This window comes from Catenovulum sediminis (assembly GCF_007289895.1).
Lineage (GTDB): Bacteria > Pseudomonadota > Gammaproteobacteria > Enterobacterales > Alteromonadaceae > Catenovulum > Catenovulum sediminis.
This window is the reverse complement of sequence record NZ_CP041660.1, coordinates 57,672-115,342: the sequence shown is the minus strand read 5'-3', so window position 1 is coordinate 115,342 and position 57,671 is coordinate 57,672. Positions and strand designations below refer to the sequence as shown.

Annotated in this window: 48 protein-coding genes, 5 tRNA genes and 4 rRNA genes (2 of these 57 cut by a window edge); 43 read left to right on the top strand and 14 right to left on the bottom strand. The window is 40.5% G+C overall.

Annotated elements, in window-relative coordinates; translation table 11 throughout:
• Positions 1–878: the 5' portion of an NADP-dependent isocitrate dehydrogenase gene (locus FNT16_RS00515; protein WP_143872822.1), read on the bottom strand. Its footprint begins 1,351 nt before the window's first position; 878 of the gene's 2,229 nt are visible here — the first part of the coding sequence; its start codon is at positions 876–878; its stop codon lies off the left edge, out of view.
• A 229-nt stretch (positions 879–1,107) separates the two neighbouring features.
• Between FNT16_RS00515 and FNT16_RS00510 the strand changes: the two genes are divergently transcribed.
• The 7 genes from FNT16_RS00510 (at position 1,108) to FNT16_RS00480 (ending at position 10,763) form a co-directional block, all read left to right on the top strand.
• Entirely contained in the window at positions 1,108–1,728 is a 621-nt protein-coding gene (locus FNT16_RS00510; RefSeq protein ID WP_143869708.1) for an rRNA large subunit pseudouridine synthase E, read from the top strand.
• A 46-nt stretch (positions 1,729–1,774) separates the two neighbouring features.
• Positions 1,775–2,224, top strand: coding sequence for an NUDIX hydrolase (locus FNT16_RS00505; protein ID WP_143869707.1), 450 nt, complete (start codon positions 1,775–1,777; stop codon positions 2,222–2,224).
• A gap of 58 nt (positions 2,225–2,282) precedes the next feature.
• Positions 2,283–3,383, top strand: a complete 1,101-nt coding sequence (mnmA, locus tag FNT16_RS00500) for a tRNA 2-thiouridine(34) synthase MnmA (RefSeq protein WP_143869706.1) — start codon at positions 2,283–2,285, stop codon at positions 3,381–3,383.
• Positions 3,384–3,394: 11 nt separating this feature from the next.
• Entirely contained in the window at positions 3,395–4,027 is a 633-nt protein-coding gene (hflD, locus tag FNT16_RS00495; RefSeq protein WP_143869705.1) for a high frequency lysogenization protein HflD, read from the top strand.
• Positions 4,028–4,039: 12 nt separating this feature from the next.
• The gene (gene purB / locus FNT16_RS00490) at positions 4,040–5,407 is read left to right on the top strand and encodes an adenylosuccinate lyase (RefSeq protein WP_143869704.1); all 1,368 of its coding nucleotides are present in this window, start codon (positions 4,040–4,042) and stop codon (positions 5,405–5,407) included.
• Positions 5,408–5,639: 232 nt separating this feature from the next.
• Positions 5,640–8,021 (top strand): TonB-dependent receptor, encoded by a 2,382-nt coding sequence (locus tag FNT16_RS00485; RefSeq protein ID WP_143869703.1) that lies wholly within the window; start codon positions 5,640–5,642, stop codon positions 8,019–8,021.
• 45 nt (positions 8,022–8,066) lie between these two features.
• Complete coding sequence (locus FNT16_RS00480) at positions 8,067–10,763, top strand: response regulator (RefSeq protein ID WP_143869702.1); 2,697 nt, start codon at positions 8,067–8,069, stop codon at positions 10,761–10,763.
• 19 nt (positions 10,764–10,782) lie between these two features.
• Here FNT16_RS00480 and FNT16_RS00475 read toward each other — a convergent pair whose 3' ends face one another.
• Positions 10,783–11,430 carry a cupin domain-containing protein gene (locus tag FNT16_RS00475; RefSeq protein WP_246072282.1) on the bottom strand — a complete coding sequence of 216 codons (648 nt, stop codon included), beginning with the start codon at positions 11,428–11,430 and terminating at the stop codon, positions 10,783–10,785.
• Between the two features lie 174 nt (positions 11,431–11,604).
• Here FNT16_RS00475 and FNT16_RS00470 point away from each other — a divergent pair, with 174 nt between their 5' ends.
• The 6 genes from FNT16_RS00470 (at position 11,605) to FNT16_RS00445 (ending at position 18,172) form a co-directional block, all read left to right on the top strand.
• Positions 11,605–12,066 (top strand): SRPBCC family protein, encoded by a 462-nt coding sequence (locus tag FNT16_RS00470; protein ID WP_143869700.1) that lies wholly within the window; start codon positions 11,605–11,607, stop codon positions 12,064–12,066.
• A gap of 63 nt (positions 12,067–12,129) precedes the next feature.
• Complete coding sequence (locus tag FNT16_RS00465; RefSeq protein ID WP_143869699.1) at positions 12,130–12,978, top strand: ion transporter; 849 nt, start codon at positions 12,130–12,132, stop codon at positions 12,976–12,978.
• Positions 12,979–13,097: 119 nt separating this feature from the next.
• Entirely contained in the window at positions 13,098–14,231 is a 1,134-nt protein-coding gene (locus FNT16_RS00460) for a cupin domain-containing protein (protein WP_143869698.1), read from the top strand.
• Positions 14,232–14,314: 83 nt separating this feature from the next.
• Positions 14,315–15,413, top strand: a protein-coding gene (gene prfB / locus FNT16_RS00455) for a peptide chain release factor 2 (RefSeq protein ID WP_143869697.1) whose coding sequence is annotated in 2 segments (ribosomal slippage) — positions 14,315–14,389 and positions 14,391–15,413 — 1,098 coding nt in all. Because the reading frame shifts where the segments join, the coding sequence is not laid out codon by codon here.
• A gap of 22 nt (positions 15,414–15,435) precedes the next feature.
• On the top strand, positions 15,436–16,989 hold the full coding sequence (gene lysS / locus FNT16_RS00450) for a lysine--tRNA ligase (RefSeq protein WP_143869696.1): 1,554 nt from the start codon (positions 15,436–15,438) through the stop codon (positions 16,987–16,989).
• 172 nt (positions 16,990–17,161) lie between these two features.
• On the top strand, positions 17,162–18,172 hold the full coding sequence (locus FNT16_RS00445) for a GGDEF domain-containing protein (RefSeq protein WP_143869695.1): 1,011 nt from the start codon (positions 17,162–17,164) through the stop codon (positions 18,170–18,172).
• A gap of 15 nt (positions 18,173–18,187) precedes the next feature.
• On the opposite strand, the gene FNT16_RS00440 is transcribed toward FNT16_RS00445, so the two are convergent.
• A complete protein-coding gene (locus FNT16_RS00440) occupies positions 18,188–18,652 on the bottom strand; it encodes an Lrp/AsnC family transcriptional regulator (RefSeq protein WP_143869694.1) in 465 nt (154 codons plus the stop codon).
• Positions 18,653–18,807: 155 nt separating this feature from the next.
• Here FNT16_RS00440 and leuA point away from each other — a divergent pair, with 155 nt between their 5' ends.
• The 6 genes from leuA to secF all read left to right on the top strand — a co-directional run bounded on the left by leuA (position 18,808) and on the right by secF (position 26,361).
• On the top strand, positions 18,808–20,484 hold the full coding sequence (leuA, locus tag FNT16_RS00435; RefSeq protein WP_143869693.1) for a 2-isopropylmalate synthase: 1,677 nt from the start codon (positions 18,808–18,810) through the stop codon (positions 20,482–20,484).
• Positions 20,485–20,979: 495 nt separating this feature from the next.
• The gene (queA, locus tag FNT16_RS00430) at positions 20,980–22,032 is read left to right on the top strand and encodes a tRNA preQ1(34) S-adenosylmethionine ribosyltransferase-isomerase QueA (protein WP_143869692.1); all 1,053 of its coding nucleotides are present in this window, start codon (positions 20,980–20,982) and stop codon (positions 22,030–22,032) included.
• Positions 22,033–22,056: 24 nt separating this feature from the next.
• Positions 22,057–23,181 carry a tRNA guanosine(34) transglycosylase Tgt gene (gene tgt / locus FNT16_RS00425; RefSeq protein WP_143872821.1) on the top strand — a complete coding sequence of 375 codons (1,125 nt, stop codon included), beginning with the start codon at positions 22,057–22,059 and terminating at the stop codon, positions 23,179–23,181.
• A gap of 26 nt (positions 23,182–23,207) precedes the next feature.
• Complete coding sequence (gene yajC / locus FNT16_RS00420; protein WP_143869691.1) at positions 23,208–23,543, top strand: preprotein translocase subunit YajC; 336 nt, start codon at positions 23,208–23,210, stop codon at positions 23,541–23,543.
• Positions 23,544–23,555: 12 nt separating this feature from the next.
• Entirely contained in the window at positions 23,556–25,409 is a 1,854-nt protein-coding gene (secD, locus tag FNT16_RS00415) for a protein translocase subunit SecD (protein WP_143869690.1), read from the top strand.
• 10 nt (positions 25,410–25,419) lie between these two features.
• Entirely contained in the window at positions 25,420–26,361 is a 942-nt protein-coding gene (secF, locus tag FNT16_RS00410; protein ID WP_143869689.1) for a protein translocase subunit SecF, read from the top strand.
• A 136-nt stretch (positions 26,362–26,497) separates the two neighbouring features.
• Here secF and sppA read toward each other — a convergent pair whose 3' ends face one another.
• Together sppA and FNT16_RS00400 are read right to left on the bottom strand one after the other, a co-directional pair.
• Complete coding sequence (gene sppA, locus FNT16_RS00405) at positions 26,498–28,348, bottom strand: signal peptide peptidase SppA (RefSeq protein ID WP_143869688.1); 1,851 nt, start codon at positions 28,346–28,348, stop codon at positions 26,498–26,500.
• Positions 28,349–28,444: 96 nt separating this feature from the next.
• The gene (locus FNT16_RS00400; RefSeq protein ID WP_143869687.1) at positions 28,445–29,047 is read right to left on the bottom strand and encodes a tetratricopeptide repeat protein; all 603 of its coding nucleotides are present in this window, start codon (positions 29,045–29,047) and stop codon (positions 28,445–28,447) included.
• Between the two features lie 127 nt (positions 29,048–29,174).
• Here FNT16_RS00400 and tnpA point away from each other — a divergent pair, with 127 nt between their 5' ends.
• From tnpA to tnpC, 3 genes are read left to right on the top strand one after another with little or no spacing between them, the layout of a single operon-like run.
• Positions 29,175–29,483, top strand: a complete 309-nt coding sequence (tnpA, locus tag FNT16_RS00395) for an IS66 family insertion sequence element accessory protein TnpA (protein WP_143869686.1) — start codon at positions 29,175–29,177, stop codon at positions 29,481–29,483.
• Positions 29,480–29,845: an IS66 family insertion sequence element accessory protein TnpB gene (tnpB, locus tag FNT16_RS00390; RefSeq protein ID WP_143869685.1), complete on the top strand. Its 366-nt coding sequence runs from the start codon at positions 29,480–29,482 to the stop codon at positions 29,843–29,845. The genes tnpA and tnpB overlap by 4 nt, the downstream gene beginning before the upstream one ends.
• Positions 29,846–29,880: 35 nt before the next feature.
• Positions 29,881–31,452, top strand: a complete 1,572-nt coding sequence (tnpC, locus tag FNT16_RS00385) for an IS66 family transposase (protein ID WP_143869684.1) — start codon at positions 29,881–29,883, stop codon at positions 31,450–31,452.
• 21 nt (positions 31,453–31,473) lie between these two features.
• Here tnpC and FNT16_RS00380 read toward each other — a convergent pair whose 3' ends face one another.
• Together FNT16_RS00380 and FNT16_RS00375 are read right to left on the bottom strand one after the other, a co-directional pair.
• A complete protein-coding gene (locus tag FNT16_RS00380) occupies positions 31,474–31,923 on the bottom strand; it encodes a transglutaminase domain-containing protein (RefSeq protein WP_143869683.1) in 450 nt (149 codons plus the stop codon).
• A 47-nt stretch (positions 31,924–31,970) separates the two neighbouring features.
• A complete protein-coding gene (locus tag FNT16_RS00375) occupies positions 31,971–33,725 on the bottom strand; it encodes an ATP-binding protein (RefSeq protein ID WP_143869682.1) in 1,755 nt (584 codons plus the stop codon).
• Positions 33,726–34,272: 547 nt separating this feature from the next.
• On the opposite strand from FNT16_RS00375, the gene FNT16_RS00370 reads away from it, so the two are divergent.
• The 7 genes from FNT16_RS00370 to FNT16_RS00340 all read left to right on the top strand — a co-directional run bounded on the left by FNT16_RS00370 (position 34,273) and on the right by FNT16_RS00340 (position 40,207).
• A 16S ribosomal RNA gene (locus FNT16_RS00370) occupies positions 34,273–35,799 on the top strand.
• 107 nt (positions 35,800–35,906) lie between these two features.
• Positions 35,907–35,983, top strand: a tRNA-Ile gene (locus tag FNT16_RS00365).
• 209 nt (positions 35,984–36,192) lie between these two features.
• A tRNA-Ala gene (locus tag FNT16_RS00360) sits at positions 36,193–36,268 on the top strand.
• A 242-nt stretch (positions 36,269–36,510) separates the two neighbouring features.
• A 23S ribosomal RNA gene (locus tag FNT16_RS00355) occupies positions 36,511–39,386 on the top strand.
• A gap of 166 nt (positions 39,387–39,552) precedes the next feature.
• A 5S ribosomal RNA gene (gene rrf, locus FNT16_RS00350) occupies positions 39,553–39,666 on the top strand.
• A gap of 42 nt (positions 39,667–39,708) precedes the next feature.
• Positions 39,709–39,822: ribosomal RNA gene (gene rrf / locus FNT16_RS00345) — 5S ribosomal RNA — on the top strand.
• Together the 16S, 23S and 5S rRNA genes with 2 tRNA genes alongside form the textbook arrangement of a ribosomal RNA operon.
• Positions 39,823–39,913: 91 nt before the next feature.
• A complete protein-coding gene (locus FNT16_RS00340; RefSeq protein WP_143869681.1) occupies positions 39,914–40,207 on the top strand; it encodes a GIY-YIG nuclease family protein in 294 nt (97 codons plus the stop codon).
• Here the strand turns inward: FNT16_RS00340 and plsY are convergent.
• Positions 40,185–40,769 carry a glycerol-3-phosphate 1-O-acyltransferase PlsY gene (gene plsY / locus FNT16_RS00335; RefSeq protein ID WP_221935078.1) on the bottom strand — a complete coding sequence of 195 codons (585 nt, stop codon included), beginning with the start codon at positions 40,767–40,769 and terminating at the stop codon, positions 40,185–40,187. The two genes, FNT16_RS00340 and plsY, sit on opposite strands and share 23 nt — an antisense overlap.
• A gap of 118 nt (positions 40,770–40,887) precedes the next feature.
• On the opposite strand from plsY, the gene folB reads away from it, so the two are divergent.
• From folB to FNT16_RS00320, 3 genes are read left to right on the top strand one after another with little or no spacing between them, the layout of a single operon-like run.
• Positions 40,888–41,238: a dihydroneopterin aldolase gene (gene folB / locus FNT16_RS00330; protein WP_143869679.1), complete on the top strand. Its 351-nt coding sequence runs from the start codon at positions 40,888–40,890 to the stop codon at positions 41,236–41,238.
• Positions 41,239–41,730, top strand: coding sequence for a 2-amino-4-hydroxy-6-hydroxymethyldihydropteridine diphosphokinase (folK, locus tag FNT16_RS00325; RefSeq protein ID WP_143869678.1), 492 nt, complete (start codon positions 41,239–41,241; stop codon positions 41,728–41,730).
• The gene (locus FNT16_RS00320) at positions 41,730–42,527 is read left to right on the top strand and encodes an undecaprenyl-diphosphate phosphatase (RefSeq protein ID WP_143869677.1); all 798 of its coding nucleotides are present in this window, start codon (positions 41,730–41,732) and stop codon (positions 42,525–42,527) included. Before folK ends, FNT16_RS00320 begins: the two co-directional genes overlap by 1 nt.
• 83 nt (positions 42,528–42,610) lie before the next feature.
• On the opposite strand, the gene yaaA is transcribed toward FNT16_RS00320, so the two are convergent.
• The 5 genes from yaaA to FNT16_RS00295 form a co-directional block, all read right to left on the bottom strand.
• Positions 42,611–43,384, bottom strand: coding sequence for a peroxide stress protein YaaA (gene yaaA / locus FNT16_RS00315; protein ID WP_143869676.1), 774 nt, complete (start codon positions 43,382–43,384; stop codon positions 42,611–42,613).
• Between the two features lie 82 nt (positions 43,385–43,466).
• The gene (locus FNT16_RS00310) at positions 43,467–45,008 is read right to left on the bottom strand and encodes an HD domain-containing phosphohydrolase (RefSeq protein WP_143869675.1); all 1,542 of its coding nucleotides are present in this window, start codon (positions 45,006–45,008) and stop codon (positions 43,467–43,469) included.
• Positions 45,009–45,092: 84 nt separating this feature from the next.
• Positions 45,093–45,169, bottom strand: a tRNA-Met gene (locus tag FNT16_RS00305).
• 95 nt (positions 45,170–45,264) lie between these two features.
• Positions 45,265–45,341 (bottom strand) — tRNA-Met (locus FNT16_RS00300).
• Between the two features lie 29 nt (positions 45,342–45,370).
• A tRNA-Met gene (locus tag FNT16_RS00295) sits at positions 45,371–45,447 on the bottom strand.
• 349 nt (positions 45,448–45,796) lie between these two features.
• On the opposite strand from FNT16_RS00295, the gene FNT16_RS00290 reads away from it, so the two are divergent.
• From FNT16_RS00290 to kdsA, 5 genes are read left to right on the top strand one after another with little or no spacing between them, the layout of a single operon-like run.
• On the top strand, positions 45,797–47,923 hold the full coding sequence (locus tag FNT16_RS00290) for a DUF1302 domain-containing protein (protein WP_143869674.1): 2,127 nt from the start codon (positions 45,797–45,799) through the stop codon (positions 47,921–47,923).
• A gap of 12 nt (positions 47,924–47,935) precedes the next feature.
• Positions 47,936–49,303 (top strand): DUF1329 domain-containing protein, encoded by a 1,368-nt coding sequence (locus tag FNT16_RS00285; RefSeq protein WP_143869673.1) that lies wholly within the window; start codon positions 47,936–47,938, stop codon positions 49,301–49,303.
• 12 nt (positions 49,304–49,315) lie between these two features.
• Positions 49,316–50,323: a WD40/YVTN/BNR-like repeat-containing protein gene (locus FNT16_RS00280; protein WP_143869672.1), complete on the top strand. Its 1,008-nt coding sequence runs from the start codon at positions 49,316–49,318 to the stop codon at positions 50,321–50,323.
• Between the two features lie 10 nt (positions 50,324–50,333).
• Positions 50,334–52,628 (top strand): efflux RND transporter permease subunit, encoded by a 2,295-nt coding sequence (locus tag FNT16_RS00275; RefSeq protein WP_143869671.1) that lies wholly within the window; start codon positions 50,334–50,336, stop codon positions 52,626–52,628.
• A gap of 46 nt (positions 52,629–52,674) precedes the next feature.
• Positions 52,675–53,529 (top strand): 3-deoxy-8-phosphooctulonate synthase, encoded by an 855-nt coding sequence (gene kdsA / locus FNT16_RS00270; protein WP_143869670.1) that lies wholly within the window; start codon positions 52,675–52,677, stop codon positions 53,527–53,529.
• A 27-nt stretch (positions 53,530–53,556) separates the two neighbouring features.
• On the opposite strand, the gene FNT16_RS00265 is transcribed toward kdsA, so the two are convergent.
• Positions 53,557–53,811: an EF-hand domain-containing protein gene (locus FNT16_RS00265; RefSeq protein ID WP_143869669.1), complete on the bottom strand. Its 255-nt coding sequence runs from the start codon at positions 53,809–53,811 to the stop codon at positions 53,557–53,559.
• A 399-nt stretch (positions 53,812–54,210) separates the two neighbouring features.
• Here FNT16_RS00265 and FNT16_RS00260 point away from each other — a divergent pair, with 399 nt between their 5' ends.
• The 6 genes in view from FNT16_RS00260 to FNT16_RS00235 are tightly spaced (at most 43 nt apart) and all read left to right on the top strand, a layout consistent with a single transcriptional unit that may run on beyond the window.
• Positions 54,211–54,828: an alpha/beta family hydrolase gene (locus FNT16_RS00260; RefSeq protein WP_143869668.1), complete on the top strand. Its 618-nt coding sequence runs from the start codon at positions 54,211–54,213 to the stop codon at positions 54,826–54,828.
• Entirely contained in the window at positions 54,821–55,210 is a 390-nt protein-coding gene (locus FNT16_RS00255; RefSeq protein ID WP_143869667.1) for a DUF423 domain-containing protein, read from the top strand. Before FNT16_RS00260 ends, FNT16_RS00255 begins: the two co-directional genes overlap by 8 nt.
• Positions 55,211–55,221: 11 nt before the next feature.
• Positions 55,222–56,271: a 23S rRNA (cytidine(2498)-2'-O)-methyltransferase RlmM gene (gene rlmM / locus FNT16_RS00250; protein ID WP_143869666.1), complete on the top strand. Its 1,050-nt coding sequence runs from the start codon at positions 55,222–55,224 to the stop codon at positions 56,269–56,271.
• Position 56,272: 1 nt separating this feature from the next.
• Positions 56,273–57,052 carry a methyltransferase domain-containing protein gene (locus FNT16_RS00245; protein WP_143869665.1) on the top strand — a complete coding sequence of 260 codons (780 nt, stop codon included), beginning with the start codon at positions 56,273–56,275 and terminating at the stop codon, positions 57,050–57,052.
• Positions 57,009–57,410: a hypothetical protein gene (locus FNT16_RS00240; RefSeq protein ID WP_143869664.1), complete on the top strand. Its 402-nt coding sequence runs from the start codon at positions 57,009–57,011 to the stop codon at positions 57,408–57,410. Before FNT16_RS00245 ends, FNT16_RS00240 begins: the two co-directional genes overlap by 44 nt.
• 43 nt (positions 57,411–57,453) lie before the next feature.
• A protein-coding gene (locus tag FNT16_RS00235; RefSeq protein ID WP_143869663.1) for a succinylglutamate desuccinylase crosses the window boundary here: on the top strand, positions 57,454–57,671 show its beginning. Its footprint extends 850 nt past the window's final position; the window shows 218 of its 1,068 coding nt (coding positions 1–218); it begins with the start codon at positions 57,454–57,456; the stop codon falls past the right edge of the window.

Here is a 57,671-nt window from a genome sequence, read left to right as displayed (position 1 = left end):
ACACCTAGCTTCTCAAAGGTATCTTGATATTTTTCAATCACTGGCTGATAGAAAGATTTAACAGCATGACCAAAGATAATGGGATCAGACACTTTCATCATAGTTGCTTTCATGTGCAACGAGAAAAGGATGTCTTTTTCTTTAGCGTCAGCGATTTCTTTTTCTAAATACGCATTTAAAGCTTTATTGCTCATCACCGCTGCATCGATAATTTCGCCTTCAAGAACCGGCACAGAGGCTTTTAGCATTGTCATTTCGCCGTCGGTTGAGGTTAATTCAATCTTAACCGAACCTGCTTTTTCGATGGTGGTAGACTGTTCGCTACCATAAAAATCACCTTCTTGCATACTCGCAACGTGAGATTTAGAGTTTGCATCCCAAGCACCCATGCTATGTGGATTTTTACGTGCATAGTTTTTAACAGATGCAGGTGCACGACGATCAGAGTTACCTTCACGTAAAACTGGATTTACCGCACTACCTTTAACGCTATCATAACGTTTTTTAATATCTTCTTCTTTTTCGTTCGCCGGTGTATCTGGATAATCCGGTAATGCATAGCCTTGCGCTTGTAATTCTTTAATGGCGGCTTTTAACTGCGGAATAGAAGCACTAATATTCGGCAGTTTGATAATATTAGCTTCAGGTGTTTTAGCTAACTCACCTAATTCTTTTAAATCGTCAGATTGAAAATGAGATTCATCTAAATAATCAGGGAATTGAGATAAAATACGTGCCGCTAAGGAAATATCACGAGTATCTACATCAATGCCAGCTGATTTGGCATATGCCTGAATTATTGGCAATAAAGAGTAAGTGGCTAAAGCCGGAGCTTCATCAGTAATGGTATAGATGATTTTAGAACTTTCAGTTGTCATCATTATATCCTTTAAAAATTATTGGGAATGCGTTTCAGAGCAATCATTGCAGCACTAGAACTGGATCCATGTTATGTTTATGGCAATGATTCTAGCAAGCTTCTGGATTACTACAAGACGAATTTTGGCACTTCTCACCAACGTGGTGCGCAGAATCGGCTAAATCGCGGGGTAGGCCAATAAACACGTATGTTTGCTAGCATATGCACAAATTGAATATTGGAAATAAATGAGAAAAACTAGTCCCAAAAATCGCAATTTTACTGTTAAAAAGAGCGCAGTTAACAAATCAAAACGGCCTGAACCGGCTCAGGTAGAAGTTGTTTTATTTAATAAACCCTACGATGTGCTTTGCCAATTTACAGACGATGAAAATCGTAAAACCTTAAAAGACTTCATAGATGTTCCCAACGTATATGCGGCGGGTCGCTTAGATAAAGATTCAGAAGGTTTATTGGTGCTAACCAATAGCGGAAAATTACAACACCAACTGGCTAACCCGGTCAAAAAGCAAGGTAAAGTTTATTGGGTACAGGTTGAAGGGCTGGCCACGAAACGTCAAATCGAGCAACTGCAAAACGGGGTTCAGTTAAAAGATGGTATGACTAAGCCTGCAAAAGTGAGATTAATCGACGAACCGCAGGTATGGCCGCGAAATCCTCCGATACGTGAGCGGCAAAATATTCCAACCAACTGGTTAGAAATTACCTTGTTTGAGGGGAAAAACCGCCAAGTGAGACGCATGACAGCACATGTAGGACTACCGACTCTAAGATTGATCCGCAGTCAGATCGCTGACTATAAATTAGGCGATTTACAGCCCGGTGAATGGCATAAATTAATTCTTTAAAAACAAAAACCCTCTCAGTAACACAGCGAAAACCAAGGATAAATCAATGTTTAAACCCAATACAACCGTGTCATGTATCGTTGTTTGCCAAAATCATTTTTTACTGGTTGAAGAAATAGACTCTGGTAAAACGGTATTTAATCAGCCAGCAGGTCATCTAGAAGCAAATGAAACATTATTAGCCGCAGCACAAAGAGAACTTTACGAAGAAACCGGCCTATCCTTAATGCCGCAAGCTTTATTAGGGATCTATCAAAGTTATGTGCCGGTAAAAAACATTCAGTATCTGCGGTTTTGTTACATTATCGAATTAGAAGACGAAACCTTGCCGCCGACCTCGCCGAAAGATGATGACATTATTGCTGCACATTGGATGACTTATCCGCAAATTGTAGAAAAAAAGGGTAGCTTACGTAGCCATATGGTTAAAATTTGCATAGATGACTATTTGGCAGGTAAACGAATCCCACTCGAAAGCGTACAGAGTTATTTATAGCGGGTACAAACAGTGCTAGAATAGCGCCCTTTTTTAAGCTGCAGGTAAAAAACTCATCATGTCGAATAACAGTGATAAAAAAGTCATTGTCGGAATGTCTGGCGGAGTGGACTCTTCAGTTTCTGCCTATTTACTTCTACAGCAAGGTTATCAGGTTGAAGGCCTGTTTATGAAAAACTGGGAAGAAGACGATACGGATGAATATTGTGCTGCTGCGCAAGATCTGGAAGATGCACAGGCGGTTGCCAATAAGTTAGGTATAGAGTTGCACACAGTCAATTTTGCAGCTGAGTATTGGGACAATGTATTTGAATACTTCTTAGCCGAATACAAAGCGGGCCGTACACCCAACCCAGATATAATGTGCAACAAAGAAATTAAATTTAAAGCATTTCTAGATTTTGCTGCCGATGCACTAGGTGCAGACTATATTGCAACCGGACATTATGTACAGCGCAGATTTCAAGACGGTCACTGGCAAATGTTGCGTGGATTAGATAATAACAAAGATCAAAGTTACTTTTTGTATACCCTAGCTGAAGAACATATTGCGCAAACCTTGTTTCCAGTTGGCGGGTTAGAAAAACCAGAAGTGCGCAAAATAGCTGAAGAACAAGATTTAGTGACTGCTAATAAAAAAGACTCAACTGGCATTTGTTTTATAGGCGAGCGCAAATTTAAAGACTTTTTACAACAGTATTTACCCGCGCAGCCAGGTAATATTGAAACAACTGAAGGTGAAATAATTGGTCGTCACGAAGGTTTGATGTACCACACATTAGGTCAACGTAAAGGTTTAGGCATCGGCGGTTTAAAAAACGCAGGAGAGGAACCTTGGTACACGGTAGAAAAAGATTTAGAGCGTAACGTGTTAATTGTTGCTCAAGGCAGTAAGCACCCAAAACTCTTTTCACAAGGAATGGTGGTTAATCAATGTCACTGGGTTGATCGCATCGGGCCTGTTGATCAATTTAGCTGTACTGTTAAAACAAGATACCGGCAACCAGACATTCAATGCAAATTACATAAAATTGATGACGATACTTTTAGTGTTGAATTTTCTGAACCTGTTGCCGCCGTCACGCCAGGGCAATCTGCCGTATTTTACCTAAATGAGGTTTGTTTAGGTGGTGCAATTATTGATTCGTTAATTCGGTGAGCAAAATATTCATGTCAGATGTAACCTACGACCAAACTTTAGCTTTAGCGGGGGTCTGTCAGTCCTGTTACTACGTGCAATCGATTGCACGTCGCGGCCAGTTAGATTCAGCAAAACTGGAAATTATGCTAAATAGTGTTTTAAATACCAATCCAAACGATACACAAGATGTATATTCCGGAATAGAAAACCTAGCTGATGGCTTAAAAATTCTTCACGATCAATTAGGGCACAAGGCTCAGGTCAAAGATGCTGAGTTAACCCGTTATGTGTTAAGCATTCTAACGCTGGAAAGAAAATTAACAAAAAGCCGAGGAGCGCTAAATAGACTGGCGCAAGAAATCACATTAATGGATTCAAAACTTGCACATTATGACGTATTGCATGATGTGTTATTAGAAGGTTTTGCGGGTATCTACAAAGATGTTGTGAGCCCGCTTGGTCCGAAAGTTCAGGTAATGGGTAATCCAAACCTATTACAGCAAAGGTTAGTTCAGAATAAAGTGCGGGCGCTATTATTATCTGCGTTACGCTCGGCGGTTTTGTGGCGCCAGTTGGGCGGGCAAAGACGCAATATTCTGTTTCGCAGACAAAAATGGGTGCGTTATAGTGCGCACGCTCTTCAACAAATTTCTACAATTTAACAGGAGATTTCAATGGAATTATCCAGCTTAACCGCAGTATCACCGGTAGACGGTCGGTACGGTAGCAAAACAGTCGAACTTCGCTCCATATTCAGTGAATTCGGTTTAACAAAATACCGAGTAACGGTTGAAGTTCGTTGGTTGCAGCAATTATCAAAAATTGCTGAAATAAAAGAAGTTCCAGCGTTTTCTGACGAAGCAAACACAGCGCTAAACGAAATTGTAGAATATTTTACCGAAGCAGATGCTGCGCGCGTGAAAGAAATTGAACGCACCACCAACCATGATGTTAAAGCCGTTGAATATTTCTTAAAAGAAAAAGTAGAAACACAGCCAGAATTACACGCTGTTACTGAGTTTTTGCATTTTGCCTGTACATCAGAAGATATTAATAACTTGTCACACGCGTTAATGTTAAAAGAAGCGCGTGAAACCGTTGTATTGCCTTACATTGACAAGATTTTAGCCGAATTACATCGAATGGCTAAAGAATACCGTGATGTTTGTATGATGGCTCGTACCCACGGACAACCGGCTTCGCCGACCACGATGGGCAAAGAAATGGCCAATGTATACATGCGTTTGCAGCGTCAGCGTGAACAAATTGCAGCCGTTGAATTACTCGGCAAAATTAATGGTGCCGTGGGTAACTATAACGCACATTTATCTGCTTACCCTGAATTAGACTGGCACAAAATCAGTGAAGAATTTGTCACTGGTTTAGGTTTAAGTTGGAACCCATACACAACTCAAATAGAACCACATGACTATATTGCAGAATTATTTGATGCGATTGCTCGCGCAAATACGATTTTAATCGACTTTGACCGTGATGTTTGGGGTTACATTGCATTAGGTCACTTCAAGCAAAAAACAGTCGCTGGTGAAATCGGCTCATCGACTATGCCACACAAAGTTAACCCAATTGATTTTGAAAACTCAGAAGGTAACTTGGGTATTGCAAACGCCATTTTTGATCATTTAGCACAAAAATTACCCATCTCCCGTTGGCAGCGTGACTTAACTGACTCAACCGTTTTACGTAATCTAGGTGTTGGTGTTGCACACGCAATTATTGCTTACCAGGCAAGCTTAAAAGGTATCAGTAAACTTGAAGTGAATGCGCAGAGTTTATTAAATGAACTCGACCAAAACTGGGAGTTACTAGCTGAGCCCATTCAAACCGTTATGCGTCGTTATGGTATTGAAAAGCCATATGAAAAATTAAAAGAGTTAACACGTGGTAAACGCGTCAACCAGCAAGCAATGGCTGAATTTATCGACGGTTTAGAACTACCGGCAAGCGAAAAAACACGTTTAAAACAACTAACGCCAGCAACTTATATCGGAGATGCTCAGAAATTAGTTGATTTGCTCTAATCAGCATTTGATTATACAAATAATGCGGGCTCGCCCGCATTATTTGCTTGTATCTAGTTGTATCTAGCCTTTCATTTTAGTTCTTCAGCTCGCGCTTGATCAGGTAGCAAAGTTTATTAAAAACGAATACCAGCCCTTTATTTGAGCGTCGTATTAACTCAACAAAATTAAAACACAATCAAAGATTTGCGTATATACTTCCTCTAGTATTTGAATTTTTTACCGAGTGTTTATGTTGCTTCGCAAATCTGTGTTGATAGCTCAATTGTCGGTAGTGCCAGTATTGTTTGCCGAACCTTCTGATACACTAGAGGTAATTGAAGTTACAGCGCAAAAACGCATTGAGTCTATCCAACAAGTGCCTATTTCTTTAAGTGTGTTATCTAATGCACAATTAAACAATTTGCAAATAGATAATGCCGAGCAGCTTGGCCAACACATCACTAATTTAAATGTAACGCACTCTATTGGAGGGCAGCATAATTATTTTATCCGTGGCATCGGCATGGATGATTTTAATTTATCTTCGGTTTCTGCAATTGGTTTATACATAGACGATGTCGCTTTGCAAAACCCTATGCTGTCGGGTTTTACCTTGCATGATATCAACAGAGTTGAAGTATTACGCGGTCCGCAAAATACCTTGTATGGCAAAAATACAACGGGTGGTGCGGTTAAGCTCATGACCCCAAGCCCAAGATTAAACGGTTATCACAACGGCTTTGTTAAATTTACAGTCGGTCAGGATAATTTATTAAAACTTGATTTAGCGACTGATATTCAATTTTCTAGTGATACTGCAGCTAGAATGTCCGTTTTTCAGCATTTACGTGATGGCACAGTAACCAGTAGAGTAGAGGGTAATAACACAAAGTTTAATGACATGGATAGGCTTGGCCTACGTTTTAAGCTGTTACACCAGATTAATGCTAATTGGCAGCTATTAAGCGGTATTAATCTTGGGCAACAAAGGCAAGTTACAGCCGTTAAAACACCTATGGCGCCAATAGACGGTGAAAGCATCATAAACTTGGATAAGATTGATTTATCCTATAACGGATCTGCTTTACGGTCACCTAAAGATAATATCGATTTTACAACGGCTTTTATCAAGTTTCAGGGGGCGTTAAATTGGTTTAAATTTAGTTCAATTACTGCATTTGAACAGGTCAAAAGTGAGAGAATGGACGACTGGGGCGCGCAAGGGTTAGCATCCTCTATTTTTCAAACGATTACCTATAATACAACCGATACCCAACATTACTCACAAGAGTTTCAGTTGCAATCGGCAAACACATTTTCTTACAACTGGTTGGCTGGCGTTTTAGTCGATCACAGCAGCGGCGACTTATTACAAGCTGCATATATTGATCCCGGCTCACAAGGTCGACCTGATGATGCGGTCGACGATACGGGAGGCGGTCCGTTGTTTGACAGAGCAGCATGGCTTGAAAATGATGTTTCTAGCTTTTCGGTATATGGGCAATATGATCAACACCTTGCAGATAAATTTAATTATTCGATAGGTCTGCGGTGGACACGTCAACAATTATCGCCAGATGTGCATTCAGCCGGCATGATGATGGATTTACCTGAGCAACCATTTCCGCTTGGGAGTTTAGGTTGGTATAGTTTGGGCAATCCTAACTTCCAAGTATTGACAGACTATGCGGGGAAAACTGTATTACAAAACTTTGTGCGTGAAAATGATGGTTTCGCGGCAACTGCTAGGGTTAATGAAACATTTAATCAGTGGGGAGGGCATTTTAAACTGAGTTATCAATTGTCAACGAACAAGCTAGTTTATGCTTCAGCATCCCGAGGTTTTAAAATGGGAGCCGTTAACTCTAATCCAACCACCGCCGCTTTTCAATCAACCCTGAATCGCATTGTGCAACCTGAAGAACTGATTACCTATGAGCTTGGTTGGAAATCTCAATTTTTAGCGGATCAGCTGCGTATAAACGGCGCTGTATTTAAAAATGTCTGGCAGGATTATCAATTTTTTCAGGTTTATAATCCAGGCAATCCAGCCCAATTGTTTGCCTCGTTAATTAACTTACCACAAGCACAGGCAAAAGGGGCTGAAGTTGAAATTGATTGGTTATTGCCAAGGGCAATTGCTGTGCGCTTTGGTATTGCATGGTTAGATACACAAGTAACCGATGGTCACTTGGATGCAGGTGCTATCCCGCCAGATCAGCAAGAAGCGTTTCAAAATCAGGTGGTGACGGGTAATCAACTGACCAATGCGCCCAAATGGACATTGAATAGCACCTTGTCGAAAGAATTTTTCTTTACCAACAGTGAGCTTAATTTGAAGTTACACTATCATTATAAAGGTAAGCATCATCACACGTTGGCCGGTCAGCATACAGATGTCTGGCAAAGTAACTTTTCGCAAAACGCGTTCGGCTTGTTAAATTTTTCGGTCAAATACTATTTTGGTCAGGCTAGGCGCTATTCTGTTAATATTTGGGGGAGAAATATTCTGGATGAGCCATATTGTAGTGAAAGAGCAGCAGTTCCAGGAACCGCGACTGAAACCGTTCGTTTATGCGCACAGGGCGCAGATAAATCTATTGGCGTGACTGCTGTATACGAGTTTGACTAAGTGAACAAATTACCCAGCCTTAATAAAAATTTGACTAATAAAATAATGAGCGTCGCGGTTCTGTTGGTCGGTTTATTCATTACATATGGGCTATATCATAGTAAACACCAGCAAGAGTTGCGTAACGCGCAACTAGAATTTAAACAATTAGCAATTGCCAGAGTTCGCGATATAGAAGCTGAGTTTAAGCGTTCTTATTTTCAGGTTGCCTCTATTGCTAATTTATTTAGCTCTTCAGATTGGGTGAGCCAGGCTGAGTTTACTGAATTTGTTGAGCGTGTTTTTCCGATTTTTCCTAAAGGGCGGCGAATTTCAATGATTGCCCATATACATCAGGATGCTTTAGACGACTATATTTCTAATTTAAAACGTAATAATGCTTTTTCATATGCAGATTTTGCAGTTTTTGACCACATTAATGGTCAAAAAGTTATGCCCCCATCGGTCCACAACCAACATTATAACTTTATTGTTTATGGTTTTCCGACTCCTAAAATTAACGACTTTTATGGGCGTAACATCCGCCCAGATTCACCAATAGGTCCAAAGTTACATACCGTATTACAATCGCAAGCACCTTATATCAGCGGTATATCGATGCCAATAGAAGGGATAGTTGATAAACCTTTTTTCATATATATCCATCCATTTGTGAAAAAAGAGAAAAACGGATCTACTTCTTTAGCTGGGGTTATTGTTTCGAGTCAGTATGTTGAAGATGTGATGGCCAGTCAGGTTATTCAAGAATCGGTTGATTTATTTTCTTTTCAAATTATTGATAATTTGGGAAATATGTATCGATATCCCGAAAATAGTCTGCAAGTTTCAACCTCTGCAAAACAATCAGCCACCCTACAATCTGATAATAATGAATCTAAATCCGATATAGCTAAAACAAAGACAGTCGTGGATAAAACTCATAACCCATTTGTATTTAGTGAGTCATTAGATCTTGTTGGTAATCGTTGGCAACTTAAAATTACCCCTAATTATCAATTGGGCAAAAAAGCGGATGAAGTTTTACTTAGTATTTTGCTTTTAGGCAGTATTGTTTCTGTTTTTTCTGCTGTGTTTGTTCATTTAATGCTTTCTCAAAAATACCGCCTTGAAAGTTTAGTCGCAAGTAAAACAGCACAGCTAAGTGAAAAAAATAAATTGTTAAAATCTGCAGTCGTCAAAGCAGAAAAGTCAGCGCAGATTAAAGCTGAATTTTTAGCGAATATGAGTCATGAGATCCGTACACCACTAAACGGTATTTATGGCTTTGCACAATTATTAAGGCATTCTAAGCTTGATAGCAAACAATCAGGCTATGTAGACAGAATGGAACTGTCTGCAAAACATTTGATGACGGTAATCAATGATATATTGGATTTTTCTAAAATAGAATCGGGTAATTTAGAATTAGAGTCCAGACCGATTTCGATTATTAAAATAATTGATTTTTTATATGCCTCTTTTGAAAATGCTGCTCAGGAAGCAGGCATTGAGTTTACTGTGAAACTAAGTGAGATAGCTGAACCGGACTTATTAGGGGATGAAGTTCGACTCAATCAAATATTACTTAATCTCTGCTCTAATGCGATTAAATTCACACACAAAGGACGAGTTGAAGTCACCATCAATATGCATGCAACGCAGACAAACAGTGAGTTGCAAGAAGTTGAATTTAGCGTTAAAGATACGGGTATTGGTATGAAGCCTGAAAGCTTAAAGAATCTATTTCAAGCTTTTACTCAAGCGGATACATCGACCACTCGAAAATTTGGTGGGACTGGGTTAGGACTAACCATTAGTCAACAACTATGCAAACTGATGGGGGGAAAAATTATTGCCCAAAGCCAAGAGGGTGTGGGGAGTACATTTACCGCAATAGTTCGTTTAAAACGCAATACGAATGTCGTTCAACAAGATTTGGCTAACAAAACATTCAACAAAACATTCCACAAAACAGTATCTGTCTTATTGATAGAAGATAATCATACTGCACTTGAAGTTTTAGATAAGTCTTTGACGAAAATGAAGGCTCAGGTGACGTCAACTTTATCTGCAAAGTATGCGCTGCAACAGTTAAAACAAGCACAAGCGCATTTTGATTTAATTTTACTCGATTGGACCATGTCTGAGATGGATGGAAAAGCGTTTATTCAATCGGCGCTGGCTTTAAATTTGGCAAGATTGCCAAAAATAATTGTCATTTCAGCCTATGATCTAAATGTTATTCAAAGTGCAGCAATGGATTTACCCATATCAGCTATTTTACAAAAGCCTTGCCTTGAATCTCGATTGTTCGATGTTATTGCAAGTACAGTCGCAATAGGCGGGGCAGGCCGGAAGCCAGAGAGTGATGTATGTTCTCTATCAGGTTTAGATATACTTGTCGCTGAGGATAACGAAATTAATCAATTACTAGTGAAAACCATGTTAACTAATCAGGGGGTAAATGTTGATGTGGTAGAGAACGGGCAACAATGTATCGAACTCTTGGAAAAAAAACACAATTATGATGTTATTTTAATGGATATTCATATGCCGGTACTAGATGGTTTAGAAGCAACAAAAATCATTCGGCAAAATCACAATAAAACAATTGCGAATATCCCTATCATCGCGCTGACAGCAAATGTAGTAAAAGAAGATGTAGAAACCTACATAGCAAATGGCATAAATGCTCATGCTGCTAAACCCATCGAATTTAGTCAACTCAAGCAAATAATCGTTGAGCAAATAGCGCAACAGTGAATGGGCTAATGTTATTCAGCTAGCCACTTTTAAATAAATGACCTACTTTTAACCAGACTGTCGAATTAGCCTGAACTGTAAAAGAATATGGGCTCAAGTGCGGTATCCGTAACCAACTGCCGGTTTGGTAGCGACCATCAGCGTCAGATAGCTCACCTTTAATGACATATATTTCTGCTCCACCGTCATTGGTTAGGTTAGCTAAAACCTCGGTTGACGCGTAATGAAATAATGTCACTTGCTCATTTAGGTGTTGGTGAAGGTGAAGTATTTTAATTTCGTTTTTAAGTTTTTGCCAGTTGGCTGTATTGGTATCAATGCATACACGCTTTTGGTCAGTCTTTTGAAACTGATGTAATTTTACAAAAATTAGGCAGCCTGCTTCGCTAAACGGAGCGTGTCTAAACCCTTTAGGATTTCTGAAATATTGGCCTTGGTGATAATCCCCTGTATGATCTGAAAATGTGCCTTCTAGTACCAATATTTCTTCTCCAAGCGGATGATCGTGCTCTGAAAACTGAGCGCCTGCTTCAAACTTGACTAGACTCGTGGCATGTCCTTGTTCTTTAAACTCTCGTGCTAGCGGTTTGCGCCAAACTCCGGATTTCGGGCTGGCTTGCCAGTCAATATGCTGCGTATCAAGCGCAATACGCAGGCTAAAATTCATATTAAGCATCGTTGTATGTACCCGGTATTTTTGGTGTTAGCTGAAAGTCGCAACACGCTCTAAAAATTTGCGTTTTAGTATATCTATTTCAATACTTAGTGCGTTACGACTCGCATAAATTAATATAATCAAAATACGTTCAAAAATGGCAATTATTTAGAAAAGGGAAATCTAATGAAAGTTGAAGTGGCGATCGATATCAATGTTCATAAAGAACTCGTTTGGAATGTGATTTGTGATGTAGAGGATAGCATCAATGTTATTTCAAATATTCTCTCAGTTAAGCTCCATCATAAACCCTCTAATGGTTTGGTCGGGCTAAAATGGACAGAATCACGCCTGATGTTTGGAAAGGAAGCAGAAGAAACCATGTGGATCACTGAAGCGGTTGAAAATTCATACTATTGTACGCGTGCAGAAAGCCATGGTTCTGTGTATTTGACTAAACTTTCAGTTGAGACAGTACATGGAAGCACTTGGTTATCTATACAATTTACGGGTTATCCGCAATCATTTTTCGCTAAATGGTTGTACTGTTTAATGAAACCATTTATGCAGCGGCCAATGATAAAAGCACTGCAACAAGATTTAGAAGATATTAAAGAATATTGTGAACAGAAATATCAACCAATTTGATTTACGCATGGTATTATTCGCGCTCTAAATTTGTTGTGTTCAAGGTAAATCTCGTTGGAAAAAATGCTTACAAATTCAAGTCGATTTGAGACCATTCAAACTAAGTTTGAGCAAATTAAAAGTAATAAAGCGTTTGAAATATTTGTGATCAGCGTGATAGTTGCATCCGCTTTATTAATAGGTGTTAAAACTTATCCCTTACCACAAAGTGTGCATCAGCTTACGTTGATCATGGACTACTTTATTACCATTTTTTTCTTAATTGAAATCACTATTCGTTTTATCGCAGATACCAATAAAAAGCGATTTTTTCATAATTTTTGGAACTGTTTTGATTCATTAATTGTGTTGATTAGCTTGGTGCCGGTCGATAATTCAGATATGGCTGTAGTAGGGCGTTTGATTCGGGTTTTCCGAGTATTGCGAATGGTTTCAATTATTCCAGAGTTACGTATTTTACTCACCTCCTTAGTTAAAGCATTGCCTCAGTTAGGTTATGTGATGCTATTGATGTTTATTATTTTTTATATATACGCCGCGATAGGCAGTACTTTGTTTCACGCGATTAATCCTGTTTTGTGGGGCGATATTACTATTGCTTTACTTACTTTGTTTAGGGTTATGACGTTTGAAGATTGGACTGATGTAATGTATGAGACAATGGAGGTTTATCCACTTAGCTGGATTTATTATCTAACGTTTATATTTCTGTCGGCCTTTGCGTTTTTAAATATGGTGATTGGTATTGTTGTCAGTGTTATGGAACAAGAGCATGAAAAAGCACGGGCAGAAAAACATGCTGAAGAAGGAACAACAGAGCCTACTATGTCTGAATTGAAGCAAGAAATCCAGGCACTAAAATCACTTATTCAAAACAATATGCAAGTATCCAATAATTCTAAATCAGATTAAACGCCAAGATGGCGGGCATTTTACCCGCCATTTTGTTCTATAATACAAGGTTTAAAATAGTTACATACGCTGTGTTTGTAACAATACGCTGCTGTTTTCCTCATTTTTAGGGTTTATTCATGTCTTATCAATTTCATCAGTTTAATATTGACAGTTTTCTTAAAAATTACTGGCAAAAAAAACCGGCTTTATTAAAAGGCTTGTTTAAAGATTTTCAAGACCCTTTAGAAGCCGATGAAATTGCTGGTTTAGCTGCCGAGGAGCAAATCGAAAGTCGAGTTGTTCATAAAAAACAGCAAAACTGGCATGTTGAGCATGGGCCATTTGAAGAGTATCAGGTGTTTGGTGAAACAGATTGGACCTTATTAGTACAAGCAGTTGATCATTATAGTGAAGAAGCCGCTGAGTTGTTAAAACCTTTTCGATTTATTCCAAACTGGCGGATAGATGATTTGATGGTGAGCTTTTCAACGCCCGGCGGAGGGGTTGGCGCGCATGTCGATCAATATGATGTGTTTATTATACAAGGTATGGGTAAACGTCATTGGCGTGTAGGGTTGCAACAAACCATGCAAAAATCTATTCCGCATCCAGATTTATTGCAAGTGGACGGTTTTAATGCTTGTATCGATGAAATATTGGAGCCAGGTGATGTTTTGTATATACCACCTGGTTGTCCGCATGAAGGGTATGCAATCGAACCCGCCCTTAATTATTCCGTTGGTTTTAGAGCACCCAATCAACAGGATTTGCTGTCATCTTTTGCTGATTTTGCATTGCAGGAAGAGTGTTTTAATAAACGTTACACGGACCCAGAATTACAAGCGACTCAATCACCGGGATTGATTACTGAAGCGGAAACGCAAAAATTAGTAGGACTGGTAAAAGAGACGCTCTCGCAATCAGATAGCGTTGAGCAGTGGTTAGGTTGTTATCTGACTCAGGCGAAACATGAGTTGGCTATTGAAGAGGTTGAACCTGCCTATTTGCCAGAGGACCTCTCAGAAATGTTGCAACAGATTGCCATTTGGAATCGATTAGGCGGCTTGCGTTGTTTGCTTTTAGCAGACAAATTTTTTGTGAATGGTGAATTTATTCCAACAGAAAAGCAACAACGCCCTTTTATTACTTTTTTAAGCAATCATGAAGTTTACGCTTCGAGTGATCTGAATCATTATTTAACTATTGAAGAAAATCAGCAGCTATTGTTGGCATTAGTCAATGAAGGTTTTATCTATCCACTGGAAGATTAATTAGTACGCGAGCAAAGCTACCAAATGCTTGTATTTTTCGGTACAATCCGCGCCTAATTTTCACCCTGTCAAGTAGAGAGTTTATGTTCGAGATAAACCCAGTACAGAATAAGATAAAAGATATCGCCGAGCGCACTGAGCTGCTTAGGGGGTATCTTTGACTATGATCACAAATCAGAACTTTTAGAGGAAGTTTCACGCGAGCTTGAAGACCCAGATGTCTGGAATAATCCGGAAAAGGCACAGGCGTTAGGAAAAGAACGTGCTAATCTGGAAAACATTGTTAAAACCATTGATGATCTGACGCAAGGTTTAGAAGATGTTGAAGGACTACTTGAACTTGCAGTAGAAGCTGAAGATGAAGAAACCTTTGAAGAAGCACAAGCTGAATTAACAGAACTCGAAGAAAAAATTGAAAAATTAGAGTTTATGCGCATGTTTAGTGGGCCTAATGATGCATCAGATGCTTATATTGATTTGCAGTCTGGTTCGGGCGGAACCGAAGCCCAAGATTGGTGCAGCATGCTATTACGTATGTATTTGCGTTGGGCTGAAGCGCATGGTTTTAAAGCTGAGCTTATTGAAGTATCCGATGGGGAAGTGGCTGGGGTGAAATCTGCAACTATTCGTATCTCTGGAGATTATGCTTTTGGTTGGTTAAGAACCGAAACGGGCGTACACCGTTTGGTTCGAAAATCACCGTTTGATTCAGGCAACCGACGTCATACCTCTTTTGCTTCTGCCTTTGTTTACCCTGAAGTAGACGATGATATCGAAATTGATATTAATCCAGCTGATTTACGCATCGATACCTATCGTGCATCCGGCGCGGGTGGTCAACACGTTAACCGAACCGATTCGGCCGTACGTATTACGCATTTGCCAACGAATACTGTCGTGCAATGTCAAAACGATAGATCGCAGCATAAGAATAAAGACCAGGCAATGAAGCAGTTAAAAGCGAAGTTGTATGAGTTAGAACTGCAAAAACAAAATGCAGAAAAGCAAGTTTTAGAAGATGGTAAATCGGATATTGGCTGGGGAAGCCAGATCCGTTCGTATGTTTTGGATGACTCACGCATAAAAGATTTGCGCACCGGCGTAGAAAATAGAAATACACAAGCTGTATTGGACGGTGAGTTAGACCCATTTATTCAAGCTGCTTTAAAAGCAGGTTTATAAAATTCTGGACCGGAAATTAAAAATGTCTGAACAAAATCAAGTATCACAAGATGAAAATAAACTCATTGCAGAGCGCAAAGCTAAGCTGGCTTCGATTCGCGAAAAGTGTTCTGCAAATGGTCATCCCAATGATTTCGACCGCACGCACTATGCAAGTGACTTGCAAGCTTTGCATGGCGAAAAAGATAAACCGACGCTAGAAACTGAGCATAATGAAGTCGCGATAGCGGGTCGAATAATGGCCAAACGTGGCCCGTTTATGGCATTACAAGATATGTCAGGTCGTATTCAGGCATATGCGGATAAAAACACGCAAAAAGAATTAAAAGAACAATATGGTACGCTGGATATTGGCGATATCATTGGGGTTAAAGGTCCAGTACATAAATCAGGTAAAGGCGATTTATACGTTCATATTAATGAATATGTATTGTTAACCAAATCATTGCGCCCTTTACCTGAGAAATATCATGGTTTATCCGATCAGGAAACAAAATATCGCCAGCGTTATATTGATTTAATGATCAATCAACAAACGCGTGATGTTTTCCAAATTCGCTCTGGCATTATTAACGGTATACGAAAATATTTAACTGAGCGCCGTTTTATGGAAGTTGAAACGCCTATGTTGCAGGTTATTCCGGGCGGTGCTACAGCTAAACCTTTTGTCACGCATCACAATGCGTTAGATATAGATATGTATTTGCGTATCGCACCTGAATTGTATCTTAAGCGTTTAGTCGTCGGCGGTTTTGAACGTGTATTTGAGATAAACCGGAATTTCAGAAATGAAGGTTTGAGTACGCGCCATAATCCTGAATTTACGATGATAGAGTTTTATCAAGCATATGCAGATTTTAACGACTTGATGGACTTAACCGAAGACATGCTGCGTACCATTGCGCAAGATGTATTAGGAACAACCGCTATCACGAATACTAAACGTGATGAAAATGGTGAAGTGTTAGAAACCATCAACTATGATTTTGGTCAACCTTTTACCCGTATGAGTATGGCAAAAGCCATTCTGACGCACGCCCCTGAATTAGATGCGGATGTAATCAACAATGCGCAGGATAATTTAGAAGGTTTACGCCAAATCGCTAAATCTTTACACATTAAAGAACCTGAAAAAGAAGGTATCTGGGGTCCGGGTAAATATTTAACTGAAATATTTGAAGCAGTGGCTGAGCATAAGTTAGAACAGCCAACTTTTATTACAGAGTATCCGTGGGAAGTTTCTCCTCTTGCACGTCGTAATGACGACAATCCGTTTGTTACTGACAGATTTGAGTTTTTCGTGGGTGGCCGCGAGTTAGCAAACGGTTTCTCGGAGCTTAATGATGCTGAAGATCAGGCAGAACGCTTCCGCAAACAAGTTGAAGAAAAAGATGCCGGTGATGAAGAAGCCATGCATTATGACGATGATTATATCACTGCGTTAGAATTTGGTTTACCACCGACAGCCGGTGAAGGTATTGGTATTGATCGTTTAGTGATGCTATTTGCCGATTGCCCAACTATTAAAGACGTTATTTTATTTCCGCATATGCGACCGCTAAACGCGGCAGAATAAGTAAGTCTTAATTTCCAGCTTGAAAAACCGGTGTTTAGGGTGACTAAACACCGGTTTTTTTTGTATTTCGTATCCTCACTACCTTATTTATGGTTTCTCAGTGACGTCAGGTCATGTATTATGGACGTTCCTCTGTGTACAAATAATTAAACCAATAATAATTAGCAGATTTATGAAAATCGTTAGTCGAGATGATATAAAAAGTGCCAAGCGTTACGGGCAGGTAGCTTTGGATTTGTTGGATACATGGAATGTACCTATGTCACCTATCAATTATGGTGTGGCGTATGAAATAGCAAAAGGAAAAAACAAGTCTTTATTGGCCGCATATAAAGCGCATACCAGCAAAAATAAGTTGATTGACTGTTTTTGTTTAGAGCAATGGCAGTCGCAATACCTACAGTCTCCTGCACCACAAAATGATAAATTGATTTCTGACCTGGAAAAGGTGGTCGCGGGCGTTCATGAGCAGTTAGAAAGCAATGATGGTTCTGTTGATAAATATTTAGAACAATTAACAGACGGCATCGAACAAATCAAACAAGCTAATATTGGTGACGAACTTTTACCGGTCGTTGACTCATTATTGTCGGCTTCGCGGTTAATTAAGTGGCAGCAAAAAGAACTCAAAGAGCAGTTAGCACAGTCTAAAAATGAAACCAGTCAACTTAAAGATAAGCTGGAGCAAATCGAACAGCAAATAAAGAAAGATCCACTGACGGGTTTATTAAATCGCAGGGGGTTGGATGAATACTTGCAAAAAGTGCAAGATACGACGCCTTTATTGACAGTCGCCATTGACATTGATCGCTTTAAATCAATAAACGACCAATACGGTCATTTAATTGGAGACATCGTCATCGCGAAAGTGGCAGAGCAAATTCGCCAATCTTCCAATACCAATATTAAGGCTATTCGTTATGGCGGTGAAGAGTTTTTGTTGGTCATGCCACAATCGGAGTTCAACCGTTACCCACTCGTTGCTGAAGATATTCGTAAAAAAGTATCGGAAATGAAGCTGGTGAGCAAAAAAAGCCAACAAAAGCTTCCTGCTATTACAGTATCGGCGGGTGTTGCACGGCAACAAAAAGATGAATCATTTGAAGATTTGGTTGCACGAGCAGATACGGCTTTATATGCCGCTAAAAATGCAGGACGGAATCAGGTTCAGTATGCTAAGTAGCAAGGTATAAAAGTATCATACGATCGGCAGAGCGGTGGAGTGCACTGGAGATTTCAAGACAAATGACGAGTGAACACCACTTACGCCGTCAATTCGTGTCAGTTTATTCAATAAAAACTGCTGAAAATCATCCATATCTTTGACGATGACTTTAAGTAAATAGTCGGCTGATTGCCCAGTAATTAAGTGACACTCTAACACCTCTGAAAATGATTGAATTGCATTTTCAAATTTATCAAATCTTTCGGGCGTATGTTTATCCATACTAATTTGGATAAATGACACTAAAGTTAGACCCAGTTTTCTTGCATCGAGTAATGCAACATATCCTTCAATTAAGCCTGTCTCTTCTAGTTGCCTGACGCGTCGCAAACAAGGTGCAGGCGACAATGAAATTTGTTCCGCTAGTTCCTGATTTGAGATACGACCTTTTTGCTGAATAATTTTCAGTATTTGCTTATCGTATTTATCTAAATTCATGTCTTTTGAAGTGGTGAAATATAATTTTAATTTATTCTATATTGTTGAAATTATATTGCGAGTATTTTGTTTTTAGCTCGATATTAGCAATTTTTATTGTACACGTCTTTTGTATCATAGAGTCATAATTTGATGGCAATAGCCGGAGTGAAAAAATGATTGATAATCCAGCGTTAAAATACAAACGATTTGTAGGTGTGCAATTGACCGATAGGCAATGGCCAAATAAACATATTGAAAAAGCCCCGATTTGGATGAGTACTGATTTGCGCGATGGCAATCAGGCACTCATTGATCCGATGTCAATTGAAACCAAATTAAGATTTTTTAAAGCTTTAGTTGCGATGGGGTTTAAACAAATTGAAGTTGGTTTTCCATCTGCTTCTGAAATTGACTTTAATTTTGTGCGTTTATTGATTGAAGAAAATCATATCCCAGACGATGTCACTATTGAAGTATTGGTTCAAGCACGCTTTGAGTTGATTGAGCGCACAGTTGAAAGTTTACGGGGTGCTAAGCAAGCTATTTTGCATATGTATAACCCGCTTGCACCCGATTTTCGTGAAATTGTATATCGCACGGATAAAGCCGGTGTTAAAAATATTGCAGTTCAAGGTACTCAATGGGTTAAAACCTTAACTGAACAAGCAAATGAAGTTAACTGGACATATCAATACTCGCCGGAAGTTTTCTCAAGTACCGAAATTGAATTTGCTAAAGAAGTATGTGATGCAGTGAGCGAGGTGTGGCAGCCGGGTAGCGACAACAAGATGATTATTAATTTACCGGCGACGGTTGAAATGAATACACCGAATACCTACGCCGATCAAATTGAGTGGATGCATCGTAATCTTGAGCGCCGTGATGCCATTATATTAAGCGTACATCCGCATAATGACCGAGGGACAGCGGTCGCCGCGGCTGAGTTGGCGGTAATGGCCGGAGCTGACAGGGTTGAAGGCTGTTTATTCGGTAACGGTGAGCGTACAGGCAATGTTGATTTGGTCACGCTGGCGTTAAATTTGTATTCTCAGGGGGTTAACCCTGGATTAGATTTTTCGGATATTGATAAGGTGAAATCCTTAGTCGAAAGCTGTAATCAAATTCCGGTACATCCAAGGCATCCATATGCAGGTGAATTAGTATTTACCGCGTTTTCAGGCTCTCATCAGGACGCGATTAAAAAAGGGCTTGCGGTACAAAAACAAGATGATTTTTGGCGCGTCCCTTATTTGCCCATCGATCCTGCTGATTTAAATCGCAGTTATGAATCAGTGGTGCGAGTGAATAGTCAATCTGGTAAAGGTGGTGTAAGTTTTTTGTTAGAGCAGCAAAAGGGATACCAGCTACCACGAAAATTACAAATTGAATTTAGTAAGGTCGTGCAGGCGATTAACGATACAACGGGCCGAGAAATGAAAGCGGAAGAAATTGCGGATGTGTTCCAGCGTGAATATTTACAAGTTAACAAACCGCTTAGTTATCTTGAAAGTCTGTCCCGTGAAGTTCAAGGTGAGGTTGAATTGTCGTTTAAGATTCAGCATGCAGATCAACAAATTAATTTGCAAGGGAAAGGCAATGGCCCCATTGATGCTGCGTTGACCGCTCTGAACCGATATAACAATAGTGCGTATAGAGTCGCCAATTATCATGAGCATGCTATTGGCCAAGGTGATTTAATTGAGGCCGTTTGTTATATCGAATTAAAAGATGAACAAGCCAACACCTGGTTTGGTGTTGCGCAGCACGCTAATATTGCGACGGCGGCGATCAGTGCTGTGTTAAATGGCTTTAACAGAGTTACCGCAGCTCAAGCTACGACTGTTGTATAACTGTTCTACTCTAATTGCATACTAATGTCATAAACCCTGCTGACTGGATTTTTGAATACAGTTTGTGGGGGTTATTATTTTCAATAATAGGGTTGAGCGCGCGGTATCTATCGAGAGAAAGGGTAAATTTTGGATAAAAAAAAGCCCAGTTGGGGGACTGGGCAATAAAATTGGCCTATAAAAGGCACTCAAGCACTAACAAAGGGATGTCAAGAAAAACCAGATAAACCGTGTTTTTCAAAGATAGGTTCATTATAGCGCTGAAATGTAATTTTACAACATAAAATTTCATTTTTATTTCAAAAAGTCGCTATTAACAAGAATAAACACTCGTTTTAACATCTAATTTACCATCATATGTAATTTTAGTACATTATTGTGCACTGTCGGCAAACGGCTATTATTTGCTTGTCGGTTGCTTTTGCATGCAAAAACTTGCTATTAAAGAGCGCTCGCAATAGACTATCGCGCTCTAAAAACCTAAGTGAATTATGCATGCAAGTATCCGATTTTTCTTTTGATCTCCCTGATGAACTTATTGCGCGTTTTCCGGCGGAAAAACGCACAGAATCGCGTTTGCTCGTTATGGACGGCAATACGGGCGATATTCAACATAAAATATTTGCGCAAATGATTGATTTGGTTACGGATAAAGACCTGTTGATTTTTAATAATACTAAGGTGATACCCGCGCGTCTGCTAGGACAAAAACGATCGGGCGGTAAAATTGAAGTGCTGGTTGAGCGCATCTTAGATGGTAAAACGATTTTGGCGCACGTGCGCGCCAACAAAGCGCTCAAGCCCGGTGCAGAAGTTGTATTGGAAAATGCAATTAATGCACAAATGCTTAAACGCCGAGGTGATTTGTTTGTCTTGCAAATTACGAATGATGAAACTGTTTTGAATCTGTTAGAAGCGCACGGACATATGCCTCTACCGCCGTATATTGATCGTGCGGATAACGAAACAGACAAAACAAGGTATCAAACCGTATATGGCAAAATTCCAGGGGCTGTAGCCGCACCCACCGCAGGTTTGCATTTTGATGAAGAGTTAATGCAACAACTTGCCAATAAAGGTGTTCAAATTGAATATGTTACTTTGCATGTAGGAGCTGGAACATTTCAGTCTATCAGAGTTGATAATGTAAAAGATCATCAGATGCATGCTGAGTATATTGATGTTCCGCAAAATGTTGTGGATGCAATTGTTGCCTGTAAAAAACGTGGCGGCCGTGTAATCGCTGTTGGAACGACCTCAGTGCGTAGTATTGAAAGTGCAGCTCAATTTGCACAGCGAGATATCATTGAGCCATATCAGGGGGATACCAGTATTTTTATCTACCCGGGGTATGAATTCAAAATAATAGACGCTATGTTTACCAATTTTCATTTACCAGAATCGACGTTAATTATGTTAGTTTCGGCGTTTGCCGGCAAAGATAATATAATGGGCGCCTATAACGAGGCGATACAGCAAAAATACCGCTTTTTTAGTTATGGTGATTCGATGTTTTTGACACGTAGACAAAAGCCGCAACAAGATTAATGGTGAACCGTTATGTCTGAATTTATGAAGTATGAAAAACTAGCAACTGATGGTCAGGCAAGACGAGGCCGTTTAGTTTTTGCACGAGGGGTTGTTGAAACGCCCGCATTTATGCCTGTGGGTACCTATGGTACTGTAAAAGGCATGTCACCTGATGAACTCAAAGATATTGGCGCTGATATCTGTTTGGGCAATACGTTTCATTTGATGTTAAGGCCTGGCACTGAAATTATTCGGATGCATGGTGACTTACATGATTTTATGAATTGGCAAAAACCAATTTTGACGGATTCTGGTGGGTTTCAGGTTTTCAGTTTAGGTGAGTTACGAAAAATTACTGAAGATGGTGTAATCTTCCGCTCACCGATTAATGGTGAGCGTATCGAACTCTCACCCGAAAAAGCAATGCAAGTGCAACGAGAGTTGGGATCAGATATTGTTATGATCTTTGATGAATGTACGCCATATCCAGCAACAGAAGAACAAGCGCGTACTTCAATGGAGCTTTCATTGCGTTGGGCAAAACGTTCCAAAGATGCACATGAAGGCAATCCGTCTGCACTATTTGGCATCGTTCAAGGTGGAATGTATCCTCATTTACGTGAAGAAAGTTTAGAAGGTTTAGAAAAAATTGGTTTTGATGGGTATGCTATTGGCGGTTTATCGGTCGGCGAACCCAAAGAAGATATGATTAATATTCTGAATAACCTGACTGACAAAATGCCGACAGAAAAGCCCAGATATTTAATGGGGGTTGGCAAACCGGAAGACATTGTTGAAGCTGTGCGTCGTGGCATAGATATGTTTGATTGTGTGATGCCAACACGCAATGCTCGTAATGGACATATTTTTGTCAGTGACGGGGTTGTCAAATTACGAAATGCCAAACATAAGACAGATACAGGTCCATTGGATGAAAAATGTGACTGCTACACTTGTAAAAATTATTCTAGAGCATATCTACATCATCTGGACAAGTGTAATGAAATTCTTGGAGCGCGACTGAATACGATTCATAATCTGAGATATTATCAGCGATTGATGGAACAACTTAGAGACGCAATCGCACAGGGTGAACTAGAGAAGTTTGTTGAAGAGTTTTATGCAGCGCGCAATCTACCTGTGCCTGCTTTGAATAACGAAAATTAATAATTTAATTAGATAGGGGAATTTTTATGGATTTTTTAATTGCGAATGCATATGCCGAAGGTGCTGCTCAACCACAAGGTGGCGGTTTACAAATGGTTATTATGTTAGTTGTTTTTGGTTTAATTTTTTATTTCATGCTTTATCGTCCGCAAGCAAAACGTATGAAAGAGCACAAAGCACTTATTGCCGCTATTTCTAAAGGTGACGAGATTTTAACTCAAGGTGGGATGGTCGGTCGTGTTGCTAAAGTCAGTGACGACAAAGACTTTATCTTGATGACACTAGCTGAAGGTGTAGATGTAGCAGTACAAAAAGCATCTGTAACAGCAGTGTTACCTAAAGGTACAATCAAATCAATCTAATAGGATACTCCTGTGTTAAATAAATATCCTTTATGGAAATACCTGTTGGTACTATTTATAGTAGCAACAGGTTTTTTGTATGCGCTTCCTAACTTATATGGGGAAGATCCCGCAATTCAAATATCCGCGACACGCGGTGGTGACGTTGAACTGAGTCAATTGGATTCAGTGCGTTCTGCATTGGATGAACAAAATATTGAATATCGCTCTGCTAGTATTGAAAACAATCAAATTCAGATTCGTTTTAAAGATACTGATGAGCAACTAGAAGCGCGTGATATCGCAATGCAAACATTGGGCAGCAACTTTATTGTTGCACTTAATCTAATGCCCGCTCAACCTCAGTGGTTAGAAGATGTTGGCGGCAGCCCTATGAAATTAGGTCTGGATTTGCGTGGTGGTGTGCACTTCTTGATGGAAGTCGACATGAGTGTTGCGCTGCAGAAAAAACAAGAAGAAATGTTAGCGGATTTTCGTTCTGAGCTACGTGAAGAACGTATCCGCTATCATCGTCTACAAGAGTATTCGAACGGGGTTAAAGTTAGTTTCCGATCCGAACAAGAATTTGAAAAAGGTTTAGAGTATTTAACCAAAGCACACCGTGAATTATTGATTACTGAAAGTAGCTCTGAAGATAAAACATTGACGGCGATTATGTCTGAAACCCGTATTAAAGAAGTTAAAGAATACGCGTTACAGCAAAACATCACTATTATTCGCAATCGTGTTAACCAACTTGGTGTAGCAGAGCCTTTGGTAATGCGCCAAGGTGCAGATCGTATTGTTGTTGAGTTACCGGGTGTTCAGGACACTGCACGTGCGAAGGAAATCTTGGGTGCAACAGCAACATTGGAATTTCGCAAGGTGGATGAGGATGCAGATCCTTCCGCTGCAGCCGCTGGCAGGGTGCCACCAGGCTCTGAAGTTTATTACGACAGAAGAACCGGGCGACCCGTTGTCCTGAAAAAGGATGTTATTCTAACCGGTAACCATATTACTGGTGCAAATTCTAGTTTTGATGAATATCAACGTCCACAAGTCAATATTGATCTAGACGGTCAAGGTGGCAACAAAATGTCACATTTTACCAAGGACAATATTGGCAAACCAATGGCAACTTTGTTTGTTGAATATAAACCAACTGGACGTAGAAAGCCTGATGGGTCAATTGAATTTGAAGCCATTAAAGAGGTGATTAATGTTGCAACCATTCAAGCGCGTTTGGCCAGAAGTTTTAGAATAACAGGTATTGATAGCGCAAACGAAGCTCAAAACCTTGCTTTGCTATTGCGGGCGGGTGCTTTGATTGCGCCAATTCAAATTGTTGAAGAACGTACAGTTGGGCCAAGCTTAGGTCAGGAAAATATTGATCTGGGCATGACAGCCATTATCTGGGGTTTTTGCTTAGTATTGGCCTTCATGGTGTTGTATTACCGTGGCTTTGGCGTAGTTGCGAATATTGCGCTTGCTTTAAACCTAGTATTAATTGTCGGTGTTATGTCAATGATTCCAGGTGCGACTTTAACATTACCGGGTATGGCAGGTATTGTGTTAACCGTTGGTATGGCAGTTGATGCAAATGTCTTGATATTTGAGCGTATTCGAGAAGAGATTACCGATGGTAGAGGCCCGCAACAAGCCATTCATCAAGGTTATGATAGTGCATTCTCAACCATCGCAGATGCCAATATTACAACTTTTATTGCTGCAGTTATTCTGTTTGCGGTAGGTACAGGGCCAATTAAAGGCTTTGCTGTAACCTTAGCCATTGGTATCGTGACATCTATGTTTACTGCTATTGTTGTAACGCGCGCCGTTATCAATGCTTCAGTAGGCGGACGAAAAATTAAAAAGCTGTCGATTTAGGAGTGAGACTATGTGGTTCAAATTGAAAGAGACAGTTAATTTTATGTCGCAGGCTAAGCTGGCGATAGGACTGTCTTTGATTTTGTTTTTGGGGTCAATTGCTTCTCTAGCGGTTAATGGCCTTAAATTCGGTTTAGATTTTACCGGTGGTACCTTAATCGAAGTCGGCTATGAAAAAGCAGCAGACTTGTCAGAGATCCGCCAAAAACTAGATGCGAGCGGTTTTGGTGATGCGGTTGTGCAGCATTTTGGCACCAGTTCTGACGTTTTAATTCGTCTTGCACCAAGAGATACGGTAAAAGCCGAGACCTTGAGTAATCATGTGTTAGAAGCGATTTCTACCACGGACTCAGGTGAAGCGCAAATGCGCCGGATCGAGTTTGTTGGCCCAAGTGTTGGTGAGGAGTTAAAAGAGCAGGGTGGTTTGGCCATGCTAGTGGCACTTATATGCATTCTTATCTATGTTGCATTTAGATTCGAATGGCGCTTTGCGTTGGGTAGTGTACTAGCCTTGACACACGATGTAGTGATCACTATTGGTTTTTTCTCAGTATTGGGTATCGAGTTTGATTTAACTGTATTGGCAGCTGTATTGGCTGTTATTGGTTATTCATTAAATGACACCATTGTTGTTTTTGACCGAATCAGAGAAAACTTTCGTAAACTTCGCATCGATAACGTCGCCGAGATAATTAATATCTCGCTCACACAGACATTGAGTCGTACAACCATTACCTCTTTAACGACCGTGTTGGTATTACTGGCATTGTTCTTTAAAGGAGGGGCGCTTATTCATGGTTTTGCAACTGCACTATTGTTTGGTGTCGCCATTGGTACCTATTCTTCAATTTTCGTGGCAAGTGTAGCTGCGCTAAAATTAGGCATTAGCCGCGAAGATATGATCCCAACGGTAGTCGAAAAAGAAGGTGCGGATCAGGATCCATTGCTTTAAAAATTGTTTACCAGAAAGATATTTTTGACAATTTAATAAAAAAGCCGGGTCACTTAAATCAAGTGGCCCGGCTTTTTAGTTTGTTAATTTACACTTAAAAATGATCACTGGGTACAGGTTACGTGCATTTGAATCCTTATGGGCACTCAATACATAAAGTGTATTGCCCTTTTGGATCGTTCCATTCACTGATAGCTTTCACATTTTGTATCAATTTTAGCAGTTCTTGTTGTACAGGTACTGTTTTGCTCTTTGTAGTGGGATCCGCAAACCATGCATATGCCTGTCCTAACATTTCTTTGATAAATTGTTGCTGTGGGCTCAGCTCAGCTTCTATTAATTTGGTTGAATAGTTTTCTAAACCCGCTAACTCTGCAGCGGCCTCTATAGCTTGTGACATATTGCCAAGATGATCAACTAAGCCCAATTGTTGTGCTTGCTCACCAATCCAAATTCGACCTTGTGCTACTTTATTCGCTTCTTCAATCGTCATATTTCTATTCTGCGAGACGAGTTGCAGGAAGCGCTGGTACACTCTTTCAGTACTTTTCTGTAAGATGTTTTGTACTCTATCTTCAATCGGCACGGCAGGGTGCAATACTGGCCACTCGGTTGTTGAAATACCATCAGCGTGAATACCTAATTCACCTAACGACTTTTCAAACGTCATTGCTAAACCAAATACGCCAATAGAACCAGTAACTGTGCTGGGATGTGCCCATATTTGATCTGCACTGCTGGCAATCCAATAACCACCAGAGGCGGCAGTTGTACTCATTGATGCAACCACTGGTTTGTTGGCTGCTTGCAATAACTCTATCTCGCGGCGAATAATTTCACTGGCAAAGGCACTGCCTCCTGGGCTATCAATGCGGATTACTACTGCTTTAACTTGATCGTCCAAACGAGCGCGTTCTAGCAGTTTTGCCGTGCTATCACCTCCAATTTCACCTGCTGGTTTAGTGCCATCATAAATGGTCCCTTTTGCAACGACCAGCGCGACTTTATCGCCTGATTTATCTGGTAGTATTGGTGATTGAACTAAAGTCAGATATTGTTGAAAGTTTATTTTGTTGTAACTACGTTTGTTATCTGTCCAGCCTACTTGTTCTGCCAGTACTTGTTCAATTTCTTCGCGTGTTGCAAGTTGATCGACCCAATTATTATTCAATGCATATTGAGCGTGGTCATAATTTGCTTCTTCAAATTTTCTTTCGAATGCTGCGAGCTTTTCGTCAAAATCAGAAATATCAATATCTCTTCTTTGTGCAACCCCTGTTTTGTAGATATGCCAGAGCCGCATTAACCAGTCTTTATTGGCTTCTTTAGCTTCTTCGCTCATGTTGTCTCGAATAAATGGCTCGACGAATGATTTATATGTACCGACTCTAAAAACATAAGTGGAAACTTTTAATTTCTCGAGTGCAGATTTAAAATACGTGTTGTAGACACTAAACCCATCAAGTTGAACAAATCCCATTGGGTGCATCAGGATTTCATCTGCATAGGTCGCTAAGAAATACTGGCCTTTGCTGTAGTAATCACCAACAGCAACCACTTTTTTACCGTTGGCTTTAAGCTGGTTGAGTTTATCGCCAATCGTTTCCAGTTTGTTGATGCCTGCGCCTGTCAAATGTTGTAAATCTAACACAATGACTTTAATGCGATCGTCATGCTGTGCGTTGTCTAATACCAAAAGAATGTCTGATAACAGGATTTCGGTGGGCTGTGACGTATCTGCCATTGTTTCGTTCAAAAATGCTTCAACCGGATCAACAGCTTGTTTTTGTTCGACTATATTACCGGCTAAATTTAGTACTAGGGCTGAAGACTTAGGTACGGTTATTTTGTCACGTTCTGATGTTGCAGTTAAAATGATAGCTATTAAAACACCAAAAAAAATCATATTAAGTGCGAGTTTGCGAGTGAAGTTAAGTGTTCCCCACAAGGCGCTAAATAATCTAGAAATTCCACTTTCTTTTGTCATAATGTCGCTCTGTTTATTTCGGAACAGGTATGTTAACCCGATGACTAAAAAAGTGGTACATCAAAGCTATCAATTTATGCACGTTACGATGTTTTGCTATTGTTTAATATAAATTTCCTTTAACTTGTTCTGTGTGATTTCGTATTCAATTTTTTTATCGCCTTTAGTTAAGGTGATTTTTTGCGGATCGATGAGACCCGGCAATATCGCGTTCGCTTTGTGAATATACTCGACTGCTGTTGCAATATCACCTGCTAGTAAGGCTTTTTCGGCAATTGATTTAAGATAGTGTGGGTTGTCGCCATACAAACGATCAATTGTTTTATCTAAAGAACGCGCCAGTTGTGGGCGGTTGGTTTTAATGTATAAGCCTCTTAAATTCAGTAGTACATTTTTCTTACTTGGGTCTAATTCAATTGCATATAGGTAGGATTGTTCCGCTAACGGGTATAAATTGTTGCGAGATAATAATGCGCCGAGATTACTCCATACAAAGGATAGATTCGGAGCGATATCTAGAGCTTTATAGTAATAATGGTATGCTTGCCGATAATTTTCTTTAATCAGAGCTTCAGAAGCTAAATTGTTATAATAAAAAGCTTCTGCCACATCATCAGACAATAACTCTCCATGATTCTTGTTATATAAAGATTTATCATAAAAGTCGACGACAATTGATAAGTTTTTATCACGGTACATTCGCGTGTTGACATGACTTAATTGAGTGAAAACGCCATTTTCAGAGTAAGCGCCTAATGAACTAACGTTCTTACTTTCGAGATCTCAGAGCCGCATAATTTCCTCATCATTCACGCGAGGAAATAACATGCTCACCGCTAAACAAGAATACTGGCAAACACATATCGAACAATGGCAAGCATCAGGGCTTACTCAAGCGGCTTATTGTCGTCAGCATAATTTATGTCAAAACGGCTTAAGCTATCATAAGCATAAATTGGCTAACTTACCCAGCCATGTTAATTCCGTGACCAACGGATTTGCTCGTGTCCAAGTCATGGAAAGCTATACAACCAGTCAACCACTGAGCGTTCATCTGAATAACGGCCTCAAGGTCAGTGGTATTACACACCAAAACCTTGAGCTGGTTAAACAGTTGGCCCAGGTGTTGTCATGAACCAAGTGATGCGCCCCAACATCTCACTGACACAAGTCTACCTTTATTGTCAGCCCGTTGATTTTAGAAAATCCTTTCGCGGGTTATCTGCCATTATTGAATGTGAGCTTGGCCACAATCCATTTGAAGGTCACTTATACGCCTTCACCAATCGCCAGCGTAATAAAATAAAGTGCCTCTTTTGGGAAAACAACGGTTTCGTGCTCTATTACAAGAGTTTAGCCGAAGAAAAATTCCAGTGGCCACGCAACAATGAAGAGATGATAACTTTAACCGGACAGCAGATAAATTGGTTACTCGATGGCTATGATATTAGTGCTATGCAAGGCCATAAAAAACTTCATTATGAGGCTGTTTTTTAGGGCTTTTTGACGCTCACTTTGCTATAATACCCGCCATGAAAATGTCGCCCAAAGCTCAATCAAATCAAGCTTCTACATCTGTCGAAACTACGACTGAGATGGCAGCCTTGCTGTCTGAAAAAGACGACATTATCGACAAAAAATCAGAAGTGATTGCTTGGCAACAACAGCGTATCGCTTTGTTAGAAGAATACCTCAACCTTGCTAACCAAAAACGTTTTGGGTCTAGCAGTGAACAAACCACAGCTGAGCAAGGTAACTTGTTTAACGAAGCTGAAATCACCGCAGAGCCAGAGCAAGAAGAACTGCTTTTACCTGATACCGCTTCAAAAACCAAAACAGGGCGTAAACCTTTCTCTGATAAATTACCACGCGAACAAGTATTCGCTTATTTATCTGAAAAAGACAAAGCCGGTGCCATTGATACCTTCTTTGTAAAAGTCCGAGAAGAGCTAGACATCATCCCTGCTCAAGTGCGTGTGCTGGAATACATGCAAGAAAAAGCCGTGTTTAAAGATGAACAAGACAAGCGCATTATCAAAGCCGCTGAAGTCACATTACACCCTGTAGCCAAAGCGATGGGCAGTGTGAACTTAATGACCTACGTGATTGTGTCGAAATACGCGGATGGTATGCCACTGTATCGTTTAGAAAATATCATCCGCCGTTATGGTGGTGATATCTCAAGGGCGACCTTAGCGAATTGGGTTATCGCGTTGGCAAGGCAAGTTCAACCACTTATTCATTTACTCCGTGAGTATCAACATAACGGCCCACTGATAATGGCGGATGAAACTCGCATTCAGGTACTCAAAGAACCAGGCGCTTCCCCAACGGGTGATAAATACATGTGGGTCACTCTAGGCGGAGAGCCTAATCGACAATCAGTGCTGTTTGAATATGATCCTTCGCGTAGTCAGGAGGTACCCTTGCGCCTGCTGGATGGATTCACGGGAGGTTACCTGCAATCTGATGGATATGCTGGATATAATGCGGTCTGCAAAGAATATAAACTGACCTCATTAGGGTGTTGGGATCATGCAAGGCGTAAATTTAAAGAAGCTCAGATCGTGCAACCGAAAAGTAAAAAGACCAAAGTCAGTAAAGCGGATATGGCACTCAGCTATATCAACAAGTTGTATGTGATAGAGCGTAATATAAAATCATTGAGTGCTGATGGGAAATACCAAGCGCGTCAAGCGCAAAGCGTGCCTGTTCTGAACAAGTTGAAAAAGTGGTTAGACGTGCAGCGCCCCAAAGTAGTCAAAGACAGTTTAACGGGCACAGCAATGACTTACTTACACAACCAATGGGACAAATTAACGGTTTACTGTAAAGATGGCCGATTAAATATCAGCAATATCCTAGCAGAAAATGCGATCCGCCCGTTTGCTGTTGGCAGAAAAGCTTGGTTATTTGCAGATAGTCCCGCTGGTGCGCATGCGAGTGGAATACACTATAGCTTGATAGAAACGGCTAAGCTTAATGGACTTGAGCCGTATCACTATTTAAATGCGGTATTCAAAGCCTTACCATACGCAGATACGGTTGAAAAGTTAGAAAGGCTCCTGCCATGGAATTTTAAAGCCGAAAATAAAGAAAGCTAGCCCCGTAGGTTCATTGAGCGCTTACTTTTCAGAATGCCAAACAGGTTTCGATTTTGCTTCTTGAAATCGTGCATTCATCCCCAGCTCGCGACCAAGAGCGACCATTAAAGCTGTTAATGACATGCAATTGCCTCGCTTCATTTCAAAAGTTTCGCCAGCTGAGGCCGTTTCAAACATCTCGTAGTCAATAATGTAGCCTTTTTGATAAAACATGACTCGATACAAGGTATCAATTTGTTCTTGTTTCGATTTGCTTCTTAGTTTTAAAGACGAAATAAACCGTTTCATGGCTGGTGTCACTTCTAGAAATTGATATTTTTCTGTCAGTGTAAGTTGCCCTGGTAATTCTGTGATATCAGGAGGGATTGAGGGTTTTAAAGCGGCTAATTCGTTCAGACGTGCGGTGTTGCTACAAGCATTGAGCAACAGAGTGCTCGAAACTATCACACAAAATAGGAATAAATTATACATAGTGTCACCAGCAAATCTTAGTCGACACTCTAAGTGTAGCTTAAAATTTAACCTATCGATTTCATTTCTGTCACTTTTGGGATGACAATGGTATAGCTTAAGCCCTTATCCTGTTCACTGTAAGCAGATATTTCGCCATTTAATGTTTGCTTTACAAGATTGTAAGTGATGTGAGTCCCTAAACCTGAACCGCCTTTTTCTCGTTTTGTTGTGAAAAACGGGTCAAATAGTTTGGCCAGCACTTCTTTACTGACACCTCGGCCATTATCTTTATATTCGATTTTAACTTTATTATCTTCTATTTCACTAATATTGATCGATATCTCGCCTTGGCGTACACGTTCGAAACCATGGATAATTGAGTTCATCACCAAGTTCGTGAAAACTTGAGATATCGCACCTGCAGGGCAACGCATTTCCAATTTTTCGGGACAGTTGATGACGATTTTATGTTGTGTTTTTTTCAAATGAGGGTTCAGAGATTTGATAATATCATGTACATAATGATTCAACTCTATATCCCGTATCGCTTCACTTGCTTGATCTACGGCGATTTGTTTAAAGCTTGCCACGAGATCAGAAGCTCGTTTGAGATTGGTGTTTATCAAGTGGACACTTTCTTCAGCATCACCTATAAATTTAAGCATATGTTTAGGCGTAAGTGTTTTGTCATTAAAACTAACTGCTAATACCTTAAGTTGTTCTGTTAAGTAACTACTAGCGGTGACACTGATGCCGATTGGCGTGTTAACGTCATGTGCGATACCGGCCACTAGGCCGCCTAAAGAAGCCATTTTTTCACTCTCTACAAGTTGACCTTGGGCTGAGCGTAATTCATTTAAAGAGCTTTCCAGTTCTTTTTGTTTGGATAGCAAGGCTTCTTCAGCGCGTTTTTTAATTTCAATCCCTCTGCGTAATTCATTTCTATTTTGTTCCAACTCTTTTTTCTGCTCCTCTAAATCAAGCATGACTCGACTGAGATTCGCTGTTTTCTTAGCGACCTCTTGCTCTAACATGAGGTTCTGGTCATCTAGTTTGCTGTTAGCCTGAATTAAGCTGGCGTGTGCCGCATCGAGCTCACGGTTATAGTTGATTAGACGGTCAATTAATCCATTGTAAGCATTTTGTAGGATAGTAAGTTCATTTTTATCTGTGATACCCAATTCGATTTTCGACTGAGGTAATCTTTCAATATCGAAGTTTTCAATTTGCTCGGTTAATTCGTACAAAGGGCGGGATAACAACCTTTGAAAAGTAAAATAAATAATGATGAATAAACTTAAAGTTATAAAAATAGCTTTGAAAAAAAGTAAGAAGAGAGGAATTTTTATCCTTTGGATTATAATATCTCTAGATGAAATTAGGGTCACATCACCAACTTGAATTGGACGACCTGAAAACTCAAAAATTAAAGGGTATATGTAACCAAACAAACCCGAACTGTTATTTGCAATCACGATACTTTCTTGCTGGTAGCTAATTTCTAGTTCATTGTCTTCTATTAAATCGCCCAGCCTAGAGATGATTTGACCGTTTTCGTCTCTTAGTATAATGCCTTCAATAGTGGGCATCGCGAGCAAGCCTTGTGCAATCGTTACGGATTGTTGAACATTTAATTCCCAAATAGCGCGGGTTAAACTACCACTAAAGGTTTTTTGTAACGTTTTTAGCTCGTCTTCTATATGACTTTTAGTCGTGTAATATTCACTGACGACTTGCACCGCAGTAACTATCAGTGTCAGCAAAATATATATCGCTAATACTTTTGTTAATAGTTTGCGTGATATGCTGATGTTTCTCATTAAGTCAATGCTGAATCCGTTTAATAGAATAAACTAATCATAGTGTCTAGATTCATATGTTGCCTGCTTTATTCGTTAAAAAATTATAATTGGTATTGATTAGTAACAAAAAAATAATAACTCCAACTTAAATAAAACAGAATTGTTTGAATAATGACCGCATGGAAAATAAATTTAAATTTTCTGATAAAAAGCATTGACGGGTTTTAATTAGTCCCTATAATGCGCCCCCACAACGCAGCGACACGGCAACAAGCAAACAGCTTAAAAGCCAAATCAAAGCGCTAAAGTTGAAAAGCAAAACATCAAACGAAAGTGAGATAAATAAAGGCTTGACAACGAAAATGAGAAGCGTAAGATACGCGCCTCGCTGAAACGGACTAACGGTTCGAACTTCAGAAAACGTTCTTTAAAAATTAGTAACCTTATTATTTATCTGTGTGGGCACTCGCATAGTTTGAATAGATACAAAATATTCAATCTAGTGAAGTGACTACTGTTAATTCAGAATGTTAAATCAGTAAGATTGAGACAAAGATTAAAACTTTCTATGAAGAGTTTGATCATGGCTCAGATTGAACGCTGGCGGCAGGCCTAACACATGCAAGTCGAGCGGAAACGATGAGAGCTTGCTCTCAGGCGTCGAGCGGCGGACGGGTGAGTAATGCTTGGGGATCTGCCTTGTTGTGGGGGATAACCATTGGAAACGATGGCTAATACCGCATAATACCTACGGGTTAAAGGGGCTTTGGCTCCTGCGACGAGATGAACCCAAGTGAGATTAGCTTGTTGGTGAGGTAATGGCTCACCAAGGCGACGATCTCTAGCTGGTCTGAGAGGATGGTCAGCCACACTGGGACTGAGACACGGCCCAGACTCCTACGGGAGGCAGCAGTGGGGAATATTGCACAATGGGGGAAACCCTGATGCAGCCATGCCGCGTGTGTGAAGAAGGCCTTCGGGTTGTAAAGCACTTTCAGTCAGGAGGAAAGGGTGATGGTTAATACCCATCATCTGTGACGTTACTGACAGAAGAAGCACCGGCTAACTCCGTGCCAGCAGCCGCGGTAATACGGAGGGTGCAAGCGTTAATCGGAATTACTGGGCGTAAAGCGCACGTAGGTGGATTGATAAGTTGGATGTGAAAAACCGGGGCTCAACCTCGGCTGTGCATTCAAAACTGTCAGTCTAGAGTAAGGGAGAGGGGGGTAGAATTCCAGGTGTAGCGGTGAAATGCGTAGAGATCTGGAGGAATACCGGTGGCGAAGGCGGCCCCCTGGCCCATTACTGACACTGAGGTGCGAAAGCGTGGGTAGCGAACAGGATTAGATACCCTGGTAGTCCACGCCGTAAACGATGTCTACTTGTTGTTTGTGTCTTTAAGACGTGAGTAACGAAGCTAACGCGCTAAGTAGACCGCCTGGGGAGTACGGCCGCAAGGTTAAAACTCAAATGAATTGACGGGGGCCCGCACAAGCGGTGGAGCATGTGGTTTAATTCGATGCAACGCGAAGAACCTTACCATCCCTTGACATCCACAGGATTAAGCAGAGATGCTTAAGTGCCTTCGGGAACTGTGAGACAGGTGCTGCATGGCTGTCGTCAGCTCGTGTTGTGAAATGTTGGGTTAAGTCCCGCAACGAGCGCAACCCTTATCCTTAGTTACCAGCCTTAAGTTGGGGACTCTAAGGAGACTGCCGGTGACAAACCGGAGGAAGGTGGGGACGACGTCAAGTCATCATGGCCCTTACGGGATGGGCTACACACGTGCTACAATGGACAGTACAGAGGGCAGCTAACTTGCGAGAGTACGCGAATCCCTTAAAGCTGTTCGTAGTCCGGATTGGAGTCTGCAACTCGACTCCATGAAGTCGGAATCGCTAGTAATCGCAGATCAGAATGCTGCGGTGAATACGTTCCCGGGCCTTGTACACACCGCCCGTCACACCATGGGAGTGGGCTGCAAAAGAAGTAGGTAGCTTAACATTGGGCGCTTACCACTTTGTGGTTCATGACTGGGGTGAAGTCGTAACAAGGTAGCCCTAGGGGAACCTGGGGCTGGATCACCTCCTTAACGATGCTATTTAAATATGCAGAGTGTTCACACAGATAAATAAAGGTTACTACAAAGAAAGACTTCGTAAGGTCAAAGCTTGAACATAGTGAAGGCTAACCTGATTTAGGTCTGTAGCTCAGCTGGTTAGAGCGCACCCCTGATAAGGGTGAGGTCGGCAGTTCAAGTCTGCCCAGACCTACCAATAACATAGGTTGAAAACGTTAGAGCGCACCCCGTTCTTAATGTTAGCGGTGAGAGTCGGCTTGGTTATTTCAAGTCTGCCCAGACCTACCAAATTTAAAGATATACTGCATTGTTTTAATCGTCGTTTAGTAAACTAAACGTCCTCATAAAACGCCTTGTCTATCTTTAAATAGATAAAAAGACCTTATGTAAAAGCGAAAAGAATATGGGGCTATAGCTCAGCTGGGAGAGCGCCTGCCTTGCACGCAGGAGGTCAGCAGTTCGATCCTGCTTAGCTCCACCAAATTCCAAACGCACAAACGCACAAACGAAGTCAGGCTGACAGAAGCCAAACAAAATAATTGAAGAGAACGCAATTATCTTGTTTGGTTTTTTTTACCGAAAAAGCCAACGCTCTTTAAAAATCTGGACAGTAGTAAAAAAGTTAAATGCGTTGAAAAAAACGAGTTTAATCAAGTAAGACCATAGTATTCAATCAACGTAAAAGCGTTTAATGATACGATTCGATAAACATTCGGGTTGTATGGTTAAGTGACTAAGCGTACACGGTGGATGCCTTGGCAATTGGAGGCGATGAAGGACGTGTTAATCTGCGATAAGCTGTGACGAGTCGATAAAAGACGCATGAGTTACAGATTTCCGAATGGGGCAACCCACCCTTTTAGGGTATCTTGCACTGAATACATAGGTGTAAGAAGCGAACCGGGAGAACTGAAACATCTAAGTACCCCGAGGAAAAGAAATCAACCGAGATTCCCTAAGTAGCGGCGAGCGAAAGGGGAAGAGCCGATGATAAATGAATTAGTAGAATGAGCTGGAAAGCTCAGCCATAGTAGGTGATAGCCCTGTATATGAAGATTCATTAATCACGTATTAAGTAGGTCGGGACACGTGTTATCTTGACTGAAGACGGGGGGACCATCCTCCAAGGCTAAATACTCCCAATTGACCGATAGTGAACCAGTACCGTGAGGGAAAGGCGAAAAGAACCCCTGTGAGGGGAGTGAAATAGAACCTGAAACCGTGTACGTACAAGCAGTGGGAGCAGACTTGTTCTGTGACTGCGTACCTTTTGTATAATGGGTCAGCGACTTATATTTAGTAGCAAGGTTAACCGAATAGGGTAGCCGTAGCGAAAGCGAGTGTTAACTGCGCGTAGAGTTGCTAGGTATAGACCCGAAACCCGGCGATCTACCCATGGGCAGGTTGAAGGTTGAGTAACATCAACTGGAGGACCGAACCGACTAATGTTGAAAAATTAGCGGATGACTTGTGGGTCGGAGTGAAAGGCTAATCAAGCCGGGAGATAGCTGGTTCTCCCCGAAAGCTATTTAGGTAGCGCCTCGGACGAACACCTACGGGGGTAGAGCACTGTTAAGGCTAGGGGGTCATCCCGACTTACCAACCCTTTGCAAACTCCGAATACCGTAGAGTGCTATCCGGGAGACACACGGTGGGTGCTAACGTCCATCGTGAAGAGGGCAACAACCCAGACCGCCAGCTAAGGTCCCAAATGCTTATTAAGTGGGAAACGATGTGGGAAGGCTTAGACAGCTAGGAGGTTGGCTTAGAAGCAGCCACCCTTTAAAGAAAGCGTAATAGCTCACTAGTCGAGTCGGCCTGCGCGGAAGATGTAACGGGGCTAAATAAGCAACCGAAGCTGCGGATTTGAACGTAAGTTCAAGTGGTAGGGGAGCGTTCTGTAAGCTGTTGAAGGTGAACTGAGAAGTTTGCTGGAGGTATCAGAAGTGCGAATGCTGACATGAGTAACGATAAAGGGGGTGAAAAACCCCCTCGCCGAAAGACCAAGGTTTCCTGTCCCATGCTAATCAGGGCAGGGTAAGTCGGCCCCTAAGGTGAGGGCGAAAGCCGTAATCGATGGGAAACGGGTTAATATTCCCGTACTTTTAATAACTGCGATGGAGAGACGGAGAAGGCTAAACTGGCTTGGTGATGGTTATCCAAGTGAAAGTAAGTAGGCTGGTGTTCTAGGCAAATCCGGAACACTAAGGCTGAGATACGAGACGAGACACTAAGGTGTTGAAGTAGTTGATGCCCGGCTTCCAGGAAAATCTTCTAAGCTTCAGGTTATTAAGAACCGTACCCCAAACCGACACAGGTGGTCAGGTAGAGAATACTAAGGCGCTTGAGAGAACCCGGGTGAAGGAACTAGGCAAAATAGTACCGTAACTTCGGGAGAAGGTACGCCACGTTATTGTGAAAGTCTTAACGACTGGAGCGAGAGGTGGTCGAAGTAACCAGGTGGCTGGAACTGTTTATTAAAAACACAGCACTGTGCAAAATCGAGAGATGACGTATACGGTGTGACACCTGCCCGGTGCCGGAAGGTTAATTGATGGGGTTAGCGTAAGCGAAGCTCTTGATCGAAGCCCCGGTAAACGGCGGCCGTAACTATAACGGTCCTAAGGTAGCGAAATTCCTTGTCGGGTAAGTTCCGACCTGCACGAATGGTGTAATCATGGCCACGCTGTCTCCACCCGGGACTCAGTGAAATTGAAATTGCGGTGAAGATGCCGTATACCCGCGGCTAGACGGAAAGACCCCGTGAACCTTTACTACAGCTTGGCAGTGAACATTGAACCTACATGTGTAGGATAGGTGGGAGGCTATGAAGCAGCGTCGCCAGATGTTGTGGAGCCATCCTTGAAATACCACCCTTGTATGTTTGATGTTCTAACGTAGTCCCCTAATCGGGGATGCGGACACTGCCTGGTGGGTAGTTTGACTGGGGCGGTCTCCTCCCAAAGCGTAACGGAGGAGCACGAAGGTTGGCTAAGTACGGTCGGACATCGTACGGTTAGTGCAATGGCATAAGCCAGCTTAACTGCGAGACAGACACGTCGAGCAGGTGCGAAAGCAGGTCATAGTGATCCGGTGGTTCTGAATGGAAGGGCCATCGCTCAACGGATAAAAGGTACTCCGGGGATAACAGGCTGATACCGCCCAAGAGTTCATATCGACGGCGGTGTTTGGCACCTCGATGTCGGCTCATCACATCCTGGGGCTGAAGTCGGTCCCAAGGGTATGGCTGTTCGCCATTTAAAGTGGTACGCGAGCTGGGTTTAGAACGTCGTGAGACAGTTCGGTCCCTATCTGCCGTGGGCGTTTGATAATTGAGGGGGGCTTCTCCTAGTACGAGAGGACCGGAGTGGACGAACCTCTGGTGTTCCGGTTGTTATGCCAATAGCATTGCCGGGTAGCTAAGTTCGGAATCGATAACCGCTGAAAGCATCTAAGCGGGAAGCGAGCCCCGAGATGAGTTGTCACAGACCTTTAAGGTCCTGTAGGGCCCTTGTAGACTACGAGGTTGATAGGTTGGATGTGTAAGTGCTGTGAGGCATTGAGCTAACCAATACTAATTGCCCGTGCGGCTTAACCATACAACGCCGAATGTTTATTGAATATGAATATAAAAGATTAAGCTTGAGCGCATGAGAATTTTTTTACTACAAAGAGTCCAGATTAAGACTTGATTGGAAATCAAGCATCGCGCTAGTCATATGTGGCACTGCGATGTAATTGAATCCATTCAGGTGACAGTTTATGCCTGGCGGCGATAGCATTGTGGAACCACCTGATCCATTTCGAACTCAGAAGTGAAACACAATAGCGGCGATGGTAGTGTGGGGTTTCCCATGTGAGAGTAGCACACTGCCAGGCTTAAAATTACTAAAAATAATAACTAGAAATTGTACCGATTTTCCTGATGGCGATAGCATTGTGGAACCACCTGATCCATTTCGAACTCAGAAGTGAAACACAATAGCGGCGATGGTAGTGTGGGGTTTCCCATGTGAGAGTAGCACACCATCAGGTTCATAAATTAGAAAAAGCCCATCTTGAATTGATGGGCTTTTTTGTATCTATTGTCATATCAAAATTATTTACAAAACATACGGATAAATCTATGCAGAATAATTGCTGGTATGTTTATTTAATTCGTACCAACGATAATGCACTTTATACTGGGATTACCACGGATCCTCAGCGCCGTTTTAAAGAACATCAGATTGACATTCAAAAACAAGCTAAATATTTTCGCTCTCGCCAAGCTAAAACCTTAGAGTTTTTTCAATTCATAGGTAACCGTTCGCAAGCAAGTCAAATCGAGTACCAAATTAAAAAACTCCCTAAGCAAAAAAAAGAAAAGATCATAAAGCAAGGTAGTTTAGAAGGTATTATCGTTTCTGATCATACTTAGGTTCTGTGCCTAAAATAAGGCGTCGTATATTGGGCGTATGTCGAATCAAAATTAAAATCGCCAACATAGATACTGGTATGACGTATGTGGGTTTTAATAACCAAACATAAACCGGAGATAATGCAACTGAAATTATCGAAGCAAGAGAGGAGTATCTAAAGGCGTACAAGCTAATAAACCAAGTTATTATCAAGCTTACACCCAAGTCTAATCCTATTGGCAACATACTTCCAAATGCTGTAGCGACCGCTTTTCCACCTTTAAAAGCATGAAAAATGGGGAATATGTGCCCTAGACAGCATGCTATTGCAATGAAGCCAAGTTGGATCGGGCTTATACCTAAAAAATAAGATCCCCAAAGTGGCAAGACAGCTTTAAATACATCTATAAAGAGCGTGAGCACACCGGCTTTCAAACCGCCGATACGGTACATGTTAGTAGCACCTGGATTTAATGAGCCATGTTCAGTGGGTTTTTTAGTCTTAAAAATTCTTGCTGAAATACGGGCCCCTGATATAGAACCAGACAAATATGCAACGATAAGCATAAAAATAAAGATCAGGGACATAAGGTTTGGTTTTTTCCGCTCGTAAAACAAGGTAAAATGTCATCTTGCTGAGCTTACATTATTTGTGAACTCAATTCATTAAACTGTCAAAAATTTATGAGTATTTTGAAATATGGATGTTGTGTTTATACATAACCTAGAAGTGAAAACAAAAATCGGCGTTTTCGATTGGGAGCATGATATCGAGCAGAAGTTAATCTTCGATATAGACATGAAGTGGTCGAATAAAATTCCAGCGGAAAATGATGATATTAGTAAAGCGCTCGACTATTCAACAGTGACAGATTTTATTTTATTTTTTTGTCGTTCTAGGCAGTTTGAATTGATAGAAACTTTGGCCGAAGAACTAGCAAATAGATTGATGGCTAAATTTCTGCTGCCTTGGATTAAAATAAAAATTACTAAACCGGGGGCTATTAGCCAAGCACATGTTGGCGTTTTAATCGAACGTGGAACGAAATAAATGGCGAGAGTAGCTGTAAGTCTGGGAACAAATACTGAAGCCGAATTTCACCTTAAAATAGCGATATTTCTTCTTCGGCCGTTTATACAAGAATTAGTCATTTCAGATGTATATGAGAGCACACCAGTCAATTTTGGCGGGCGCAACTTTTACAATATAGTTTTTGGTGGCAATACTAAATTGTCATTAGAACATTTTATTGAATTACTAAAATCCATTGAAGACCAATACGGAAGGGATCGCAATGCTAACAACCGGTCTTCAATCACACTCGATTTAGATCTGTTAATTTACGATGATATTATTTGTGAGAACCCAATCTCACTGCCAAGACCTGAAATACTCAAGAATGCGTTTGTGTTAAAACCTTTATGTGATATTTATCCTGATTTGTTACATCCTGTAGTTAAAAAAAGTTACACACTGCTTTGGCAGAATTTTGATAACCCGAGCCAAGCTCTTTGGCAAATAGATTTCGACTGGAAAAAATAATGACATTATTGGAAATAATTGTATTAGCCTTGATTCAAGGTTTGACAGAGTTTTTGCCGATCTCTAGTTCGGCGCACTTGATTTTGCCCTCTCAGTTGTTGGGGTGGAATGATCAGGGACTGGCATTTGATGTAGCTGTTCATGTGGGATCATTGGCAGCTGTTGTTATTTATTTTCGTAAGGACGTGGTTGAGATCTTGTCCGCCTGGTTTAAAAATGTGAGTGGCGGTGAATCTACAGATAACAGTCGGTTAGGGTGGTGGGTCATCTTGGCAACCATTCCAGCTTTGTTGTTTGGTTTGTTGTTTAAAGACATTATCGAACTGTATGCGCGCTCAATCGCTGTCATTGCAACAACTACTATTGTATTTGGTTTACTACTTTGGTGGGCGGATGTTAAAGCAAAGGCACATTTAGAGCTTAAACTGCTTGGCTGGCAAAAGGCGCTTATTATTGGTGTCGCTCAAGCTATTGCAATGATTCCAGGCACTTCTCGCTCGGGTATTACTATTACCGCTGGTTTAATGCTGGGGTTAAATAAAAGTAACGCTGCTCGTTTTTCATTTTTATTATCAATTCCAATTATTTTGGTCGCAGGATCATACCAAACGTTTAAATTAGTGACTTCTGGTGAATTAGTTGATTGGGCGGCAATATTTTGGGGGACGGGCTTATCTTTTATCAGTGCATATTTTTGTATCTACCTATTTTTATCTTTGATAGAAAAAATTGGTATGTTGCCGTTTGTGATTTATAGGCTGCTATTAGGCGCTGTACTCGTTACTTTTATAGTTTAGCGGTACCAGATATCTTTATGTGTCAAAATATGGCGCGGTCAGTAAAACAACGCGGTAGATATCTTACCGCGTTGTTGGAAGTATTAATCTAGTTTTCGCGTGAAGACTGGTTTGTCTGCAGTGGACAGAGCAGGGTTGAAGGTATAACCTTCAGCATCAAACAGTTTTAAGTCAGCTACGTTTGATATTTTGTTTTGAATTATAAATCTTGCCATTAAACCTCTTGCCTTTTTTGCAAAAAAGCTAATCATTTTAAACTGGCCATTTTTCCAATCGCGGAATTCAGGCGTGACTATCGATGCAGATAAAGAGTTTTTCTTCACGGATTTAAAATACTCATTAGAAGCTAGGTTGATCAGGGTATTCGATTGCTGGCTTGCAATGCTTTTATTAAGCTCTTGTGTAATAATATCTCCCCAAAAGTCATATAGATTTTTACCTCTGGGATTCTCTAATTTAGTGCCCATCTCTAAGCGGTAAGCTTGCATTAGGTCAAGTGGTTTTAAAAGTCCATAAAGTCCAGATAAAATCCTCAAGTTATTTTGTGCATAATCTATATCTCGGTCAGATAAAGTATATGCGTCTAAACCAGTATAAACGTCTCCATTAAATGCATAAATAGCTTGTCGTGCATTTTCAAGGTTAAAATTTGGCTGCCATTCAGTGAACCTTGCGGCATTTAAACCAGCAAGTTTATCACTAATTTTCATTAAGTTAGATAGATCTAATGGTGTTAGTGTTTTACAAATATCTGCCAATATTTTACTTTCTTCAAGTAATTCAGGTTGGCTATATTTATTTGTGGGAAGTGGTGTTTCATAATCAAGATTTTTTGCTGGAGATACTACTATTATCATTTGCCTAATCCATACATACAAATATATCTAGTGTACCGCCATTTTATTTGATGACCAAACTTGGAATAAATGTCGCGTTGCATCACCCTATATTGTCTGGATTTAAAAGTCGAATGGTTCTAAATATGTCGAAGTTTTTAAGCATGATCTCAACGAGTTTAGGTTCGAATTTAATACCCGATTGATTTTTCAAGTACTCCACTATTTTATCTTCTGACCAAGGCTCTTTATAGCTACGTTTCGAACCCAGCACATCAAACACATCTGCTAAGGCAACGATACGGGCTTCAATCGGTATATCGTTAGCAGTTAATCCTTGAGGGTAACCGCTTCCGTCCCAGTTTTCATGGTGGAATTTTGCAATATTAGCTGCAACTCGAGCGATGGCCTTTTGGCTATTTTCTAGTAATTCAGCACCTCTTATTGTATGTTGTTGCATGATAGCCCATTCTTCTGCGTTTAATTTTTCCGGTTTGTTTAAGATATCTTCAGAAATGGCGATCTTGCCGATGTCATGTAGTGGAGCAGCATGTGCAATGACAGCTGTTAGCCTTTCATCACATTGGTATAAACGTGCAAGTTCATGACTGATTAAAGAGACGCGTTTTACATGTGCATGGTTTTCTTTACTGCGCATTTCAATAGAGTCGCTCAGAATATAAATTAGTTCCGCTTGAGCAGACTCTAACTCTTCTCGCAAAGTTACTTTTTCGAATATTAACGCTAAATTTGTAGCATAGTTCTCTAATAAATTAATTTGAAACTCATCTATGGTTTCGGAAAAGTTGGCCAGCAATACCGATTGGGTTGATGTACTTGTTTGATAAAACCCAACGTAAACTTTCTCATCAATATAAGATTTCTTATCTTGAAAGGCTTGCTCAATTATATTCTTACTGTCAGACGGTATTTCTATATTGTTGAAGCTATAGCCATAACCGACATAGCTACCCGATGCACCTAATATAATGCGTTCAGAAGTATGTAGTAGACTTTCAGTGTTATTGGCAACATATAATGAAGAGCATTCAATACCTAATAGATTGAACAACTGTTCAAGAGAGGCGGTCCCGAACTCGATAATTGAGTGTGTTTTCAAAATGTCTGTTGATGCTGCGACGAGACGTTTAAAACCATTCAAGCTTTTTTCTATGGAAATGATATCTCTGTACGCACGAATGCTTGCATATGCACAGGTGGTTAGCTTTCTGGCGGTTAATTCAGTTTTTTCTTTGTAATCATTAATGTCATATTCACTAATAACTTGCTCTTCTGGTGCTGTGCCCGCTTGACCGGTACGTAATACGAGTCTAATCGAAAAATTCTGTAGTTCTTTTCTAATCCACTTAATTAATTCGAGGCCCGCATGATCGGTTTCCATCACAACATCGACAAAGGCGAGCGCAAAATCTGGCGTTTGTTGCAGTAGTCGTTTGGCTTCACTTGTATTGTGAGCACTGTAGACTTCAAGCGACATACCTTCTATCGTAAGGTCTTTTAGCACGAGTTTAGTGACTTGATGAATAAAATCATCGTCATCTACAATTAGAACTTTCCAGCAACTGTCTGTTGTTTGCTGTTCAGTTTCTTCTTCGGCAAACTGAAATAAAGGGTTCTCATGCATAATGAAATACGCTACCGATTCAATCGAAAAGGATATTGACTAAGTGTAGTTGAAGAATGAGAAAAACAAACTAAATAAGGAAAGTGGTTGCGGGAGCTGGATTTGAACCAACGACCTTCGGGTTATGAGCCCGACGAGCTACCAGACTGCTCCATCCCGCGTCAATAAAGATAAATTAATTGTAAGATGACCCATATGCTCAGGATACTTACCCACAAGCTTGATAATTTAACAACAATTAAAATAATAAATAGATTGGTTGCGGGAGCTGGATTTGAACCAACGACCTTCGGGTTATGAGCCCGACGAGCTACCAGACTGCTCCATCCCGCGACACTAAAGAAATTATTTATATATAAGTTTGGTTGCGGGAGCTGGATTTGAACCAACGACCTTCGGGTTATGAGCCCGACGAGCTACCAGACTGCTCCATCCCGCGACACTTATAAATAGTTAGCTTTCATAACATCTCCGGCTAACGAGGCGTGCATACTATACAAATTATTATTAAATGCAAGGGCTAAGGAAGAAATAATTTTTAAGTGATGGAATTTTGCGCTTTTAGCCTTACCTGAGGCTCGTAGGGTCGTTTCTAGTTGTTGTTTTAATGAAATTAACAAAGATTTTCGAGCATATATAAAGTGGTTGAAATATATATTCTTTATTAACTGGTAAGACCATTGAATTGTGTTAATATTATGTAATGAAAATACTTAACCAAGTTCATCAGACTACTCTATAGTTTATTTCAACTATCTATAAATAGGGTGACTCGGAATGGAGTTTTTATGAAACGAAAGCAATTTACAATGCAACACACTTATTTATCATCTGCTATTTTCATGGCGCTAACAATGGGCTCACCACAGGCTACAGCCGCCCAGTTTGAGATAGCAGGCTTGGAAATCAATTTTGATTCTGCGTTCACCTTGGGTACAAGTTATCGGGTTGAGGATAGAGATTGGTCTTTGATTGGTAAAAATAACCAAACAGAGTTAACTTGGCGCAATACTCAAGCCAATTATAATGGTGAGTACAACGCAGCAGGTAATATCATTTACCAAGCACAGGATGTTTGGGCGCAACCTGGCTCGTATTCTGCAAATGGTGATTTAGCTAACTTAAACCATGATCCGGGCGAGGCATTCTCTCGTGTTTTTTCGGGTACGCATGAGTTAGATATTAATGCAGGCGACTGGGGATTCTTCTCTCGCTTTATGTATTTTTATGATGATGCTGCGAAAAAAAGTAAAGCTTGGACAAACCCTGTTTCTAAAAAATCTGTCGATATTTGTCGGAATAAAGAAGCAAAAGAGAGAGTTTGCCAGGATTTTAGGTTTTTAGACGCATTTTTGTATGGCTACTTTGATATTGGTGATATGCCAGTATCGCTGCGTATTGGTGATCAAGTTGTGAGTTGGGGCGAAAGTTCGCTGATTTCTCATGGTGTTAACGCCATTAATCCAGTTGACATTTCTCGTTTAAAAGCGCCCGGCGCAGAGTTAAAAGAGGCCTTTATTCCCGTGGGGATGGTTTGGGGATCGATTGGATTAACAAACAATCTTTCATTTGATGCTTTTTATCAGTACAAATGGGAAAAAACAATATTACCTGCACCGGGTAGTTATTTTTCAACCAACGATTTCGCCGGTAACGGTGGCTATTACAACAATGTACAAATCGGTTTTACACAAAATCCAGACATGGATGCTGATTATTTAGCGATGCAACTTAGCACATGGGTTAAAGATGCTTTAACTATGAGCTCAGCGGAGATTGATCAAACGGTTGTACAGCTAAATACAACAAATGATCCGCAGCAAAAAGCGCAACTGGCAGCCGAATTTTACGATTTAACAGCGCCTTATTATGTAAATGCAACCAAGGTTGCAATAATGGCGCAGCCGCATACCGGTAATCGCTATCCAAGTGATGACGGGCAATACGGATTTAAGTTCACTTATTATTCGCCCGAACTAAATGATACGGAATTTGGTCTTTACTACATGAACTATCATAGTCGCCGGCCACTCATATCGGGTCGAGCGTCTAATTTTGAAATTGGTAGCTTGTATGGTGATGTTCAATATTTGCTGACGAATGGTATAAATGTAGATAATTTACATAACCTAAAAGCATTTACACAAGCTTATTTAGAATATCCAGAAGATATTCAACTTTACGGTTTTAGCTTTAATACCAGTATTGGCACCACAGCATTGGCAGGCGAAATCGCTTATCGTCAGGATGAACCGCTACAAATTGATGACGTTGAGCTTTTGTATATGGGGATGCCAGAGCAATTAGCAAATGCTAATTTAAGGCCTGATTTAAAAGGTATATCGCAATTATCACACGTTGAATCTGGTGGCAATGCGCAAGGTTATATTCGAAAAGATACCGTACAGGCGCAAGCTACACTTACCCACTTGTTTGGTCCAACATTGGGTGCAGATGCATTGGCACTATTATTTGAAGCGGGTGTGGTGCAAGTTCAAGATATGCCAGAACAAAGTGAGCTTAGGCTGAACGGCCCGGGGACAGCGAGAAGTGGGGTACTACCAAGTGCACAAGGCTTGCAATTGGCCATCTCTGATGGCGCAGAAACCACGCCTTTCCCAACGGCTACCGCATGGGGGTATAGGGCAGTCGCTCGTTTAACCTATAACAATGTCTTTTCTGGTGTTAATGTGACACCTCGGCTGGTTTATTCGCACGACGTTAAAGGTACGACACCAGACCCGATGTTTTTATTTGTCGAAGATCGTCAATCAGCTTCATTATCTTTAACATTTGACTACCAGAACAAAATTCAGTTTGATATGGGGTACAACGCATTTTGGGGTGGATTAGGCAACAGTAACAATTTTGCTGATCGTGATTATATTTCATTCAGTATAAAGTATTCTATTTGAGGTTTTGTGAATATGAAGTTTAATAGCAAATTTATTACAGCATCGATATTGTTATCTGTTACTAGTGTTGGTTTACAAGCCAAAGTGAGCCCTGATGTTGCGGCTCAACTTGGCAAATCTTTAACGCCGTTAGGAGCCGAAAAAGCAGCAAACAATGATGGTTCGATTCCACAATGGACAGGGGGTATAGCAACACCGCCAAACGGATATCAAGTGGGTGACCATCATCCAGACCCTTTTAGTGATGAAAAACCTCTATTTACCATTTCAGCAGAAAATTATCAGCAACATGCACAATACTTGAGTGCAGGTCAAATAGCTTTATTTAAGGCTTACCCAGAGTCATTTAAGATGCCTGTATACAAAAGCCATCGTTCGGCAGCTGTGCCCCAATATGTATATGATGCGACGATTGAAAATGCAACGAAAGCAGAGCTAGTATCCGATGGTGAAGGGGTCGCTAATTCTGTCATAGGTATTCCATTTCCAATTCCACAAAATGGATTGGAGGCGATTTGGAATCACGTACTTAGATTTAGAGGCACTGCAATTGCACGTTGGGGCGGGCAAGCTGCACCGACAGCGAGCGGTGATTACACATTAATTGGTTTTGACGAGCAAGTGTTGTTTCAATATTCACAACCGGATATGACCTCTGATAAAATGGCAGAAGACAATATTATTTCTATGTTTAAACAAGAGGTCACCTCTCCGGCCCGTCTAAAAGGGACTGCACTATTAGTGCACGAGACGCTTGACCAAATTAAACAACCGAGACAAGCGTGGACTTATAACACAGGGCAAAGGCGAGTACGTAAAGCGCCTAATATTGCATTTGATGCACCAGGTACTGCTTCAGATGGTCTTCGCACGACAGATGATTTTGATATGTTTAACGGCTCACCTAGTCGTTACAACTGGACGTTAAAGGGGAAAAAAGAATTGTATATCCCTTACAATTCATATGCATTGCATGCTAAAGGCATTGATTACGATACAATTTTAAAACCCGGACATATCAACCCATCATTAACGCGTTATGAAAAACACAGAGTGTGGGTCGTAGAAGCAAATTTGAAAGATGGTATGCGACACATTTATAAAAAGCGTGTATTTTTTATCGATGAAGACAGCTGGCAAATTGCAGTGGCTGACGCATATGATGCACGAGATGAGCTCTATCGTGTCAATATGAGTTATGCGATTAACTATTATGAAGTACCTACATTATGGACTACGCTAGATGTATACCATGACTTGAATTCACGACGTTATTTAGCATTGGGCTTGGATAATAACGAAAAAATGTATGATTTTGATGTCGATACAGATAAAGGCGACTTTACACCTCAAGCTTTGCGTCGTAGTGGGTTGCGTTAAAAGGGGCGTATTTTGCGTATAGTTGTATGGTTCATAATATTGGCTGTTTGCGGGCATTCATATGCCCACAGCAGTGAACTATTATTGTTGGATATTTTAGTCACTGAGAATCAAGAACAGCGGATAGTTGCTATCGGTGAGCGTGGGCATGTAGTGCATTTAGACAATGCGCATGCCACACAAAAACGCGATGTGGTGGGTGTAGAACCGATGCTTACCGCAATTACGCAGAGTCCAAGCGGCAGGTTATGGGCTGTAGGCCATCAGTCAATAATTGTTTATAGCGATGATTCAGGACGAAGTTGGCATAAATCATACCAACCAAATAATTTGAACCCATTATTAGATGTTGAGTTTATAGACGATAACCATGGCATCGCTATTGGTGCATATGGACTTTTTTATCGAACGCGGGATGCTGGTAGAAATTGGACACAAGAGTACCACATTGGTTTATTGCCTGAGGAAGACCAAGCTTATCTGCTTGAAATAAAAGAAGCTTCAGAAGCTGATTATCTGTTTGAATTGAGCGCTATTTTGCCTCACTTAAATCAGCTCAAAAGGGTTGGCAGTAATTTATATTTAGTGGGTGAACTCGGTTTATTTGCTGTCTCGTATGATAATGGGCGGTCCTGGCAACGGATAGAAATTCCATATTATGGCTCTTTGTATGAAATCGCATATGCTCAACAGCAGTTATTTATTGGTGGGATGCGCGGCAGCATCTTTCGATTTGCGCATATTGATGGTCAAATTTCAGGGCGTGGTGAAAAAATATCGATTTCGGAACCCGTCAATATCAACAAAATTTTACTGTTTGGTTCGAATAATTGGTTAATTGTCGGCAACAGTCAAAGCGTTTGGGTTTTGGCAAAGGATAATCGTGAAGCCACAGTTCAATACAAAGTTAAGAGTAAAGTAATTACTTCTGCGGTAGTTACTCAAGATCGAGAAAATATACTAGTGACGGGTGAGCGAGGTGTCGAGATCATTAGCTTGCAAAAACTAAGTCAGGAGTGAGCAAAAAATTATGGTCGATTTAGTGCAAAGGGTTATCTTTCGTAATCGTTTGAGTGTTATTTTTATTTTTGCATTATTGACGCTTATTTTTGGCATTTTTGCCACACAGATAAAGTTAGATGCCGCTTTCACAAAGAACATTCCACTTCAGCATCCATACATGCAAACCTATTTGAAATATGCTGATGATTTTGGTGGAGCGAACAATATTCTCATTTCTGTTTGCGATAAATCAGGCAATATTTATAACCCAGATTTTTTTGATACGTTAAAAGGCATACACGATCAGTTGTTTTTTATACCCGGTGTAAATCGCTCAAGTGTTCTTTCCCTTTTTGCGCCAGCTGTCCGTTATACCGAAATCGTAGAAGAAGGGTTTGTAGGCGGGCCTGTGATACCGGCAAACTTCAGCAATGATGATAAGAGTTTGCAGGAGGTCCGACGTAATACTGAAAAATCTGGACAAGTTGGGCGCTTAGTCTCTAATGATTACAGCTGTGCAATGGTTAAAGCACAACTCCTTGATGTTGACCCAAATACCAAAGAGGCTGTTGATACTATCGGTTTTGCTAATAAACTTGAAAATGATATCCGTGCTCAGTTCGCATCCGATCAGCATACTATTCATATTATTGGTTTTTCTAAAATGGTCGGGGATGTCGCAGCAGGGGCAAAAGATGTGTTGCTATTTTTTCTCGTGGCAATTGTTGTTACTGCGATTTTAGTTTATCTATTTTGTCATTCTATGATGCTCACAGCGCTGCCAATTGTCTGCTCTGTAGGTGCTATGGTGTGGAAGTTAGGCATTTTATCAATGTTAGGATATGGGCTTGATCCCATGTCAATATTGTTGCCATTTTTGATCTTTGCTATTGGTGTTAGCCACGGTGTGCAAATGATAAACAGCATCGGTAAGCGAATAGCAAGTGGAGCGGGTGCTAAAATTGCTGCGAAGAAAAGTTTTAGAGCATTGTTTTTACCTGGCTTTATTGCATTATTATCTGATTGTATTGGTTTTGTAACCATCTTAAGTATTGATATCGGAATCATCCAGGAGCTTGCAATAGCGGCTTCAATTGGTGTTGGTGTTATTATTTTAACCAACCTTATTTTACTGCCAGTATTAGTTTCTTTTGTGAAGTTTCCGCAACATTATAGAAAACAAGCGGAATCAGCAAAAGCATCTAAGATTTGGCATTATTTGGTTTATTTATCGAAACCTGCATCCTCTTTAATATTGCTGTTTGTAATGGTCGCACTTTTTGTACTGGGGCATTGGCAATCACAGGAAATGAAAATAGGTGATTTGCATGCTGGTGCACCGGCATTGCATCAAGATTCAGTTTATAACCAAGATACATTCTTAATTACAAAAAAATATGAAGTTGGTGTGGATATTTTATCTGTGATTGCGGAAACGGTTCCTGACGCTTGCACACAGTACGAAATAATGAAAAAAATAGACGACTTTCAGTGGCGACTCAATAATGTTGAAGGAGTGCAGTCTAGTGTTAGTCTAACCACGGTGACTAAAACTATAACAGCAGGATACAATGAGGGAAATCCTAAGTGGCGGGTGTTGCCCCAAAATTCGGCAACATTAGCGCAGTCGGTTTCACGTGTTGCAACCAGTACAGGGTTATTGAATACAGATTGCAGTGCAATGCCGATTATTTTGTTTTTGCAAGACCATAAAGCCGAAACGATTGAAAACGTCATTAATGTCGTCAAAGCAGAAAAGCATAACTATGAAACTGACAACTTGAAGTTTGTTTTGGCGTTAGGTCCGGCTGGGGTAATGGGGGCAACAAACGAAGCTGTTGCTGAAGCCCAAGTACCTATGATGATTTATGTGTATAGCGCGGTTATTATTCTTTGTTTGGTAACTTTTAGAAGTGTGCGGGCAACAGCGGCGGTGGTAATACCTTTGTTTATTGTATCAACTTTGGCTCAAGCTTTGATGACCAAAATGGATATTGGACTTACGGTTTATACCTTACCCGTGATTGCTCTGGGCGTGGGAATTGGCATTGATTATGGTATTTATATATTGTCGAATATGATTGAGAAGCTTAAACAGGGGATGAATCTAACAGAAGCGTATCGCCAAGCTTTGATTGAACGCGGTAGTGCTGTGATGTTTACAGGTATCACTTTAGCTATTGGTGTCAGTACCTGGGTGTTTTCGTCACTCAAATTTCAAGTTGATATGGGGATATTATTAACCTTTATGTTTTTAGTTAATATGTTAGGGGCAATCTTGTTTTTACCTGCTTTATGCCGTTTGTTTTGGTGGAAACGTTAGCCGCAATTGAGCTAATATAGCGCTTTTATTCATTCAGGATAGTGTAATGACACAAAAGTCTATTCAAGTTCAGTCGATAGAAGTGAACAATGATAAACCGTTTGTGCTATTTGGTGGGATGAACGTGCTTGAATCGCGCGATTTGGCCATGCAAATAGCAGAAGCTTATAAAACCGTTACAGATAAACTCAATATTCCTTTTGTTTTCAAAGCGTCTTTTGATAAAGCAAACCGCTCTTCAATCCATTCGTATCGAGGACCGGGGATGGAAGAAGGTTTAAAGATTTTTGAAGAAATCAAAAAAACCTTTGATGTTCCGGTTATTACTGATGTGCATGAAATCGAACAAGCGCAACCTGTCGCAGAAGTGGTAGATATAATTCAACTACCTGCTTTTTTAGCACGCCAAACAGACTTAGTAAAAGCTATGGCTGCGACCAATGCGGTTATCAATGTCAAAAAGCCTCAGTTTATGTCCCCGTCACAGGTACAAAATGTTGTCGAAAAGTTTGCTGAGTGTGGAAACGACAAAGTGATTTTATGTGAAAGAGGGAGCTGTCTTGGTTACGATAATCTAGTTGTAGATATGCTAGGTTTTAGCGTAATGAAAGAAGTGACCAATGGCAGCCCAGTTATATTTGATGTAACGCACTCACTTCAGTGCAGAGATCCAATGGGTAGTGCATCAAGTGGACGCAGACACCAGACTGTTGAATTAGCACGCGCTGGTATGGCGACTAAAATAGCTGGGTTATTTATGGAAGCTCATCCAAACCCTGCACAAGCAAAGTGTGATGGTCCATCTGCTTTTCCTTTAGCACAACTTGAGCCTTTCTTAGCTCAAATTAAAGCAGTTGACGACTTAGTCAAAAGCTTTGACCCGATACAAATCCCGCGATAATAAGCGTTAGCAGGATAACTGGATCGCTTATTCCGCTATTTGAGTTGTTGTAGTGATAGGTTGTTCTGCTTTATTGTTATTTTGGTTTAACACGTTTTCAGCTACTTCAACTTTAATATTGCTATTTAAATCGACTGATTTAATTAAAGACGCAACTTCTAATTGAGTTGATTCTTGTAAGTTGGCTTCAACCACTTGCTTTAATTCTTCTGCAGAAGGCTGTGCAGCGGCAGAAAAAGTAGCAAAAGCAACAACTGATACTAAAGACTTTAATGCTAACATGATTGACTCCTTAACCTAAATTAACAGGTTAGTTAACTTTGTAATATAATTACATTAAAATTTTAACTTAATCCTTGTTTTAACCTTAAATCCTTTATTCCTTGGACAATTTGTATTCTACTGGTATGTAATAAAATTACAAGATTGAAAGCAAATAACTATATCTCTTTTTGTTCTAAGCCATATTATTTGCGTGTTTACTTTAATTTTTAGCAGGGATTCAGTCTGAAGTAGGCAGGGTTTAGGTATTGAATACTTGGATTTGGGGCTTGGTTTAGGTCGTTTTATTTTTTATTTTAGCGTCTGAAAATAGCTGGATTTTAGTTTCAAAGCCTTTAAATACAGTCGTTTAGTGTTTATTTTGTTGCAGGTGTTTAGATAGGATTAAGAATGTTAAAAATGAATGAGATATATTTAATACTCGCGCATGGCGCAGGTGCTGGAAGTGATTCAGACTTTATGCAACAAGTCTGTAATAAAATTACAAAACATCAACAGGAAGTTCACGCTCTATCAATAAAAGTAATTTTATTTGATTTTCCATATATGCAAACTATTAAAGAATCGGGAAAAAAAAGGCCACCAGATAGAATGCCTACCTTAGTTGATGCTTATCTAGCACAAATCGATAAAGTACCAGCTGACGCTAAACTATTTGTCGGTGGTAAATCGATGGGCTCTAGAGTCGCTTTAAATGCATATTTGCAAAGTAAGAGGCCTATAGATGGGTTTATTGCTTTAGGATACCCTTTTCATCCACCCGGAAAACCGGAAAAACATCGTATTGATTTGTTAAATCAATGCGATTTACCTGGCTTAATTATTCAAGGGGAGCGAGATACATTTGGTAATCGAGATCAGGTAGGTAAATTTACCGTGCAAGATAATTATGAAATTCGGTGGATTGAAAAGGCAGATCATAGTTTGAAACCTTTAAAATCGACCGGTTTAGATTCAGACGATACGTTAAACGAAGCGAGTGAGTACATAAAGGAGTTTGTGATTAAGCATGTCTAGAAATCTTGCGTTAGCAATAGCCGCATTTTATTGCGCACTTGCATTAACATTGGGAGCGTTTGCTGCTCATGCACTGAAGAGCCATCTATCAGTTGAGGCTTTAAATTGGATAGAAACTGCGGTGTTTTATCAATTTGTGCATGCTTTGGCAATATTGTGTTTATCGCAAGGGAAGCAACAAACAGTAGATAAATTATTGGCTGTTAGCATTATGTTGTTTGCTGCAGGTGTTTTTTGTTTTTCTGGTAGTTTATATTTAATGGCATTTGGCGTATCGGGTTTAGGGATAATGACGCCTATTGGTGGAATATTAATGTTAGCTGGTTGGTTAACTATCTTGTATCATTCTTTCTCACTAGCATTTAAGCAAAAAACTAATTAACAGGCGTTAAAATGGCGAAATATGTTCTGTACTGTCGTGCAGGGTTTGAAAATGATTGTGCTGCAGAGATACAAACCAAAGCTGCAGAAGTTGAGCTGTACGGTTTTTGCCGAACAAAGCCCGATACCGGCTATGTAGAGTTTGAAATAACCGGTGCTTCAGAGGGAGTATTATTTGCTAAGCTGCAACTCGATTCGCTGATATTTTGCCGTCAATGGTTTTGTGTGATTGATGAATTATTTGCGATAGATATAGCAGATCGCATCTCACCCATTATGCAATCTCTTAAGGGTAAGCCATTTAGTGATTTTACAGTGGACTATCCAGACACTAATCTTGGTAAAGAAGTATCTGGTTTTGCCAAAAAGTTTTCGGTTCCATTGCGCAATGCTTTGCGCAAGCAAAATATTTTAGTGACAAAAAGTAGTGAAATTTTACACCTGTTTGTGTTTGATTCACAAAATATGCTTTTAGGCTGGAGTCCGCTTAATAATCGTAGCGAGCTGCATTTGGGGATAAAAAGACTAAAATTTCCAAGTCAGGCACCTAGCCGCTCAACTTTAAAATTAGAAGAGGCATTTCACCATTTTATTCCGGCTAAAGAATGGGATACTCGACTCAGTGGCGGTTTACTTGCAGTAGACTTAGGTGCAGCTCCAGGGGGATGGACCTGGCAATTAGTTAATCGAGGGATGATGGTCTCTGCGATTGATAACGGACCTATGAATGAGCGTTTAATGGACTCAGGGCAAGTTAAGCACTTTAAAGAAGATGGTTTTAAGTTTTCACCTTATAAGAGAAATGTTTATTGGTTAGTCTGCGATATGGTTGAAAAACCGAAAAAAGTCAGTGCTCTGATGGTGAAATGGATTATCAACGGCTGGTGTAAAGAAGCTATATTTAATCTCAAACTGCCAATGAAACAGCGCTTTCAAACGGTACAGGAAATTATTGAAGATATAGAAGTCAGCATGTACCAAGCTGGTAAAAGGTATCAGTTTAGTGCCAAGCACCTATATCATGATAGAGAAGAGATTACCTGCCATTTAAGAGCGTTGTAAAGTGGACAAAAGTTTTGAGCAAATCGCAGATAAATTTGCGAAGAACATTTACCAAACGAGCAAAGGGCAGTTGCGCCTTGCGATAGTAAAAAAGGATTTACAGGATTTTGCCTTAACGGATTCTGGCAAGCCGATGAAAATCTTGGATGCGGGTTGTGGCTTGGGAGAAATAGCAGTTTGGCTAGCACAACAGGGGCATGAGGTTACCGGTGTTGAGCTGGCTGAAAGTATGCTTGTACAAGCTCAACAGCATGCTGCGCAGAATGCTGTTGAGGTTAATTTTATTTGTCAGTCGATTCAAGACTACATAGCAGAGCATACAAATACAGCGTATGACTGGATTGTTTGCCATGCGGTTGTAGAGTGGCTTGCTGATCCTGAGGCTGTGATTGCTCATCTAAACACCTTGTTAAAACCTGGTGGCAAACTGTCGTTAATGTTTTTTAATAAAACAGCTAAACTATTTGGTAATCTTTTGTATGGAAACTTTGACTATATAGATGCCGGTATGCAAGTTAAAAATCAAGTTAGGCTTAACCCCGGTAATCCTCAGCTACCTGAGGATGTATATGCGTGGGTTGAAAAGTTTGCCGAGATTAGGCGCAAACGAGGAGTGCGCTGTTTCCATGATTATATGATAGACCGTAGAATGTGGTTGGAGCAGTTTGACGTTATATTAGAAAAAGAATTGCTCTATTCTTTACAAGAGCCGTTTATATCTTTGGGGAAATATATTCATGTGGTGGCCGAAAAAAAACAAAGCACAGGTAAAGTGCGTTAGCGCTATCTTTTACTTAATCTTGTTATCTGCTTGCGACAACAGCTCAAATCAGTATGCACCAGTTGCACTATTGAAAGAGGTTGATCGGCATATGGCTGCCGATTTTGTGCAAGGTGTTTGGCGCTACCGAGGTGCCCGAGCTGTTGATGAGGGAATCGCAGTATATATTCAAATTCCTGACCGGTTAGATATCTCAGAAAAACAACATAAAATTTATTTGGTTGAAACAATTTGCCCTGATGAAACCGAAACTGATTTTTGGCGAAAATTAATACGTTATGATTTATATATTCGCACCTATAACTATGTAGATCGTAATTATACGCAGGCCAAGTGCCCCAAGCCTTTTAATATTTAGCCTACTCGCTTGTAATTTTTCATTGTGAGCATAATCTTAAATTATGTTCGCATATCACTTAAACCAAACATTTAGCTGTTATTTGCAGGCTATCCAATTAAACTCACCTTGGTTAAATGTACAGGGAGAAGTTGTATTAGCTGATTCGAGTCGTATAAAACAGCTGGCACCTGGCATTATCTATTACCAACCTTCCAGACTATGCGAACACAACGACAGCGCAGTGATATTAAGTTGTGGGCTGCATGGTGACGAAACTGC

Bases quoted from the DNA above. Each gene is read 5' to 3' on its own strand.
- tgt (WP_143872821.1), top strand. From the start codon at position 22,057: ATGAAGTATGAAAAACTAGCAACTGATGGTCAGGCAAGACGAGGCCGT.
- FNT16_RS00260 (WP_143869668.1), top strand. From the start codon at position 54,211: ATGAATGAGATATATTTAATACTCGCGCATGGCGCAGGTGCTGGAAGT.
- yaaA (WP_143869676.1), bottom strand. From the start codon at position 43,384: ATGATAATAGTAGTATCTCCAGCAAAAAATCTTGATTATGAAACACCA.
- FNT16_RS00485 (WP_143869703.1), top strand. From the start codon at position 5,640: ATGTTGCTTCGCAAATCTGTGTTGATAGCTCAATTGTCGGTAGTGCCA.
- rlmM (WP_143869666.1), top strand. From the start codon at position 55,222: ATGGCGAAATATGTTCTGTACTGTCGTGCAGGGTTTGAAAATGATTGT.
- leuA (WP_143869693.1), top strand. From the start codon at position 18,808: ATGATTGATAATCCAGCGTTAAAATACAAACGATTTGTAGGTGTGCAA.
- FNT16_RS00340 (WP_143869681.1), top strand. From the start codon at position 39,914: ATGCAGAATAATTGCTGGTATGTTTATTTAATTCGTACCAACGATAAT.
- FNT16_RS00320 (WP_143869677.1), top strand. From the start codon at position 41,730: ATGACATTATTGGAAATAATTGTATTAGCCTTGATTCAAGGTTTGACA.
- FNT16_RS00290 (WP_143869674.1), top strand. From the start codon at position 45,797: ATGAAACGAAAGCAATTTACAATGCAACACACTTATTTATCATCTGCT.
- FNT16_RS00285 (WP_143869673.1), top strand. From the start codon at position 47,936: ATGAAGTTTAATAGCAAATTTATTACAGCATCGATATTGTTATCTGTT.
- kdsA (WP_143869670.1), top strand. From the start codon at position 52,675: ATGACACAAAAGTCTATTCAAGTTCAGTCGATAGAAGTGAACAATGAT.
- FNT16_RS00480 (WP_143869702.1), top strand. From the start codon at position 8,067: ATGAGCGTCGCGGTTCTGTTGGTCGGTTTATTCATTACATATGGGCTA.
- FNT16_RS00375 (WP_143869682.1), bottom strand. From the start codon at position 33,725: ATGAGAAACATCAGCATATCACGCAAACTATTAACAAAAGTATTAGCG.
- FNT16_RS00440 (WP_143869694.1), bottom strand. From the start codon at position 18,652: ATGAATTTAGATAAATACGATAAGCAAATACTGAAAATTATTCAGCAA.
- FNT16_RS00400 (WP_143869687.1), bottom strand. From the start codon at position 29,047: ATGTACCGTGATAAAAACTTATCAATTGTCGTCGACTTTTATGATAAA.
- folK (WP_143869678.1), top strand. From the start codon at position 41,239: ATGGCGAGAGTAGCTGTAAGTCTGGGAACAAATACTGAAGCCGAATTT.
- purB (WP_143869704.1), top strand. From the start codon at position 4,040: ATGGAATTATCCAGCTTAACCGCAGTATCACCGGTAGACGGTCGGTAC.
- FNT16_RS00240 (WP_143869664.1), top strand. From the start codon at position 57,009: ATGTGGTGGCCGAAAAAAAACAAAGCACAGGTAAAGTGCGTTAGCGCT.
- FNT16_RS00505 (WP_143869707.1), top strand. From the start codon at position 1,775: ATGTTTAAACCCAATACAACCGTGTCATGTATCGTTGTTTGCCAAAAT.
- hflD (WP_143869705.1), top strand. From the start codon at position 3,395: ATGTCAGATGTAACCTACGACCAAACTTTAGCTTTAGCGGGGGTCTGT.
- mnmA (WP_143869706.1), top strand. From the start codon at position 2,283: ATGTCGAATAACAGTGATAAAAAAGTCATTGTCGGAATGTCTGGCGGA.
- FNT16_RS00465 (WP_143869699.1), top strand. From the start codon at position 12,130: ATGCTTACAAATTCAAGTCGATTTGAGACCATTCAAACTAAGTTTGAG.
- folB (WP_143869679.1), top strand. From the start codon at position 40,888: ATGGATGTTGTGTTTATACATAACCTAGAAGTGAAAACAAAAATCGGC.
- FNT16_RS00470 (WP_143869700.1), top strand. From the start codon at position 11,605: ATGAAAGTTGAAGTGGCGATCGATATCAATGTTCATAAAGAACTCGTT.
- tnpB (WP_143869685.1), top strand. From the start codon at position 29,480: ATGAACCAAGTGATGCGCCCCAACATCTCACTGACACAAGTCTACCTT.
- FNT16_RS00255 (WP_143869667.1), top strand. From the start codon at position 54,821: ATGTCTAGAAATCTTGCGTTAGCAATAGCCGCATTTTATTGCGCACTT.
- FNT16_RS00510 (WP_143869708.1), top strand. From the start codon at position 1,108: ATGAGAAAAACTAGTCCCAAAAATCGCAATTTTACTGTTAAAAAGAGC.
- queA (WP_143869692.1), top strand. From the start codon at position 20,980: ATGCAAGTATCCGATTTTTCTTTTGATCTCCCTGATGAACTTATTGCG.
- tnpA (WP_143869686.1), top strand. From the start codon at position 29,175: ATGCTCACCGCTAAACAAGAATACTGGCAAACACATATCGAACAATGG.
- FNT16_RS00460 (WP_143869698.1), top strand. From the start codon at position 13,098: ATGTCTTATCAATTTCATCAGTTTAATATTGACAGTTTTCTTAAAAAT.
- FNT16_RS00380 (WP_143869683.1), bottom strand. From the start codon at position 31,923: ATGTATAATTTATTCCTATTTTGTGTGATAGTTTCGAGCACTCTGTTG.
- tnpC (WP_143869684.1), top strand. From the start codon at position 29,881: ATGAAAATGTCGCCCAAAGCTCAATCAAATCAAGCTTCTACATCTGTC.
- FNT16_RS00445 (WP_143869695.1), top strand. From the start codon at position 17,162: ATGAAAATCGTTAGTCGAGATGATATAAAAAGTGCCAAGCGTTACGGG.
- sppA (WP_143869688.1), bottom strand. From the start codon at position 28,348: ATGACAAAAGAAAGTGGAATTTCTAGATTATTTAGCGCCTTGTGGGGA.
- FNT16_RS00475 (WP_246072282.1), bottom strand. From the start codon at position 11,430: ATGAATTTTAGCCTGCGTATTGCGCTTGATACGCAGCATATTGACTGG.
- lysS (WP_143869696.1), top strand. From the start codon at position 15,436: ATGTCTGAACAAAATCAAGTATCACAAGATGAAAATAAACTCATTGCA.
- secF (WP_143869689.1), top strand. From the start codon at position 25,420: ATGTGGTTCAAATTGAAAGAGACAGTTAATTTTATGTCGCAGGCTAAG.
- FNT16_RS00265 (WP_143869669.1), bottom strand. From the start codon at position 53,811: ATGTTAGCATTAAAGTCTTTAGTATCAGTTGTTGCTTTTGCTACTTTT.
- FNT16_RS00275 (WP_143869671.1), top strand. From the start codon at position 50,334: ATGGTCGATTTAGTGCAAAGGGTTATCTTTCGTAATCGTTTGAGTGTT.
- yajC (WP_143869691.1), top strand. From the start codon at position 23,208: ATGGATTTTTTAATTGCGAATGCATATGCCGAAGGTGCTGCTCAACCA.
- FNT16_RS00310 (WP_143869675.1), bottom strand. From the start codon at position 45,008: ATGCATGAGAACCCTTTATTTCAGTTTGCCGAAGAAGAAACTGAACAG.